The following is a 57,671-nucleotide window of genomic DNA, read 5'->3' as shown; positions in this document are numbered from 1 at the left end:
CACGTCGGCCGTCGTGTGTGCGGCGGGCGCCTGGTCACGGGCCGTCGGCGCGATGGCCGGCGTGGACCTCCCGGTGGAGCCGCTGCGCCGCCAGATCGCCGTCACCGAACCGGTCCCGGACCTCCCGCCCGACCTCCCCATGACCATCGACTTCACCAGCAGCCTGTACTTCCACACCGAGGGTCCGGGCCTCCTGGTCGGCATGTCCGACCCGGACGAGAGGCCCGGCTTCGCCACCGAGACCCACGACCGCTGGATCCCCCGCCTCTGCGAGGCCATGGAGCACCGCGCACCCGCCCTGCTCGACCTGCGCAGGACGGGCGGCTGGGCCGGCCTGTACGAGATCACCCCGGACCACAACGCGCTGATCGGCGAGGCGAGTTCGGTCTCCCGCTTCCTGTACGCGACCGGGTTCTCAGGGCACGGCTTCCTCCAGGGACCCGCCGTGGGCGAGGTCGTCCGCGATCTCTTCCTGGGGCATGATCCCTTCGTCGACATCACCCCGCTGCGTGCCGAACGGTTCGCCGCCGATGCCCTGAGACCGGAGGTCAACCGCGTATGACCGAGCTCCACCTGTGGCTGCGCCACGAGACCCGCACGACCGAGCGACGCACCCCGATCGTGCCGTCCGATGCCCGGCGGCTCGTCCGGGACGGCGTGACGCTCACCGTCGAGGACTCCCCGCAGCGCGTCTTTCCGACCGGGGCGTACGAGGAGGCGGGCTGCCGAGTCGTCGAGGCGGGCTCCTGGGTCGACGCCCCGGCGGACGCGGTGATCGTAGGCCTCAAGGAACTCCCGGACGGGCCGGAGCAGTTGAGGCACCGTCATGTCTTCTTCGGGCACGCGTACAAGGCACAGCCCGGGGCGGAGGCGTTGCTGCGCCGGTTCGTCGCCGGGGGAGGGGCGCTGTTCGACCTGGAGTACCTGGTGGACGACAACGGCCGCAGGCTCGCCGCCTTCGGCTACTGGGCGGGCTATGTGGGCGCGGCCCTCGCGGTACTGCACCACCGGGGCAGACTGAGCGCCCCACTGCGGCCGACGTCCAAGGAGGAACTGGACGCCGAACTCCAACCGGCCCCCGGCGAAGCCGAGTTCGCCTCGCTGGTGATCGGCGCGCTCGGCCGCTCCGGGCGCGGTGCGCGGGTCGCGCTCGCCGAGGCGGGGCTCGACCCCACCTGCTGGGACCTCACCGAGACCCGCGATCTGGACCGACAGGCCCTGCTGGACCACGAGTTGATGGTGAACACCGTCCTCACCACCGGGCCGAGCACCCCCTTCCTCACGGACAAGGACCTGGACGACCCTGGCCGCCGACTGCGCACGGTCTGCGACGTGACCTGCGACGTCGGCTCCCCCTACAACGTCCTGCCGGTCTACGACACGGTCACGGACTGGACCGACCCCGTGCGGCGCCTGCACGAGGAGCCCGCCCTCGACCTCATCGCCATCGACAACCTGCCGTCCCTGCTGCCCAAGGAGGCGAGCACGGACTTCTCGGCGGCACTGACGCCACAGCTCCTGGAGTTCGGGGTGGCCGGGGCGTGGGGCCGCGACCTGGACCGGTACCACGAAGCATGCCGTGAACTAGACCTGACACAAGGGGAGTTCCGCGATGCCTGAGACGACAGCCCAGCCTGCCGGCGTCCCCGTCCCCGCCTCCGGCACCGTCCACTGGATCGGCGCGGGCCTGTCCACCGGCAGCGGACTCGCCGCCCTGTGCGACGCGGCCGACCGCGTACGCCTGTGGCACCGCACCGACGAGCGGGCCGCCCGGAGCCTGGAGACCCGCGGCCTCACCGGCCGCGCCGAGCCACGCGCGTACACGCTCCCGGCCCTGACGGCGGAACTGGCGCCCGGCGACGTGGTGGTCTCGATGCTCCCGGCGCCCGAACACGCGGGCCTGCTCGCCGCCTGTGTGAGCCGCGGGGCCCACTTCGCCTGCTCCAGCTATGTCTCGGAGGCGGTCCTCGACCAGGTGCCCGCCGCCACGGCCGCCGGGGTCGTCGTCCTCACCGAGTCCGGCCTCGACCCGGGCATCGACCACCTCTTCGCGCACAGCCTCATCGCCCGGGCCCGCGAGGAGATCGGCGCCGACACGACCGCCGAGGTGAGCCTCACCTCGTACTGCGGAGGCATCCCGGCCGTCCCGAACGACTTCAGGTACCGCTTCAGCTGGGCCCCGGCGGGCGTCCTCAACGCCCTGCGCTCGCCCGCCCGTTACATCGAGGCCGGCGCCGAGACCACCGCGCCGCGTCCCTGGGAGGCCACGCGCCCCCACGTGGTGGACGGTGAGCCGTTCGAGGTCTACCCCAACCGCGACAGCCTTCCCTTCGTCGAGCAGTACGGACTGCCCCCGGCCTGGAAGCCGCAGACCTTCATCCGCGGCACCCTCCGCCTCGACGGTTGGCTCGACGGCCTGGCAGCCGGTCTTCGAGAAACTCCGCCAGGGCGACGACCAGCGGATCACCGCCCTCGCCCAGGAGTTGGCGGCCCGCTACCCGACCACGGACGCCGACCGCGACCGCGTGGTCCTCGCCGTGTCCCTGGACTTACGCGACGGCTCGGACCGCACCTGGTCGGGCCGCTACCTGCTGGACCTGGAGGGCGACGCGGAGGAGAGCGCGATGGCGCGGTGCGTGTCGCGGACGCTGGCGCTCGGGGTGCGGCGGATCCTCGGCGACGACTTGCCGCCCGGCCTCAACCGGGCGGCGGAGACGGCTGAGCGGTCCGAGGACTGGCTCGCCGAACTCGCCCGGGACGGCGTCGGCTTCACGCTGCGGACGGGCAAGCCCTCCTGACGTCCGGCGGGCGCACCTGACGCGACCTGCCGCTACGGTTGATCCTTCAGGGCGTCGGGAACGGGGAGTGCTGGATGCTGGAGCCCATGTCGGTGGCCGCGGTGGCGGGCGTGCTCGGGGCTGTCGGCTCCGGAATGGCCAACGAGGCCGGGAAGTGGGCCTGGGAGTCGGCCGGCGGGCTCGTACGGAGAATCGCCGGGCGTGAGGTGGCCGCGCCCGCGAACCCGGCCGAGGTCGAGGCCGTGGCACGGGTCGTGCACGAGGGAGTGCTCGGCGATCCACGACTCGCCCGCGCCTGGGCCGAGTTCGCGGGCTCGGTGCGACCGCCCGGCGCTACGGTCGGGCGGCCCTGTCTGCCCCCGTCCATCCGGTCCTTCACCGACCGGCGCGACGCGCTGAAGCGGCTCGACGAGGAGGCCCGGCGCAAGGCCGACGGGCGGCCCAGGCTCGCCCTGCTGTACGGGCAGGAGGGCATGGGCGTCACCACACTCGCCACACACTGGGGTGTACGGGCGGCCGAGCGGTTCCCGGACGGCCAGATCCATGTGGACCTGCGCGGCGGCGGCACGGGCACACCCCTCGACGCGGCACGGGTACTCGCCGAGGTTCTGCGGCAACTCGGCCTGGCGGACGAGGAGTTGCCGCCCGCCTTCGCCGAGCGGCAGGAGCTCTTCCGCCGGTACGCGGCCGACCGGCGACTGCTGGTCATCCTCGATCACGCGCGGTCCGCCGCCCAGGTGGAGCCGGTGATCGGCTCGGCGCCCGAGGTCTTCACGATCGTCGGCGCCCGCCATCGCCTGACGGGTCTCGACGCCCTGTCGATCCCGGTGGGGCCGCTCACCGAGCGGGACTCGGCGCGACTGCTGGCCGCCCTCGTGGACAAGTCCGCCCTCGTGGCCGCCCGCGCCACGGTGCCGTCCCTGCTGGCCCGGTGCGCCGGTTCGCCGTACGCCATCAAAGCCGCCGTACCCCGTCTCTCCGCACCCGCGCCGGAGGCCCCTGCCGTGTCCCCCGAGACCGATCCCGTACGCGCCGCCGCCGAGGACTCGTACCGGCTGCTGGCACCCGGCGCGGCGCGGCTCTACCGGCTGGCCGCGCTGTGTGATCTGCCCGCGCTCGACGCGACGGGAGCCGCACGGGCCGCCGGCCTCCAACAGGCCGAGGCGGACGGGTGGTTGGCGGAACTCGCCGAAGCCATGCTGCTGGACCGGATCGGCGACGGACGCTACCGCTACCGGGAGGGCGTACGTGCCCACGCCGAGGCCGCCGCGGCGCGCGAGGACGGGATCGTCGCCTGTTCGGCGGCGATGAACCGGACCATCGAGGGATACCTGCTGTCGGCCGTGAGTGCGGCGCGGGCGGTTCTGCCGGAGAGCTGGCGGATTCCGGAGCTGCCCGCCGGGGCGGATGCCGTGCCGTACGCTGACCGGGGTGCGGCACTCGACTCGCTCGCCGCCGAGGCGGGCAACCTGGTGCGCGTGATGGGCCTCGCCGACGAGTTCGGCGACGCGGACACCGTTGTACGGCTCGGCCGGGCGCTCTGGCCGCTCCAGCTCAAGGCGGGACACCACGACGTACTGCTGCCAGCGCTGCGCGTCGCCGTACGGGCGGCCGACGAGCGGTTCCCCGGCACGCGCGAGGCAGGGGCGCTGCATACCCAACTCGCCCACACCCTCACCGAGTTGCGTCTCTGGGACGAGGCGGAGCGCGAGGCTCTCGCCGCGGCGCGGGACGAACAGGCCGCCGGGCATCCGCGCGGACACGCCTCCGCCGTCGAGTTCCTGGGGCTGCTGCGGCTGCGGCAGTGGCGGTTCCAGGAGGCGTACGACTGCTTCGAGGAGTCGTACGGGATCTATGGAGAGATCGGTCCCGAGGACGAGGGCACCCGTGATCTGCCGCGTGCCCTGGCCCTGTTGGAGCGGCACCGGGGGCGGGCGCTGCGCGGGCTTCAGCGACGGGCCGAGGCGCGCGAGAGGCTGGAGCGGGCGCTGACGTTCTTCCGCGGGAGCGGCGAGGCCTACAACAGGGCGCGCACACTCACCGACCTTGCCGAAACCCGCCTGGACGGCGAGGAGTTCGCTCAGGCGCTGCCCCTTGTCGACGAGGCGATCGCCGCGCTCACCCCGGAGAAGGCCGAGTATCACCTCGCGTATCTGCGGGCGTTGCGGGAGCGGTGCGTTGCCGTCAGGCCGGAGTGACTCGTACAGAAGCGACCCGTACGGAGTGGACCACCGAGCCGGTACGGACGGTCAGGCCCTCGGGGATCAGCTCCTCCACCGCTTTGCCCGCCGCGAGCCAGGCGTGCAGTGCCGAGGCGTAGACGGCGGGGTCGGCCGTCGGCTCCGGCGACTCGGCCGTGAGGCGCAGGAGTTGACCGTCACGAGTGCGCACCGTGCAGGCGGTGGGGGAGGTCACGTACGCCGCCAGGGCGCTGTGCGGGTGACGGACGAGGGTCTCGGCCGTCCACCGGTCCGGGGAGCCGAAGCGGGGATCGGTGGCGGAGCCCTCGCGGAACACCACGTCGGCGATGGCTAGTTGGGCCGGGTCCCGGGTGTCCTCGTGTACGGCCAGGTGGGCCTCGCCGTCGCCGGGCGGATCGGGCCGGGGGTCGGCGTACCGCTCCACCGCGACCTCGCCCGAGCCCCGCAGCCATGTCAGCACCCTCAACGGGGCGGTACGGGACGGGGGTTCGTGCGGTGGCAGGGGGAGCGGTTCGAGGAGGGCGGGCCCGTCAGGCTCGGGCAGACCCAGCTGTCCGTAGAAGAGGCGGCGCAGCCGGGCCGCCGACTCGCCGGGGTGGGAGGTGGTGAACTCCGCCGGTCCTGGGAGGGGTTGGTGCCCGGACATCAGCGTGTCCAGTTGCGGGCGCAGGGGAGCCGTGGGGTCGAGTCGGGGCGCTTCCCGAACGAAGTCCGAGATCGGTGCGTCGAGGGCGAGCGCGTCCAGTGGTGCCGCCCCCAGGAGTACGGGGGTGCCGAGCGCGGCGGCGTAGTAGGTGACCGAGCCGTGGTCGCCGATCACCGCGTCGGCGGCGAGCAGGGCCTGCCGCCAGCCGTCGAGGGGGTCGACCAGGGTGAGGCCGGCCCGGCGGGCGCGGTCCAGCCAGGCACGGATCTGGCCGGGGCCGTGCCCGTACCAGATGTTGGGGTGGAGTACGGCCGCGACGCGGTACTCGTCGGCGGGGAGTTCGGAGGCCAGCCGCGGGAGGAGCGCCGGCAGGAGGTCGTCACCGCCGTCGCCGAACAACGACTCCGTGTGCCAGGTGGAGTTGAGGAGCACCAGTCGCTGGCCGGGGTGTGTGCCGAGGGCCCGCCGGTAGCGCTCGCGATGCCCGCGCGCCGCCAGGACGCGGTCGAAGCAGGGGTCTCCGGCGAGGACCGCCGTGTGCACCGCCTCGGGACAGGCCGCCCGCAGCCGCTCCAACTGCTCGGGATGGGACAGCACCAGCGCATCCACGACAGGCGCCTCGTCCTCGCCGAGCAGCCACTCCCGGGACAGCCCGAACACGGGCGCGTTCCCGGCTCCCGGCTCCCGGCTCCCGGCTCCCGGCTCCCGGCTCCCGGCTCCCGGCTCCCGGCTCCCGGCTCCCGGCTCCCGGCTCCCGGCTCCCGGCTCCCGGCTCCCGGCTCCCGGTGTCGACAGCCTCTTAGTGTAGCCAACTCCATGGGACAATATGGTCAATTTGCATGAAAGTGCGGCCAGTTGACCGCCGAAGCTCGCCGAGATCGCCAGCTTCGCGGGCAGGCGAACCGCCTGTTCCCAGGGCACCACCGGCACATCGACCTTCGCGAACAGCTCCGCGAGACCCGCGCGGAACGCAGAGGATCCAGGAGTCGTCGCGAGGAGCTGTACCCGGAGGTCGTCGTGGAACAGCGGCAGGACGTCCAGGAGCCGCGTCGCCGCGGTGACGTTGTGCACGACGAGCAGCACGGGGCGGCTGTCGGCCCGTGTCGCCCAGCGAGCCGCGTCGTCGCCGACCGGCACCCGTATCCAGCCGTCCTGCCCCGCGTCCATCTTGCACCCTCCCGAAGTCCCCGGCTCCTGGGCCGTGTGGTCGGGCAACGATAGTCAATGACCCGCCGGGCCCTCCTCAGCCGCCGAGTGCCTCGCGCACGAACCCCTTCAGCTCATGGAAGGACAGCATCCCCGCAGGCCGGACCTGTGTCATGAGCTGGACGGTCAGATCGTTGCGCGGGTCGACCCAGAAGGTCGTACCGCCCGCCCCGCTCCAGCCGTAGGACCCCTCGCTCTCCGGGGACTCCGTGCGGTCGGCGTCCACGACGACCGAGACGCCGAGGCCGAAGCCCAGGCCCGCGTTGCCCGGCTGGCCGTGGATGGGTTTGCTGCCGAAGGCGTGGAGGTCGGTGGGGAGGTGGTTGGCGGTCATGGTGTCCACGGTCTCGGGGGACAGCAGCCGCACGCCGTCCAGTTCGCCGCGCCGGCGGAGGAACTCCATGAAGCGGTGGTAGTCGCGGGCCGTTCCCACCAGCCCGCCGACGCAGGAGAGCAGCCGCGGGCGCTCGTGCACCGGCGGGCCCGGGATCGGCGTGATCCCGCCGTCCTCGTTCTCCTGGTAGAGGGTGGCCAGCCGGTCCGCGCGCTCGCCGGAGACCCAGAAGGCGGTGTCCGTCATCCCGAGGGGTGCGAAGACCCGTTCCGCGAGAAACTCGTCGAGCGGCCGGTCCGTCACCACCTCGATGAGCCGCCCGACCACATTGGTCGCGACCGAGTAGTTCCACTCGGTCCCCGGCTCGAACTGCAGCGGCAGACCCGCGTACACCTCGCAGGCCTCGGCGAGGTCCGCGTCCTTCGGTGCCGAGGTCTCGACTCCGGCCGCCAGGTAGAGGGAGTCCACGGGGTGGGTGCGGTACGCGCCGATGGTCAGGCCCGCGGTGTGGGTCAGGAGGTGCCGGACCAGGACGGGGCCCTCGGCCGGGCGGGTCCTGATGCCGTCGCCCGCACCGCTCTCGTAGACCTGGGGGTCCGCGAACGCCGGCAGGTGGCGGGAGACGGGGTCGTCGAGGTCGAGCAGGCCTTCCTCGTGGAGCATCAGCGCGGCGACGGACGCCACCGGCTTGGTCATCGAGTAGAGCCGCCACACGGTGTCCGCGGTGACCGGGACGCCGGCCTCCCGGTCGCGCAGACCGTACGACGTGAGATGTGCGACACGGCCGTGACGAGCCACGGAAATGAGGTACCCGGGCAGCAGGCCGTCGTCCACACGACGGGCGTAGAACCGGTCGAGACGGTCCAGCGCCACCGGATCGAGACCGACCTCGACCGGATCCACTTCTTGCTGCAACTGATCCATGGTCTGCCTCCGGTTGACAGTCGGAAAGGGCGGAAACGGGTTGGAAGGGGACGGCGGCAAGAGGTCGGCAATGGGGCGGGGAGATCGGAAAGCGCTACGAGAGTAGCCGTGAGGGGGGTGTCCTCCGAATGGATTTCATGGCCACGGCCGGACATGTTCGACGACCTGTGGTCCGGCGCGCCCAGGCGCCGCCGGCCCTGGGGCACCCCACGGGCGCGCGAGGCGTTCGAAGGGTGAAGGTGTGCGCCAGTGCGCTGAACTGCGGCTCGACCCCGGATCCGTAACCCCGGGGCGTGCGTCATAAGAGTCGAATGGCTGCCCCATGCACGCAGGATCGGCCCGGTCGGATCACGTCACGGACCGTACTGGTCCGATGACTACGCTGCGTGAAGCAACCATTCGCCTGTTCGATTCGTATATCTCCGTGGAAGCCCTGCAAACCCGTCAGGCGACGTGACGCCGGAGCGTCACGATCCGCTTCACCGGGTTCGCACCGAGCAAGGAGAACCGATGCGACCGTTCGCGCTCAACTACGCCCGTCCGGCCCAGCAGTTGGAGGTCAGCGTTCCGTATGCCTATGACTCCAGACTGCAGTTGAACGTGCTCCCGGACGGGCGGCTCGCCGCTCATGACTACGCCGTGTTGCGGGAGTTGGGGGCCACCACCTCCACGGCAGGCTCGAAGACCCACTTCGACGACTGAAGCCGGACCCGTAACGATGACGGTTCTGATCCTGACGTGCGAACAGGATGTGACCGCGGACATGGTGGTGGCCGAACTCGACGGGACCGGAGTGCCGGTCGTCCGCCTCGACCCCGCGGACCTGCCGGGCCCCGTGGCCCTGTCGGGGGAGTACGTGCACGGCGTCTTCCGCGGACATCTGTCCGTCGGTGGCCGGCTGGTGAGCATGAACGGGTTGCGGTCGGTCTGGATCCGCAGGCCCGGCGTGCCCGCGAGCCGGGTCGCCGAGCCCTCCGACTGGCTGACCGAGGAGTCCGCCCAGGCGCTCTACGGCATGCTGCGCTCCACCGACGCGCGCTGGATGAACCACCCCGACGCGGCCCGGCGGGCCCGGCACAAGCCCTGGCAGCTCCACCTTGCCCAGCTCAGCCGACTGCCCGTGCCCGCCACACTGATCACCACGTTCCCGCAGGCCGCGCGTGACTTCGCGGACCGCTTCCCGGATCTGGTGGTCAAGCCCGTCTCGGGCGCGCACCCGCAGGAACCGCCCCGGGCGGTCCCGACCAGCAGGGTCGCGCCCGACGCGGACTTCGCGGCCGTCGCCTATGGCCCGACCCTGCTCCAACGGCGGGTGGCCAAGCGGGCCGACATCAGGCTGACCTGTGTCGGCGACCGGATCCACGCCGCCCGCAAGGCGGTCGACCCGGACGCCGACCCCGACGAGGTGGACGTCCGGTTCGCCACCTCCGACGCTCCCTGGCGCCCCGCCGACGTGCCGTCACGCATCGCCTCCTCGGTGGTGACCTATCTCCGGGAGGCCCAACTGGCATACGGTGCCTTCGACTTCGCCGAGGACGCCGAGGGCATGTGGTGGTTCCTGGAGTGCAACCAGTCCGGCCAGTTCGGATTCATAGAGATCGACTCGGGCCAGCCCATCGCCCGCACGGTCGCCGACTGGCTCTCTGCCCCCACCCCACCCACACCCCCGGCCAACGGCACCAGAGCCTGGCTCCTGGAGGGCCACTGACCGACACCGATGCCCCGCGCCTGCTCAAGGGGCGCGGGGCTGTGACATTTGCGGCTCCGCCGCGTGGGCGCGACCAGCCCCCACCGGCCCGCAGGTTCGTCACTGCCGGCGGAGCGCTCTCGCAGAGCGCTCCGCCGGCAGCGATCAGGGGACCCGCACAGACAGCCCGCGCCCAGTGAACACCTGCTCGGCATGGACCCCGTCCACAGTCACGCTCCCGAACCGCCCCTGCAACACCCGGCTCTCGATCACCGGAAGAACGGCACCCCGCCGTGGCCGGTAGGAGCCGTCCAGCCGAATGGCGAGCCGACTGCCCCGGTCGAGCACCACACGCCGGCCCACCTTCAGAGCCGCCGAGCGATCCCCGTCGAGCGTCACGTCGAGAGTCGCGCCGGACTCCTGGGCGTACGCCCCCCGAACCCGAAGCGGCGAAGTCGCCCGCAGCGTCCCGCCCTTGACCCGCACGTCACCACAGCCGAGCGCGTCCGCCGACCCGGTCGCGAGGACACCCTCCTCCACCGTGCTGCCACCGGAGTACTCGTTGTCCCCGGTGAGCGTCAGCGTGCCGCTGCCGCGCTTGACGAGCGCGCCCCGGCCACCGATGTCGTTGCGCCAGGTGTCGGCGGCACCGAAACCACCGGCCGAACCGTCCAGCGTGACGCGCACGTCCGTGTCGAAGGCCCCGTACCCGTCGGCGGCGGCGAAGAGGTTGAGCCGCCCCCACTGCTCGAAGCCGTCCAGCAGGACGTAACCGGCGGGCAGCGCGGTCGTCCGCAGTACCTCGCGCCGCTGGGCCGCCGTGAGGTACGGCAGACGCGTCTCCAGCAGTGCCTCCGCGCCCTTCGGCACGGTCATGCGGTCGTGCGAGTGCCGCTTGGGCAGGACGTACGTCAACCGGGGCTCGACCACTGCCCAGTTGACGGACCGGTCCGCGTACGGGTCGGTGTCCCGGCCCGCCGAGTGCGCGTAGGCGTACAGCGTGTCCGCGGTCGTGCCCGTCTTCTCCTGGAAGTACGCGGAGGCCTGGGCGCGGGCCGCGGCCTTGAGGCCGGCGTTCTTCGGGTCGGCGAGCGCCGCCGCCGCGAGGGCCGTGGCGAGGACCCGGCCGCCGACCACGTCCACGGTGTTGTGCATGCCCGCCACGATGCGGGTGTGGGCGAGCTCGGAGGCGCGGGCCACCAGCTCCTGGAACCGCTCGGGGACCGCGTACCCCATCGCCAGCGCCGCCAAGTAGAAGGCGTTCGTGTGGCCGCTGGAGAAGCCTCCGTCGTCGGCCGGGTCGGTGCCGCGCTGCCTCAGCAGCTGCGGGACGACCACGACGTCGGACTCGTAGACGGGGTAGCCCAGTTCGTCGGTCCTCCCTGTGTCGACGACCTCGCTGTCCTCGTTCATGCGCCACGGTCGCGGGTACTGGTAGGCGAGCTTGGAGGGGTTGCTCGACGCGAACGGGCCGCGCACGGTGTCGACCAGCTCGGCGACCTTGCCCAGGTCCGAGGTGTGGGAACCGGCACCCAGCGCGGAGCCCGCGGGCGCGTCGGCCGGAAGCGTGTCGTTGATCTTGCCCGCCGGGATGCCGTCCGGCGCCGAGGTGATCCCGGTGACGGCCTTCGCCCCGCTCCGGTAGAGGTCGGCGAGCGGGCCCAGGCCGGCGATCACCGCGTAACTCTGGTGCTGGCGGTCCTGGATGAACGCCGTCCTGGCCTCGGCGTCCGTGCGGCGCCGGGTGACGCGCACGCTGTACCGCACGTTGGCGCGCAGGACCTCGGGCATGAGCGGGGTGCCGGTGTTCCAGGCCGCGCCCGTCTTCCAGATGCGCGCGAAGCCGTCGAGGATGTGCACGGCCGCGTTGGTCTCGGAGGTGAGGTTGCCGATGACGTTCGTGGTGTACGAGTCCACGAAGGCGGCGGACGCGTTCGTGGCGGCCGAGGCCGTGGCGGCGGGCCAGGCCACCACGGCGGGGCCCGCGACCAGTCCGGCCGAGACGCCCACGGAAGTCCGCAGGAACATGCGCCTGTTGATACCGGATCTGCCACGAGGGGGACGGGGGTGCGCACCGGGCATGGAGGTGCCTCTCCTTCTGGAGTCACAACGGGAGGAATGAACTCGACCGTCACGAAAGCGAGAGTGACGGCCTCAAGAGCGATGAACTCGAACTGATCACGTGAGCTGAACCCGGGCCCCTGAACGAGAGTTGAACGCGTGGATGCACCCTGCAGCGGTCAACTCAACGGTCCGGGAAACAGATCGGCCCGGGACGGCTCACTGAAGCGACCTGGCCAGTGCCACGGCGCCCTCCACCGGCGGTACGCGCAACGGCCGCGGCCGCGCCGACGGCAGCGCCTCGGCGAGTGCCTCGGCGAACGCCTCGTACAGCGCGGGCTGGACGAGCACCGTGCTGCCCGCCACCACCACGTCGTCCACGGGAACCCCGCGGCCGGCGAGCCGTACGACGAGCGACGCCAGCGCGCGGCCGCCCTCGGCGATCACCCGACGGGCCAGCGGCGAACCGTCCTCGGCCGCCGCGAACACACTGGGCGCGTGCCGCCCCCACTCGGCGGACGGACGGGTCGCGCTCTCCAACGCCGCGCCCAGGGCGGGGACTTCGGGTACGTCGAAGGCGGCGATCAGCCGGGCCGCGAGGGCATCCGGCGGATCGCCGCGGTCGTGTGCCGCCCAGAGGGCCCGCGCGGCCTCGCGTACGAGACCGGCCGAGCCGCCCTCGTCGCCGAGCACCGCGCCCCAGCCGCCGACCTGGAGGGTGTCGCCGCCGGGCAGTCGTCCCACCGCGACCGAACCGGTGCCGGCGACGAGGCCGACTCCCTTGTCCAGACCGGCGGCGGGCACGAGGAGTTCGGCGTCTCCCACGACGAGGCAGGGGACACCGAGAAGAGTGTGGAGTGCGGAGCGGATCTCCTCGCACTGGCGAGGCGTCTCGCAGGCGTGCCCGCCGACGGCCACCGCGGCCGGGCGCGCGCCCTGGGGCAACGCCTCGTCGATCAGCGCTGCCAGCCACGCGGCGGCGGACAGGGGATCGTGCGGCCGCCATCCCCTGCTCGTACGCACGTGATCGGCGACGCTCATACGCACGTGATCGGCGACCGCACTCTGCCCGGGACCGGGGTTTCCCCCGGCCTCCGCACGGAGATGCGTCTTCGTGCCGCCCACGTCGATGCCGACGGCGATGGGCGTGGAGTCCTGCACGGAGCCTCTTTCGTCGTTGCGCGATACCGCGCATGCGGAGCGAACGGCGGGCGAACCGTGTCGTGGCACGAGCGATCGTGTCTTCGGACGAGTTCTCGGGAAGCCCCGGGACGGGCTTCTGATGAGCGCGGCAGGCGTGTACCGCTTGAGTTCGTTAGGAAGTTAACTAACGAAGTAGGGTGCGTCAAGAGGTACGGAATCCCGGTGCCGTACAACCATTGCGACCACATCGCCGCGGCATGACCTGAGGGAGCCCATGAACCTGAGTGAGAGTGCCCGCGCGGTGTTCGCCGTGCTGGCCGAGGCGGGCACCGCCACCCGCCCCCAGCTTGCGGCCGGCGCGCGCCTGTCCAAGCCGACCGTCTCCTCGGCCGTGGCCGAGCTGGAGACCGCCGAACTCGCCACCCACTCCGGCACCGTCTCCGGCGGCACCGGCCGGTCCGCCGCGGTCTACGGGCTCGGGCCGGCCGCCGGCACCGTACTGGCCGTCGACCTCGGCCCCGCCCAGACCCGGGTGCGCGGCTGCGCCCTGGACGGCACGCTGCTGGCCGAGGGCACCGGCACCCGGCCGGAGGCCGCCGACACCGTACGCAAGGTCCTCGACACGCTGCCGGTCGGAGTCCCGCTGCGCGCCATCGTCGTCGCCGTCGGCGACGTCACCGCACAGGACAGGGAGGGCGCCGGAATGCGCCCCGCGACCGCGAAGGCGGGCCCGATCTTCGACGCCGTGACCGTCGCGCTGCCGCCGGGTGTTCCCGTGCACCTGGAGAACAACGTCAACTGCGCCGCGCTCGCCGAACTGCACGAGGGGGCCGCCCGCGGCCGCGACACCTTCGGCTATCTGCGGATCGGCGTCGGCATCGGTCTCGGCGTCGTCATCGGCGGCCAGGTGCTGCGCGGGGCGAACGGCGCCGCGGGTGAGGTGGCCCGGCTGCCGTACCCCTGGGACGACGGCCGTGAACCGCGCCACGAGGCCCTGGAGGAGCGCATAGGTTCGCCGTCCCTCCTGCGCCGGGCCGCGGAAGCCTGGCAGGGCGCCGACGGCCCCTGTCCCCGTACAGCCGAACGGCTCTTCGCCCTCGCCGAGGAGGGGCATGCGACGGCCCGCACCGTGGTCGGTCTGCACGCGGCCGAGGTGGGCCGGCTCGCCGCCGCCGTGGCCGCCGTGCTGGATCCGGGACTGATCGTGCTGGGCGGCGGCACCGGCGCGTTTCCGCAGCTCCTGCCCGGTGTACGCGCCGAACTGGGCCGGCTGAGCTGGCCCACGGAAGTGGTCAGCAGCACGGTCGGCGACAGCGGCACGGTGGTGGGCGCGAGCCGTCTCGCCGTGGCCCGTGGACGTCAAACCGTGACCGGTGGTACGGGGGCGAAGCATTGACGGCCTACGTGTAGGTCTGCCAATGTCCGGACAAGCGCTTTCCATGGCCGGTGGGACCCGGCTCTGGATGAGGCGTCCCGCTGTACGTGACGTACGGCAGCCGTGCGAGGGCGCGCTCGTACGACTGCGGCCCTCAGTGGCCGGGGATCCCCATCCGTCAGTGCGCAGCGGCCGGGCGAGGCCGAGCGCGGGAACGCGTACTCCAGGGAAAAGACCCGAGCCGCTCTGTTCGGCCAGGGGATCCGTAACGCACATCCAGGAGGACCCGGTGGGTCACCAGATCTCGCGCAGAACTCTGCTCCGGACCACGAGTGGTATCGCCGTCGCCGGCGCGCTCGGCAGCGCACTGAGCGCCTGCAGCGGAGGAACCGGAGCCGGCAGCACCACCAGCGACCTGACCATGATTTGGTGGGGCAGCGACGACCGGCACGCGGCCTACAAGAAGGCGCTGGCCGCATTCCAGAAGAAGAACTCGAAGATCAAGATCCGGGAGACCTACTCCGGCTACGACGGGTACTTCGACAAGTTCAACACCAACATCGCCGGCGGCAGCGCCCCGGACCTGTTGCAGATGGACACCGCCCTGGTCGCGCAGTACGCCCGCAAGGGAGTCCTCGCTCCGATCGACTCCTACGTCGGCAAGTCCCTGGACCTCACCGGCTTCTCCAAGACGCTCCTCGCCGCGGGCACCGTCGACGGCAAGCTGTACGGCGTCCCGTCCGGCATCGGCGTCAACCAGCTCACGGTCAACCGCACCGGCCTGGAGAAGCTCGGCCTGAAGCTGCCCGACCGCGAGTGGACCTGGGCCGATCTGAAGAAGATCTCCCAGGACGTCTACAAGAAGAGCGGCGGCAAGATCTACGGCGTCGACGACGGCGGAGGCTCCACCCTCCAGTGCTTCGAGGTCTTCGCCCGGGAGAAGGGCGAGACGTTCTTCTCCGACGACGGCAAGAAGCTCGGCTTCACCCCGGCCACGCTCCAGGAGTGGTGGGAGTTCTGGGCCGACATGCGCAAGGTCAACGCCTCCCCGCCGCCGGCCATCACCTCGGCCGCGCACAACGACCTCACCAAGAACGCGGTCGTCATCGGCAAGGCCCTCTTCAGCTTCGACTCCGGCATCTACGGCGCGGGCGGCTCCATCACCGACGCGCAGCTGGACTTCCTGCCCACCCCGCAGGGCGACTTCTCAGGCGCCCGCGAAGGCAACTTCGTCAACGGCGGTGTCCTGCTGAGCGCCACCAAGGCCAGCAAGAAGGTCGCCGACTCCGTCAAGATCATGTCGTTCTTCGCGCAGGACGCGACGGCGATCAAGGACATGCAGCTGCTGCGCGGCATCCCGCCGACGGAGAAGGCCCGCAACCTGATCGCCTCGGGTCTGACCCCGACGGACAAGCTGAACATGGAGAACGCCGACTACATCTCCCAGCGTGTCGGGAAGGCGACCAACGCGCTGCCCGCGCCGGTGCCGCCGCCGCAGGGGGCCGACCAGATCTGGGACCTGCTGTTCCAGTCGAACCTCGCGGTGGCCTTCGGCAAGAAGTCGATCAAGGGGCAGCTCGGTGAGTTCTTCGATCAGGCGTCGGGGATTCTGGGCGGGTAGCTCCGCTATGGCCGGCGTGTCGTCGTCTGCGGGCCGGCTGTGGCTGGTCGCGCCCACGCGGCGGAGCCGCATATCGACACAGACCCGCGCCCCTCAGGGGCGCGGGTACGCCGGCCGCCCAGTAGTGCCGCACCACTGCAAGACCGGGAGAGGGCCAGGGAGATGAGTATGACCACCGCGAAGACAGACGAGGTCGTGGAGGAGCAGGCTGCTCCATCGACCCCGTCCGACCAGCGGGAGCGCGACCGTATGCGCCGTCGCCTCGCCAGACGGCGGGGCGGGGGCTGGTGGCCGTACGCCTTCCTGGCCCCCTGGTTCATCGGCCTGTTCGGCCTGACGATCTACCCGATGCTGGACTCGCTGTATCTGTCCTTCACCAACTTCGACCTGCTGACTCCGGCGCAGTGGGTCGGGATGGACAACTACAACAAGATGTTCACCGAAGACCCGGTCTTCTGGGACTCGGTGCATGCCACGCTGCTGTACGTCGTCGTCTCGGTGCCGCTGAAGCTCGCGCTCGCGCTCGGCGTGGCGATGCTCCTCAACCGCGACCTGAAGGGCATCGGCCTGTACCGGGCCGCCTTCTATCTGCCGTCGCTGCTCGGCGGAGCGGTCGCCATCGCCATCGTGTGGCGGCAGGTCTTCGGCGGCGACGGACTGTTCAACGACTTCCTCGCCTGGTTCGGCATCAAGGGCCAGGACTGGATCTCCAGCCCCGACACCGCGCTCTACACGCTGATCCTGCTGGCCGTCTGGCAGTTCGGCACCCCGATGGTCATCTTCCTCGCCGGTCTGAAGCAACTGCCCAAGGACGTGTACGAGGCGGCCGCGATCGACGGCGCCTCGCCCGTCACCCGGTTCTTCAAGATCACCCTGCCGCTGCTGACCCCGATCGTCTTCTTCAACGTAGTCCTGCAGATCATCGACGCGTTCAAGACGTTCACCCCCGCCTTCGTCATCAGCAACGGCTCCGGCGGACCGCTCAACTCGACCATGCTGTACTCCCTCTACCTGTACAAGAAGGGCTTCACCGACCTCCAGATGGGATACGCCTCGGCTCTCGCCTGGGTGCTGTTCCTGGTCATCGCAGGCTTCACGGCGGTCAACTTCATCGCCAGCCGCTACTGGGTCCACTACGACGACTGACGTCTGAGCGAGGAGTCCTTCAGCCATGTCCGCCATCACCTCGGCCCACGCCCCGAAGTCGCCGTTGCAGAAACTGCGTTCGGCCACCGGATCGCGCCGCATCTTCATCCACACCGTGCTCATCGGCGTGGCGATCGTCATGCTCTATCCGCTGCTGTGGATGCTGAGCAGCTCGTTCAAGCCCGACACCCAGATCTTCACCCAGCCGGGACTCATCCCGAGCTCGGTGCGCCCGGAGAACTACTCCGAGGGCTGGAGCGGCTCAGGCAACTCCTTCTCCCTCTACATCACCAACTCGCTGATCGTCACGATCGGCGCGGTGATCGGAAACGTGATCTCCTGCTCGCTGGCCGCCTACGCCTTCGCGCGCTTCGAGTTCCGCGGCAAGAAGATCTGGTTCGGCCTGATGCTCGGCACGCTCATGCTGCCCACCCAGGCCGTGCTGATCCCGCAGTACACGATCTTCTACAACCTGACCTGGATCAACACCTATCTGCCGCTGATCGTGCCGAAGTTCCTCGCGGTGGACGCCTTCTTCATCTTCCTGATGGTCCAGTTCATCCGCTCCATCCCGCGCGAGCTCGACCACGCGGCCATGATGGACGGCGCCAACCCCTTCCAGATCTACTGGAAGATCATCCTGCCGCTGATGAAGCCGGCCCTGATCACCACCACGATCTTCACCTTCATCTGGACGTACGACGACTTCCTCCACCAGCTCGTCTACCTCCAGCAGAACGACAAGTTCACCGTCCCCCTCGGACTGACCCTGTTCATGGACCAGACGAGCGGCTCCTCCTACGGTGCGATGTTCGCCATGTCGACGCTTGCCCTCCTGCCCACGCTCATCTGCTTCCTCATCTTCCAGAAGAGGCTGGTGGAAGGCTTGGCGACCTCGGGCATGAAGGGCTGATCCCGTGCATCTTCCCCACCAGCGCGGCCAGTTGCACCACCTCCCCGACGACCCGGCCGCGTACGACGCCGTGCTGGCCGCCGTCACCGAGGCGGCCCTGGCCCGCCTCACCCCCGAGGGCAACCTCGAGAACCCGGCCGCCGTCGACGACATCGGCGACACCTCGCTCGGCATCACGTCCCTGCTCGCGCTCGCCTGGCACCGCACCAAGGACCCGCGGCTGCCCGAGGCGGTCCGCCGCAGCCTCGCCTTCCATCTGGGCTCGCGCGTCTACACCGAGGACAACCCCGGCTACCCGAACCTGACGGCACGCAACTCCGGTCTGCCGTACGCCCGTTACACGCTGGAGTCGGGCGCGCACCCCATCGGCGACTGGCCGAGCACGGTGTGGGCGCTGCTCCAGGCCGTCAACGTCCTCGACGCGGCGGACGGCCTCGTCGAGGAGGACCAGTACCGCGAACTCCTGGACGTCGCCGGCGGCTACTGGCGCTGGCTCACCGAGGCCACCTTCTTCAACCCGCAGGACGCGGCGAACCAGGCCATCGGCTGCGTGGTCGGCGGCCTGATGCTTGCCCGCCATCTCCCGCCCGAGGAGGGAGAGCCGGTCCGGCAGCGGGCCCTGCGGCTGTACACCGACGAGATCCGTGCCCGGCGTGTACGGGACCGGGGCGCGCCCCTGGCCCCTGAGCACGGCGGCGCCTACGACAACAACTACGGGCCGATCTCCCTGTCCTTCCTCGCCCAGGCCCACCGGGTCAGCGGTGAGGAGGTCTTCGCGGAGGACGGCGACACGCTCGCCCGGTACATCGACGCGCGGGTCTGCGGGAGCGGCTTCGACATCGGCGGGCCGCGCTACAGCGAGCAGCACTCCGCCTTCGAATCCGTCCTCGGGCTGCGGTACTTCGGCCATCGCGTCGGCGCCGACATCGGGCGCTACGCCGGTGACTCGCGCTGGGCCCGGCACGCGGTCGGGGCCGACGGCGGCGTGGACGGGCACTTCGCGTACATGCTCGTCTGGCAGATCCAGGACACCACGAGCTGGCACCGCACGCCGAGCACGGCGCCCGCCCGCCACCAACTGCGGTCCGGCACCGTCACCGTGTCGTTCGACGACCGGATGACGCCCTCCGTGATCGAGGTCGGCGGCACGGCGCTCGTGGCCGCCGCCGTCAACCGGCAGCACGGATTCGGGCCCGTCGCGGACGACTTCCTGCTGTGCCGTCCGATGGGGGCGGTGCGGGTGGCGGACGAGCGCGCCGGCGGGCTCGCGGCCAAGCTCGTGAGCAAGCCCGTCGTCGGACGTGACCATGTCCTGCGCCATCTTCGGTCGCTGTACGTCACGGACGGCGCGCGGCTTTGGACGATCGTGGTCGTCGAACGGCTGGACGGGGAGCGGTACCTGCTCGCCGGGATGCCGTATGTCGCCGCGGACGGTGACCGGTTCCGTAGGGTGGGCGACTTCCCGCTCGTCGCGGCCGCCGGTGAGCTGCGTCTGACGCACCCTCCGCAGGGCAGCCCGGACTCCTTCGACGCCCGCGCCGAAGTCACCCAGCAGCAGGCCGCGTTCGCGTTGGCGGCCGATCCGCGCGGGTACGGGGACCCTGACGCAGGGTGGCGGCACGTGCGGACCACGACCGCCCTGGAGGTCGGGCCCGCGCCGGATGCGCCGGAGGGGCTTGATGTCTTCGCGGTGCGGTACGGGGAATCGGCCGCGGAGCCGCTGACCGTGGTCTGTGAGCGGACGGAGAAGGGGCTGGTCCTGCGCACGGCCTCCTTCACGGTGGTGCTCGGCGAAGCCGACGAGCATGGCGAACCTCAGCTCCTGTTGACTCCCGCGGGGACCTGACAGGCCCGGGCATTCCGGAGGGATTTCGCCCCCACCGCCCCTACCCATTCCCGTCACTGACTCAGGGGCTCCGCCCCCGAACCCCCAAAAGACTGCGCAGTTCCCCGCGCCCCTAAAAGGGCGCGGGGAACTGAGCGACCAGCCACACCCAACCCGCACCCGACAACACACCCCACGGGGCCTGGGGCGGAGCCCCAGAAGGACGGGAATGGGTAGGGGCGGCGGGGGCGAGAGGGTGGGGTTAGGCCGACACCGGCTCCCTGCCCGGTGACTCCTGGAGGGCCCGCTCGCCGAGGTGTTCCGTCGGCACCTTGTGTGTCTCGCGGGCCGTGAGCGCCGCGATCACCGGCGGGACGCACAGCGCGGCGGTGAACAGGGCAACCGACGCCCAGTCGTCGCCGTCCGGGCCGGCGATCTGGGCGGCGAAGGTCACCGCGAAACCGGCGATCGCGAAGCCGATCTGCGTGCCGATGGCCATGCCCGAGAGGCGAACCCGGGTGGAGAACATCTCGCCGTAGAAGGACGGCCAGACGCCGTTCGCGGCGCTGTAGACGACACCGAAGGTGACGATGCCGAGGACCATGACCAGCGGGTACGAGCCCGTGGAGATCGCCCACAGATAGGCGACCATCAGCACGCCACTGCCCGCGGCGCCGATCAGGAAGACGGGGCGGCGGCCGATGCGGTCGGACAGGGTGGCCCAGAGGGGGATGGCGCCCAGGGCGACCAGGTTGGCGAGCGCGCCCACCCACAGCATCGACGTACGGTCCATGCCGACCGAGTCGCTGGTCGCGTACGAGAGCGCCCACACCGTGAAGATCGTGCTGACCGAGGCGACGAGCGCGGCCGCGACCACCCTGAGGACGTCCGCCCAGTGGTCCCGCAGCAGCACGGCGAGCGGCATCTTCGCGACGCCCTCGGTGGCGGCCTGCTGGGTGAAGGTCGGGGTCTCTTCGAGGGTGCGGCGGATGACGTAGCCGACGACGGCGACCGCGATGCTCATCCAGAACGGGACACGCCAGCCCCAGGAGAGCAGCTGGTCCTCGGGGAGCGCGGCGACCGGGATGAACACCAGCGTGGCGAGGAGCTGGCCGCCCTGCGTGCCGCTGAGCGTGAAGCTGGTGAAGAAGCCGCGTTTGTTCGCCGGCGCATGTTCCAGTGACATCGAGTTCGCGCTGGCCTGCTCGCCGGCGGCCGAGATGCCCTGCAGGACACGGCAGATCACCAGGAGCACCGGGGCCAGCGTGCCGACCTGGTCGCGCGTCGGCAGACAGCCGATGAGGAACGTCGAAAGCCCCATCAGGATCAGCGTGAAGACCATGATCTTCTTGCGGCCGACCTTGTCGCCGAAGTGCCCGAGGAACAGCGCACCGACCGGCCTGGCCGCGTACGCGACACCGAACGTGGCCAGCGACAGCAGGGTCGCGGTGGCCGGGTCCGACTCGTCGAAGAAGACCTCGGGGAAGATCAGCGCCGCCGCGCTGCCGTAGATGAAGAAGTCGTAGTACTCCAGCGCGCTGCCGATCCAGGCGGCCGTCGCAGCCTTCTTTGGCTGGCCGGGTGGCGCGTCGAGGGGCGCTGCGGGGACGGACACGGCGTGCTCCTTCGGGGGAACTCCAACGTAAGCGGAGTGAGCGGAGGGGGAGAAGTGCCGGATCCCTGGGGTGACGGGACGGCTGTGCCGGGAGCTGCCCGGGTAATTAACCCACTGGATAGTTAGTAGCGGTTGGCTACGGATGTTGCGCTCACGTTTCCCGGGTGTCAAGAGGTCATACCGAAGGATCTTGCGGTGCCCTGCACGCGTCCCGCCTGCACCGCGCCGCGTTCTCAGTCCGCCGAGCGGTCCGCCGTCAGATAGGCGATGACCATGTCGCCCAGCATGTTCCGGTAGTGCTCGCGCTGGGCGGGGGCGACCAGGTCGCGGCCGAACAGGGCGCCGAACGTGTGCCGGTTGGCGACCCGGAAGAAGCAGAACGAACTGATCATCGCGTGCAGGTCGACGGCGTCCACGTCGGCCGTGAAGAGACCCGATTCCTGCCCCGACTCCAGGATGCGGCGGATCACGTCCAGGGCGGGCGAGCCGATCTTGCCGAGCTTCTCGGAGGCGGCGACGTGTTCGGCCCCGTGAATGTTCTCGATGCTGACCAGGCGGATGAAGTCGGGGTGCGCCTCGTGGTGGTCGAAGGTCAGCTCGGCCAGCCGCCGGATCGCCGCGACGGGGTCCAGGTGCTCCACGTCGAGCCCCTGCTCGGCCTCGCGGATGACGCTGTACGCGCGCTCGAGTACGGCGGTGAAGAGCTGGTCCTTGCCGCCGAAGTAGTAGTAGATCATCCGCTTCGTGGTCCGGGTCCGGGCGGCGATCTCGTCGACCCGGGCCCCGTCGTAACCGGCCCTGGCGAACTCGTGCGTGGCGACGTCGAGGATCTCGGCCTGGGTGCGGGCGGCGTCACGGATGCGCCCGTTCGGTCGTGCCGGTTCTTCGACGCTGGTCATCGGGCTTCCTTCGGGCGAGGGGCGTGTGCCCGAGATTCTAGAAGCAGGCTCCCGTACGCGGTTCCGGGTTGTCGGCCGAGCCTTCCCGTGACCCGCGGATGCTGGTATAGCTAACGTACTAGTTCGTACATTAGTGAGCCGCTCTGGAGGTCCGTCGTGGTCGCCCTGGTCAAGGACTCGTATCTCGTCGGACTGATCGGCGCCGGGATCGGCCCGTCGCTCAGCCCGGCACTGCACGAGCGGGAGGCCGACCGGCAGGGCCTGCGCTATCTGTACCGGCTGATCGACATCGACGCGCTCGGCGTCGGGCCGGAGGCGGTGGGGGATCTGGTGAGCGCCGCCCGCGACCTGGGCTTCGACGGGCTGAACATCACACATCCCTGCAAGCAGCTCGTCATCGAGCATCTGGACGCGCTCGCTCCGCAGGCCGAGGCGCTCGGCGCGGTGAACACCGTCGTGTTCGACGCTGGCCGTGCGGTCGGGCACAACACCGATGTCACCGGGTTCGCCGCCTCGTTCGCCCGCGGGCTGCCGGATGCCCCGCTGGAGCGGGTCGTGCAGTTGGGCGCGGGGGGAGCGGGGGCGGCCGTCGCGCACGCCATGCTCACGCTCGGGGCCGGGCACGTCACCGTCGTGGACGCCCTGCCTGACCGGTCGGCCGACCTCGCCGCCTCGCTGAACGCCCACTTCGGTGCGGGGCGGGCCGCTGCCGCGGGCCCGGAGCGGTTGGCGGCGCTGCTCGGCGGTGCGGACGGCATCGTGCATGCCACGCCGACGGGGATGGCCGCGCATCCGGGGCTGCCGCTTCCCGGTGAGTTGCTGCATCCCGGGTTGTGGGTGGCCGAGGTCGTGTACCGGCCGTTGGAGACCGAGTTGTTGCGTGCCGCTCGGGGGGTGGGGTGTGCGGTGCTCGATGGTGGGGGGATGGCTGTTTTCCAGGCTGCGGATGCGTTTCGGCTCTTCACGGGGCGGGAGCCGGACGCTTCGCGGATGTTGGCGGACATCGCGGAGCTGGCCGGAGCGGCCGGGGCTGCCGGGGCTGCCGGGGCGCGGAGTTGAGGGCGCCTTGGGGGTGGGGCGGCTCGGCTCGTGGGGCGGGTGCGGCTCGTCGTGGGTTGGTCGCGCAGTTCCCCGCACCCCTTGAGGGGCGCCTGCCCCTGACTCGTTCATAGAGGTTCAGCACCGAAGGAGCCCGTCATGCGTACGTCCATTGCCACCGTCTCTCTCAGTGGGGCCCTTACCGAGAAGCTCACGGCCGCGGCGCGGGCGGGCTTCGACGGGGTCGAGATCTTCGAGAACGACCTGCTCGCCAGTCCCCTCACACCCGAGGAAGTGCGGGCCCGCTGTGCCGATCTCGGGCTGAGCATCGATCTCTACCAGCCGATGCGTGACATCGAGGCCGTGCCCTCGGAGGAGTTCGCGCGGAATCTGCGGCGGGCCGAGCACAAGCTCCGGCTGATGGAGCGGCTCGGGGCCGACACCGTGCTCGTGTGCTCCAGCGTGTCGCCGCTCGCCGAGGACGACGACGCGCTGGCCGCGTTCCAGTTGCGGCGGCTCGCCGAACTGGCCGAGGGGTTCGGCATCCGCGTCGCGTACGAGGCGTTGGCGTGGGGCCGGCACGTCAGTACGTACGACCATGCCTGGCGCATCGTCGAGGCGGCCGACCATCCCGCGCTCGGGACGTGCCTGGACAGTTTTCACATCCTGGCCCGCGGGTCCGACCCCAAGGGGATCGAGGACATCCCCGGGGAGAAGATCTTCTTCCTGCAGCTGGCCGACGCGCCGCTGATGGCGATGGACGTGCTGCAGTGGAGCCGGCACTACCGCTGTTTCCCCGGGCAGGGCGGCTTCGACGTCGCCGGGCTCGTCGGGCATGTGATGCGTGCCGGATACGAAGGGCCGCTCTCGCTGGAGGTGTTCAACGACGTGTTCCGGCAGGCGGAGGCCGGGCCGACCGCCGTCGACGCGTTGCGTTCGCTGCTCGTGCTCCAGGAGAGCGTCGGCCTCACCGAGCCGCCCGCTCCTGTCGTACCGACCGGTGTCGCCTTCGCGGAACTGGTCACCCCCGACGTCGAACCGCTGTCGGAGATCCTCGAAGCGCTCGGCTTCGCCCGCACGGCCCGGCACCGCAGCAAGCCGGTCGACCTGTGGCAGCAGGGCGAGGCCCGGCTGCTGCTCAACACGGGTCCGGCCGCACGACGGGACGGTACCCAGCTGGCCGCCGTCGGCCTGGAGTCCCCGGATCCGGCGGGCGCGGCCCGGCGGGCCGAGGCACTGCTCGCTCCTGTACTGCCGCGCCGGCGCGCTCCCGAGGACGCCCCGCTGGACGCGGTCGCCGCACCCGACGGCACGGAACTCTTCTTCTGCGCCACGGACCGACCCGGACTGCCCAGCTGGACCGGCGACTTCGAGCCCGTCGCGCACAGGTCGCCCGTCGCCGGGGGCGTACACCGCATAGACCATCTGGCCCTCACCCAACCCTGGCACCAGTTCGACGAGGCGACCCTCTTCCATCACAGCGTCCTCGGGCTCGGCGCGCACGAGAGCGTGGACGTCGCCGACCCGTACGGACTGCTGCGCAGCCGTGCCGTCACCAACACCGACGGCAGTGTGCGGATCGCCCTCGGTGTCGGTGCGGCCCCGAGCGCGGACGAGGGCGGCCGCGCCCAGCACATCGCCCTCGCGACCGACGACATCGTCACCGCGGCCCGCCGGTTCCGGGACGCGGGCGGCTGCCTGCTGTCGATCCCCGCGAACTACTACGACGACCTCGCGGCCAGGTACGAGCCGGCCGACGGCGAGCTGGAGGCGTACCGCGAACTCGGCATCCTCTACGACCGGGACGCGGACGGCGCCTTCCGCCACTGCTACACGGAGACGATCGGCCGTCTCTTCTTCGAACTGGTCCAGCGCGACGCGGGCTACCGCGGCTACGGCGCGCAGAACGCCCCCGTACGGCTGGCCGCCCAGCACGTACGACGGCCGGTGCGCTGACTCCACACCGGGGGACCCTTTCTCACCGGATTCTCAACCTCCGCCAGGCCGGGCCCGATTGCGGGGCCCGGCCTGCGGCATGCCATAACACCGAGGATCAAGGGTGTGCAAGGAGGTGGACATTACCCACGAGTTGACATTGAAACCTCAAGAGCCGCCGCTATCATCACTCCACTACGGAGCGACCGTCCGCCGACCACCACCACGGCTGCACGGAATCGGCCACATCTCCCACTTACACCTGGCGCGTGCGGGCATGCCCGCACGCACTTCGTGCAGGACGGAAAGCAGCGCATCCATGGGCAACAACAAGGGCAGAGGGCTCCAGGCCAATGTCCTCGGCACGTTCGACACGGTCGTGATGGCGATCGCCGGCAGTGCCCCGGCGTACTCGCTCGCCGCGACCACCGCGGTCCTCGTCGGCGCGGTGGGCCTGGCCAGCCCCGCCGCGCTGCTGTACTGCGCGATACCCATGCTCGGCATAGCCCTGGCCTTCAGCTATCTCAGTCGGATCGACACCAATGCGGGCGCCAGCTACTCCTGGGTCGGCCGCACGCTCCACCCCTTCCTCGGCTTCATCAGCGGCTGGGCGCTGGTCATCTCGGCCACCATCTTCATGGTCGCCGGTTCGCTGCCCGCCGGTTCGATGACGCTGTCCCTCTTCGACGAGGGGCTCGCGGACAACACGGCCCTGTCCACCCTGGTCGGCGCGGCCTGGTTCGTCGCCATGCTGCTCGTCGTGCTGGGCGGCGCCCGGCTCACCGTCCGCGCCCAGCTGATCATGTCCGGTGTCGAGCTCGCCATCCTGGTGCTCTTCGCCGTGGGCGCCGTGCTCCACAACGACAACGCCAGGCCCTTCGACTGGTCCTGGCTCGGCTTCAGCCACTTCGACGGGGTGAGCGGTTTCGCGTCCGGCGCCCTCATCGCCGCCTTCTACTACTGGGGCTGGGACGTCACCTCCAACCTCAGCGAGGAGACCAAGGACAGCCGCCGCACCACGGGCCTCGCGGGCCTGATCGGTGTGGGCATCGTCTTCCTCCTCTTCGAGGCCTTCACCATCGCGGTGAACGTCATCCTCTCCTCGCAGCAGATCCAGGAGAACGACGCCAACGTCCTCGCGGTGCTCGGTGAGGAGATCTGGCCGGGCTGGGGCGGCAAGCTGCTGATCGTCTCCGTGATGCTGTCCACCATCGCCACCCTGGAGACCACGCTCATCCAGGTCACGCGCTCGCTGTTCGCGATGGGCCGCGACCACACGATGCCCAGTGCCCTGGGCAAGGTGCACCGCACCTGGAACACCCCGTACGTCGCCATCATCGTGGTCGGCACGGTGGCGCTGCTGATGCTCGTGGCGTCCAACGCCCTCGGCAGCGTCGGCGACATCCTGGAGAACGCCATCGCCGCGATCGGCCTCCAGATCGCCGTGTACTACGGACTCGCGGGTCTGGCGGTCGTCGTCGCCTACCGCAAGATGCTGCTGAAGTCCCCGTCCAACTTCCTCTTCGGCGGGCTGTGGCCGTTCCTCGGCGCCCTGTTCATGTTCTGGATCTTCATCGAGTCACTGAGCGATCTGAGCAACGCCTCGATCGCCATCGGCATCGGCGGCCTGGCCGTCGGACTCGTCCCCATGCTCTGGTACTGGCGCCAGGGCAGCGACTACTACCGGCCGGCGAGCCTGGACGCCAGCGATGTCGTGGAGACGGAGTACATTCCCGACGGCTACACCGCCGCGGAGGCGGAACGTTCCCGCGTCCACGAGGGTCTCCCCACCGACTTCTGAGAGGGCCCCGATGGCGAGAGACCGCTTCAAGCCCGAATTCGACCCTGACTGCGGGGACGCGCCCCTCACCTCCGCCAAACAAGACATCGTCATCGGCCGCTGGCAGGGTCTGCGGGAGCTGCTGAGGACCACCGGCCCCGCGTGGCTTGCGAGGGGCCACCGGATGCGGCTGCTCGCGCAGGCCTGCGCGAGCACCTCGACGGCCGAGTCCTGGCTGGCCGCCGAGCCCCACAGCGGTGACGCGCTGGTGCTGCGGGCCGCGACCGAGACGGCACGGGCCTTCAACCTGGCCATCGCCGCGGGCCGGGGCGTTCCCATCGACCAGAACCGCGTCGACGCCGCGGTCATGGCCTGCCTCCAGGCCGCCGAGTCGTACGTCGACGACCCCACACCCTGGATCTCGCTCATCGCCGTCGCGCGGCTCTATCCCACCGGGGTACGCCGCCAGGAACTGGGGCGCTGGTGGGACGAGTTGCACGCGCGCGACCCGTACAGCGTCGAGGGCCATCTCCAGGTGCTGCACTACTACTCGGCGCGGTGGCACGGTACGCACGGTCTGATGTACGACTTCGCCCGGGACGCGGCCGGGGTGGCGCCGCCGGGGTGTGCGTTGCCGGTGCTCGTGCAGTACGCCCGGGTGGAGGAGTTCCGGTACATCCTGGAGGGGGCGAAGGGGCAGCAGGGGTCTCTGACCGGGGTCAGTCAGCACTGGAACAACGACGGGGCCGTCAGTGATGTGCGGCGTACCTGGCAGCGGTGGATCACGGGTCGTGCCGATGCTCCCGTCGAGCCGGGGGAAGTCCACCAGCTCAACCACCTCACGCATGCCGCGTGTCATGCCGGGGTGCCGGACATCACCGCCTCGCTGTTCCGCCTCCTCGGCCGACGCGCCACGCGTACGCCGTGGTCCTACACGGGCGACCCGGAGAAACAGCTCACCAAGTGGCACAACAACCCGAAGCACCGCGCGTGAGCCGTCACGGGTATTTCGCCCCCGAACCCCCAAAAGACCGCACAGTTCCCCGCGCCCCTAGGTTTTTAGGGGCGCGGGGAACTGCGCGACAAGCCACAACCGGACCCGCACCCGACAACAAACCCATCGTCCTTCTGGGGCGGAGCCCCAGAAGGACGATGGGGGGTCCCCCCGCTCGAGCGAAGCCGAGAGTGGGGGAGGGTAGGGGCGGCGGGGGCGAGGGAAACTACCCCGGCGGCAGGGTGTTCCACTCGCTGATGACCGGACGGTCGTGCTCCGTCGAGAGCCGACTCAGCGTGCCGGTGCCGAGCTGGAACAGCCGGCCGTCCGCAGCGGAAAGACCGAGGCGTCGAGCGGTCAGCACACGCAAGAAGTGGGCGTGCGCGACAAGCACCACGTCACCATCCCCGAGCGCCTTCTCCGCCCGCGCCAGGACACGATCGGCCCGCTCACCCACCTCGGCGGGGGACTCGCCCGGATGCCCGTCCGGCCCGGCCGGCACCCCGTCGTTCCACAAGTACCAGTCCGGACGAGTGCGGTGGATGTCGACGGTGGCAATACCTTCGTACGCCCCGTAGTCCCACTCGTGCATGTCCGCATCGGACACCGCCCCGGTCAGCCCCGCCAGCTCCGCGGTCCGTATCGCCCGCCCCAGCGGACTGGTGAGTACGAGCGCGAAGTTCCGCCCGGCGAACAGCGGGAGGAGGGACTTGGCCTGTTCCTCACCACGCGGGGTGAGGGGCAGATCGGTCCAGCTGGTGTGCCGGCCCGACCTGCTCCACTCGGTCTCGCCGTGCCGGACGAGAAGGAGGTCGCCCATGACCACCGACTCCTACTTCGCGGACTCGACGGCGTGGCCGCCGAACTGGTTGCGCAGCGCCGCGACCATCTTCATCTGCGGCGAATCGTCCTGCCGGGACGAGAACCGCGCGAAGAGGGAGGCCGTGATGGCGGGCAGCGGCACGGAGTTGTCGATGGCCGCCTCGACGGTCCACCGGCCCTCGCCGGAGTCCTCCGCGTAACCGCGGAGCTGCTGCAGGTGCTCGTCCTCGTCCAGCGCGTTGACCGCCAGGTCGAGCAGCCAGGAACGGATGACCGTGCCCTCCTGCCAGGAGCGGAACACCTCGCGCACATCCGTGACGGAGTGGACCGCTTCGAGGAGCTCCCAGCCCTCGGCATAGGCCTGCATCATGGCGTACTCGATGCCGTTGTGGACCATCTTCGAGAAGTGGCCGGCGCCCACCTTGCCCGCGTGGACGAAACCGGCCTCGCCCTCCGGCTTGAGCGCGTCGAAGATCGGCTGGACCTTGGCGATGTGCTCGGCGTCGCCGCCGACCATCAGGGCGTAGCCGTTCTGCAGGCCCCAGACGCCGCCCGAGACACCGGCGTCCACGAAGCCGATGCCCTTGGCCGCCAGCTCCTCGGCGTGCTTCTCGTCGTCCGTCCAGCGGGAGTTGCCGCCGTCGACGACGGTGTCGCCCGGCTCCAGCAGGTCACCGAGCTCGTCGATGACGCCCTGGGTGGCGGCGCCGGCCGGGACCATCACCCACACCACACGCGGGCCTTCGAGCTTGCCCACCAGTTCGGTCAGGCTGTTGACGTCGGCGAGGTCCGGGTTGCGGTCGTAGCCGATCACGGTGTGGCCCGCGCGGCGGATCCGCTCGCGCATGTTGCCGCCCATCTTGCCGAGGCCGATGAGCCCGAGCTGCATCGCAGTCATGTCAGTTCACTTCTTTCGCAGGGTGCGGTACGTGGCCACGAGGGCGGCGGTGGAGGGATCGAGACCGGGGACGTCGGCGCCCTCGGTGAGGGCGGGTTCGACGCGCCTGGCGAGGACCTTGCCGAGCTCGACGCCCCACTGGTCGAAGGAGTCGATGTTCCAGATCGCACCCTGGACGAACACCTTGTGCTCGTAGAGGGCGATCAGTTGACCGAGGACGGACGGGGTCAGCTCGGCGGCCAGGATCGTGGTCGTGGGGTGGTTGCCGCGGAACGTGCGGTGCGGGACCTGCTCCTCGGGCACCCCCTCGGCGCGTACCTCGTCGGCGGTCTTGCCGAACGCGAGCGCCTGGCCCTGGGCGAAGAGGTTCGCCATCAACAGGTCGTGCTGGGCGGCGAGTTCGGCGCCCAGGTCGTCGACCGGGTTGACGAAGCCGATGAGGTCGGCCGGGATCGTCTTCGTGCCCTGGTGGAGCAACTGGTAGTACGCGTGCTGGCCGTTGGTGCCGGGCGTGCCCCACACGACGGGCCCGGTCTGCCACTCGACCGGGTTTCCCTCGCGGTCCACCGACTTGCCGTTGGACTCCATGTCGAGCTGCTGGAGGTACGCGGTGAACTTGGACAGGTAGTGCGAGTACGGCAGCACCGCATGCGACTGGGCGCCGAAGAAGTCGCCGTACCAGACGCCCAACAGGCCCAGCAGCAAAGGCGCGTTGGCCTCGGCATGAGCCGTACGGAAGTGTTCGTCGACGATCCTGAACCCGTCGAGCATCTCCCGGAAGCGGTCCGGGCCGATCGCGATCATCAGCGACAGACCGATCGCCGAGTCGAACGAGTAGCGGCCGCCGACCCAGTCCCAGAACTCGAACATGTTGGCCGTGTCGATACCGAAGTCCGCGACCTTCTCGACGTTCGTGGACAGCGCCACGAAGTGCCTGGCCACGGCCTCGGACTCACCGCCGAGACCGGCAAGGAGCCAGGACCGTGCCGAGGTCGCGTTGGTGATCGTCTCGATGGTGGTGAAGGTCTTCGAGGCGACGACGAACAGCGTCTCAGCGGGATCCAGGCCCCGCACCGCCTCGTGCAGGTCGGCCCCGTCCACGTTCGACACGAAGCGGACCGTCAGATCGCGGTCGGTGAAGGCGCGCAGCGCCTCGTACGCCATCGCCGGACCGAGGTCAGAGCCGCCGATGCCGATGTTGACGACGTTGCGGATGCGCCTGCCGGTGTGGCCGGTCCACTTGCCGGAGCGGACCTGCTCGGCGAAGTCGGCCATCTTGTCGAGCACGGCGTGCACCTTCGGCACGACGTTCTCGCCGGAGACCTCGACGACCGCGTCGAGCGGGGCGCGCAGCGCGGTGTGCAGCACAGCCCGCCCCTCGGTGACGTTGATCCGCTCGCCGCGGAACATCGCGTCCCGCAGCCCGAACACGTCGGTGGCGGTGGCGAGTTCCTGGAGCAGCGCGAGCGTCTCGTCGGTGATCAGGTGCTTGGAGTAGTCGATGCGCAGGTCACCGACCCGCACGGTGTAGCGTTCGGCGCGCTCCGGGTCCGTGGCGAACAGCTCGCGCAGCTGCGGATGGAGGAGCGGGCCGGCGCGGTGGTCCTCCAGTGCCGTCCACTCGGGGCGGCGGGTGAGCCTGGGTGTGTCAGGCACGGCTCTCCTCCCCTCCGGTGTCGTCACCGCGCAGGGCGACGGCGTACATCTCGTCCGCGTCCAGGCGCCGCAGCTCCTCGGCGATCAGCTCGGAGGTGCTGCGGACCTTCAGCGCGAGGGTGCGCGAGGGCTGGCCCGGCAGCGACAGCGTCGCGAGGGGACCCTCGGGACGGTCGATGACGATCTCGCCGTTCTTGGTGCCGAGCCGGACGGCGGTGACGACCGGCCCCGCGGTCACGACACGCTCGACCTGGACCTGGAGGCGGGCCTCCAGCCAGCGGGCCAGCAGTTCGGCGCTCGGGTTCTCGGCCTCGCTCTCCACCGCGGCCGAGGTGACCTTCGTGCGGGCCTGGTCCAGGGCGGCCGCGAGCATGGAACGCCACGGAGTCAGCCGGGTCCAGGCCAGGTCGGTGTCGCCCGGCGCGTACGAGGCGGCACGGGCCTCCAGGGCCGCGAGTGGCGCCTCGACCGCGTACATGTCGGTGATCCGGCGCTGTGCGAGGGCGCCCAGCGGGTCCTTGGCCGGGACCTCGGGCGCGTCCACCGGCCACCACACGACGACCGGTGCGTCCGGCAGCAGCAGCGGCAGGACCACCGAGTCGGCGTGCTCGGACACCTCGCCGTACAGCCGCAGCACGACCGTCTCGCCGGTGCCCGCGTCGGCGCCCACCCGGACGTCGGCGTCGAGGTGCGAGTTCGTGCGGTCGCGCGGGGTGCGGACGTGCCGCTTGATGACGACCAGGGTGCGCGAGGGGTGCTCGTGCGAGGCCTCCTCGGCCGCCTTGATCGAGTCGTAGGCGTTCTCCTCGTCCGTGACGATGACCATCGTCAGGACCATGCCCACGGCAGGCGTGCCGATGGCGCGGCGGCCCTCCACTAGGGCCTTGTTGATCTTGCTTGCCGTGGTGTCGGTCAGGTCGATCTTCATGGCCTGCGCCAGCTCCGTCCGTCTCGTGCGAGCATCTCGTCGGCTTCCCCGGGACCCCAGCTGCCCGAGGCGTACTGCGCGGGCCTGCCGTGCTTGTCCCAGTACTCCTCGATCGGATCGAGGATCTTCCAGGACTCTTCCACCTCCTGGTGTCGGGGGAAGAGATTGGCGTCGCCGAGCAGGACATCCAGGATCAGCCGTTCGTACGCCTCCGGGCTGGACTCCGTGAACGACTCGCCGTAGGCGAAGTCCATGGACACGTCCCGGATCTCCATCGACGTACCCGGCACCTTCGATCCGAAGCGCACCGTCATGCCCTCGTCGGGCTGGACGCGGAAGACGATGGCGTTGGCGCCGAGTTCCTCCGTGGCCGTCGAGTCGAACGGGGAGTGCGGGGCGCGCTGGAAGACGACCGCGATCTCCGTGACCCGCCGGCCGAGCCGCTTGCCGGTCCGCAGGTAGAAGGGGACGCCCGCCCAGCGGCGGTTGTCGACCTCCAGCTTGACGGCCGCGTACGTGTCGGTCTTCGACGCGGGGTCGATGCCCTCTTCTTCGAGGTAGCCGGGCACCTTCGCGCCGCCCTGCCAGCCCTCCGCGTACTGTCCGCGAACGGTGTGCTCGCCCAGGTCCTCCGGCAGCCGCACCGACTTGAGGACCTTGAGCTTCTCGGTGAGCAGCGAGTCGGCGTCGAAGGCGATGGGTTCCTCCATCGCGGTCAGCGCCATCAGCTGGAGCAGGTGGTTCTGGATGACGTCACGGGCCGAGCCGATGCCGTCGTAGTAGCCCGCACGGCCGCCGATGCCGATGTCCTCGGCCATCGTGATCTGTACGTGGTCCACGTACGACCGGTTCCAGACGGGCTCGTACATCTGGTTGGCGAAGCGGAGCGCCAGGATGTTCTGGACGGTCTCCTTGCCGAGGTAGTGGTCGATCCGGAAGACCTGCTCCGGGTCGAACACGTCGTGCAGGACCTTGTTCAGCTCACGGGCGCTCTTGAGGTTGTGGCCGAACGGCTTCTCGATCACCGCGCGCCGCCAGGAACCCGCCGGGGCGTCGGCCAGCCCGTGCTTCTTGAGCTGCTTGACGACCTTCGGGAAGAACTTCGGCGGTACGGAGAGGTAGAAGGCGTAGTTGCCGCTGGTGCCCCGGGAGGCGTCCAACTCCTCGACGGCTTCGCGCAGTTGCTTGAAGGCCTGATCGTCGCCGAAGTCGCCCGGGATGAACCGCATGCCCTCGGCGAGCTGCTGCCAGACCTCCTCGCGGAACTCCGTACGGGCGTGTTCGCGCACCGAGTCGTGGACGATCTGGGCGAAGTCCTCGTCCTCCCAGTCGCGCCGGGCGAAGCCGACGAGGGAGAAGCCCGGCGGGAGCAGCCCGCGGTTGGCCAGGTCGTAGACGGCCGGCATCAGCTTCTTGCGGGCCAGGTCGCCCGTGACACCGAAGATGACCAGACCGGACGGGCCGGCGATCTTCGGGAGACGGCGGTCGCCGGGGTGGCGCAGGGGGTTGTCCCAGTCGGACGCGAGGTCCAGCGCCTGGGCGAGGGACTCGGGCCCGAGGTCGGCGGCGGTGGCGTCCGGCGCCTCCGGTTTCCCGGCGTCGGTCGCGGCCGGTGCCGCCCCGGATGCCTTCGCCGGGGCTCCCTCGGGAAGCTTGTCGCTCATTCTCCGTCAACTCCCTTGCGGCTCAGTGAGACGGCGACCGCGTCGAGCAGCTCGCCCCAGGCGGCCTCGAACTTGGCGACGCCCTCGTCCTCCAGCTGTCGTACGACCTCGTCGTACGAGATGCCCTGCTTCTCGACGGCCTCCAGGTCGGCGCGGGCCTGGGCGTAGCCGCCGGTCACCGTGTCGCCGCGGATCTCGCCGTGGTCGGCGGTGGCGTCGAGCGTGGCCTCCGGCATGGTGTTGACCGTGCCGGGCGCGACCAGCTCGTCGACGTACAGCGTGTCCTTGTAGGCCGGGTCCTTGACGCCGGTCGAGGCCCACAGCGGACGCTGCTTGTTGGTGCTTCCGCCGAGGGCGGTCCAGCGGTCCGAGGAGAAGACATCCTCGTACGCCTCGTACGCGAGCCGCGCGTTGGCGAGTGCCGCCCTGCCCTTGAGCGCGAGGGCCTCGTCCGTGCCGGTCTTCGCCAGCCGCTTGTCGATCTCGCTGTCGACGCGGGAGACGAAGAAGGAGGCCACGGAGTGAATGGCGGAGAGGTCGAGGCCCGCGGCCCGTGCCTTCTCCAGACCGGCCAGGTAGGCGTCCATCACCTCGCGGTAGCGCTCCAGCGAGAAGATCAGCGTGACGTTGACGCTGATCCCGCGGCCGATGACCTCGGTGATCGCGGGGAGGCCGGCCTTCGTCGCCGGGATCTTGATCATCACGTTCGGGCGGTCGACCAGCCAGGCGAGCTGCTTGGCCTCGGCGACCGTCGCCGTCGTGTCGTGGGCGAGGCGTGGGTCGACCTCGATGGAGACCCGGCCGTCCCGGCCGCCGGTCGCGTCGTACACCGGACGCAGGATGTCGGCGGCGGCACGGACGTCGGCGGTGGTCATCATCCGTACGGCCTCGTCGACCGTCACGCCGCGCGTGGCGAGGTCGGCGAGCTGCTCCTCGTACCCCTCACCGGAGCCGATGGCGGCCTGGAAGATGGACGGGTTGGTGGTGACGCCCACCACGTGCCTGTTCTCGATGAGCTCGGCGAGGTTGCCGGACGTGATCCGCTTGCGCGAGAGGTCGTCCAGCCAGATGGAGACGCCTTCGGCGGAGAGGTTCTTGAGGGTTTCCGCGGTTGCGGTTGCTTCGGTCACAGTGATCATCTTCCTTCGTGCGAACGGATCAACCGCGGACGGCTGCCTGGGATTCCCGGGCGGCGGAGGCCACGTTCTCGGGGGTGAAGCCGAACTCGGCGAACAGGGTCCTGGCGTCGGCGGAGGCGCCGAAGTGTTCGAGGGAGACGATGCGTCCGTGGTCACCGACGTACCGGTACCAGGTCAGGCCGATGCCCGCCTCGACCGCCACGCGAGCCTTCACGGACGGCGGAAGCACGCTCGCGCGGTACTCCGGCGTCTGCTCCTCGAACCACTCGACGGACGGCATCGACACCACGCGCGTTCCGACGCCCTCGGCCTCCAACTGCTCGCGCGCGGCGACGGCGAGCTGCACCTCGGAACCGGTCGCGATGAGGATCACGTCCGGGGTCCCGGTGGAGGAGTCGCGCAGGACGTAACCACCCTTCGCCGCCTCGGGGTTGGCCTCGTACGTCGGCACGCCCTGACGGGTGAGGGCGAGGCCGTGCGGCGCCGGGTTGGTGGCGTGCCGCTTGAGGATCTCGGCCCAGGCGATCGACGTCTCGTTGGCGTCGGCGGGACGCACGATGTTCAGGCCCGGGATGGCGCGGAGTGAGGCGAGGTGCTCGACCGGCTGGTGGGTCGGGCCGTCCTCGCCGAGGCCGATGGAGTCGTGCGTCCAGACGTACGTCACCGGCAGCTGCATGAGGGCCGACAGACGGACGGCGTTGCGCATGTAGTCGGAGAAGACGAGGAACGTGCCGCCGTAGATCCGGGTGTTGCCGTGCAGCGCGATGCCGTTCATCTCCGCGGCCATCGAGTGCTCACGGATTCCGAAGTGGACGGTTCGGCCGTACGGGTCGGCCTCCGGCAGCGGGTTGCCCTTCGGGAGGAAGGACGAGGTCTTGTCGATGGTCGTGTTGTTCGAGCCGGCGAGGTCGGCGGAGCCGCCCCACAGCTCGGGGAGCACATCGCCGAGCGCCTGGAGAACCTTGCCGGACGCGGCACGGGTCGCGACGGATGTGCCCGCCTCGAACGCCGGGAGCGCGGACTCCCAGCCCTCGGGGAGCTGACCTGCCACGATCCGGTCGAAGAGCTTGGCGCGCGCGGGCTGCGCGGTGCGCCACTCGGCCAGCTGCTTGTTCCAGGCGGCGTGCGCCTCGGCGCCCCGGTCGAGGGCCTTCCGGGCGTGGTCCAGGACCTCGTCGGCGACCTCGAAGGTCCGCTCCGGGTCGAAGCCGAGGAGGCGCTTGGTGGCCGCGATCTCCTCGGGCCCGAGCGCCGAGCCGTGCGAGGCCTCGGTGTTCTGGGCGTTCGGGGCGGGCCAGGCGATGATCGTGCGCATCGCGATGATCGAGGGGCGCCCGGTCTCGGCCTTCGCCGCGGTGAGGGCCTCGTGGAGCGCCTGCGGGTCGATGTCGCCGCCGAGCGCGGGCTCGATCCGCTGCACGTGCCAGCCGTACGCCTCGTACCGCTTCAGTACGTCCTCGGAGAAGGCGGTGGCGGTGTCGCCCTCGATGGAGATGTGGTTGTCGTCGTAGACGAAGACGAGGTTGCCGAGCTTCTGGTGGCCGGCGAGCGAGGACGCCTCGGCGGAGATGCCCTCCTCCAGGTCGCCGTCGGAGACGATCGCCCAGACGGTGTGGTCGAAGGGGGACTCGCCCTCGGGGGCCTCGGGGTCGAACAGGCCGCGCTCGAAGCGGGCGGCCATCGCCATGCCCACCGCGTTGGCGACGCCCTGGCCGAGGGGGCCCGTGGTCGTCTCGACCCCGGCCGTGTGCCCGTACTCCGGGTGCCCGGGCGTCTTCGAGCCGTGCGTGCGGAACGCCTTGAGGTCGTCCAGCTCCAGCTCGTACCCGGAGAGGAAGAGCTGGGTGTAGAGGGTCAGCGAGGTGTGGCCGGGGGAGAGGACGAAGCGGTCGCGACCGGTCCACTCGGGATCCGCGGGATCGTGTCGCATCACCTTCTGAAAGAGGGTGTATGCCGCCGGGGCGAGGCTCATCGCGGTTCCGGGATGACCGTTCCCGACCTTCTGCACGGCATCCGCCGCAAGCAGACGGGCCGTGTCGACGGCTCGCCGGTCCAGATCGGTCCACTCAAAGCTGTCAGGTGTCTGCGTGCTCATCTTCAAGAAATCCTCGGTAGAAGCCCAGTAACTGCTCGGTTGCGTTCAAACTTAAAAGTCAGACTTTTGCCGGGGAAGGTGGCCCTGTGTCAGCCTTTGGTGAAAGTGGGACAACGACTGCGGGACCGAGCCGACGCGAGAGGGACATGGCGGACAGAAGCACCCAAGGCGGTGGCGGCCGTGAAGGTGGCGGCCGTGACGTCGATGGCCGAGACGGTGACGGCGGCGACGGGATCAGAACCTTTCCCTTTCCCGTCGACCTGAGCGTCTGCGGAGTCGGCATGCAGGTCGGTCCGATGGAGCCAGGCCGGACCTGGCACGCGAACGAGGCGATCGAGCGCGTCCACCGCATCGACTTCCACGTGGTCATGCTCTTCGGGGACGGCCCGGTCCGGCACATGGTCGACTTCACCGAGTACGAGGTCCTGGCCGGTGAGCTCCTGTGGATACGCCCCGGCCAGGTCCACCGCTTCTCCAGCACGGAGGCCTACCGCGGAACGGTCCTGATCATGCAGCCGGGCTTCCTGCCCCGTGCCACGGTCGAGTCGACCGGCCTCTACCGCTACGACCTGCCGCCCCTGCTGAGGCCCGATCCGGCCCAGCTCGCAGGACTGAGGGCCGGCCTCGCCCAACTGGAACGCGAGTACGTCGACACGACCACGCTGCCGCTCACCCTGCACACCTCTGTGCTGCGGCACTCCCTGACCGCGTTCCTGCTCCGCCTGGCCCACCTCGCGGCCAGCTCCGCCGACGCGGCACGCGACCAGGCGGACACCACCTTCACCCGCTTCCGCGAGGCGGTCGAGAAGGGCTTCGCCACCAACCACAGCGTCAGCGCGTACGCCGACACCCTCGGCTACTCCCGCCGCACCCTCGTCCGGGCCGTCCGCGCCGCGACGGGCGAGACCCCGAAGGGCTTCATCGACAAGCGGGTCGTCCTGGAGGCCAAGCGGCTCCTCGCCCACACGGACATGCCGATCGGCCGCATCGGGGTCTCGGTGGGCTTCCCCGACGCGGCCAACTTCACCAAGTTCTTCCACCAGCACACCGGGGTGGCGCCGGCGGCGTTCCGGGCGGAACTGCACTGAGGCAACAGAGGAGTTGAAGGAATCGAAGGAGGGGGCGGGCCTGTCGGGCCCGCCCCCTCCTCGCCGACTCGGCTCTCAGCGGGCGAAGTTGAACCAGTTCACGTTCACGAAGTCCGCCGACTGGCCGCTCGTGAAGGTCAGATAGACGTCGTGCGTTCCGGTGACGCTGCTGATGTTCGTCGGGACCGTCCGCCAGCTCTGCCACCCGCCGGTGTTGGCGAGCGCGAAGGTGCCGATCGGTGCGTTCGTTCGGCTGTCGAGGCGGACCTCGACCAGGCCACTGGCCCCGCCCCCCACACCGCTCGCGACCCGGGCGCTGAACTGCCTGGCCGCCGTGGAGCCGAAGTTGACGCCTCGGAAGAGGGCCCAGTCGCCGTTGGCGAGTGCGCCGATGTTCTGGCCGCCGCCGGAGTCGGTCGTGGTCTCGGTGATCGTGCCGCTCTGACCGTCGAACGACTCGGCCTGGATCGCGCTGTACGCGTCACGGTTGCCGGTCGGCGGAGGCGTGGTGCCGCCCGCGGACTGCAGCACCTGGACGTAGTCGACGACGAGTGGGTTGCCGGGCACGGTGGCGCCGTCCGGACCGCCGCCGAAGGCGTCCACGAAACCGCCGCCCATCGCCACGTTCAGGATGATGAAGAAACCGTGGTTCGTGGCGTTCGACCAGGTCGTCGCGTCGACCTGGTTCGCCCGTACGGTGTGGTAGTTGATGCCGTCGACGTAGAAGCGGATCTCCTCCGGGCTCGTCGACCGGTCCCACTCCATGCCGTACGTGTGGAAGCCGGCCTGGCAGGTCGCGCCCGGGCAGGCGGTGGAGCCGCCGAGGCCGGTCGTCTCGTTGCAGGGGCCGCCCGGGTTGGTGCCGCAGTGCATCGTGGCCCACACGGTGTTGAGACCCTGGACGTTCTCCAGGATGTCCAGCTCGCCGACGCTCGGCCAGTTCTGGTAGTTGCCGCGGTAGGGCGCGCCCAGCATCCAGAACGCCGGCCAGTAGCCGCGGGCGGCGGCGCCCGTCACGTTCGGCATCTGGATACGGGACTGGACGCGCAGCTTGCCACCGGCGGGCGGCTGGAAGTCGGTGCGGTTGGTCTCGATGCGTCCCGAGGTCCAGTTGCCCGCGGCGTCGCGGCGCGGGGTGATCCGGAGGTTCCCGGCGCCGTCCAGTGCCACGTTGTTGGTGCTGGACGTCATGTTCTCGATCTCGCCCGTGCCCCAGTTGGCGGGCCCGCCCGGGTAGCCGTGGCCGGTCGCGTACTGCCAGTTCGAGGTGTTGACGCCGGTGCCCGCCGTGCCGTTGAAGTCGTCGACGAAGACCTGGGTCCAGCCGGTGGGCGGCGCGGGCGCGTCCGCCTCTGCTGCCGATGCCCCGGCCGCCGCCAGGCTCAACACGCTGACCAGTGCGATGAGCGTGCGCCGGAGTGGACCGCGTCTGACGGGTGTGCCTGAAGTTTCCCTCATGGGTGCCTCTTCGGGTACGGAGTGGGGGTGCGCGGGTGGTTCGGGGGTGATTCCGAGATGGTTCGGGGGTGCGTGGGAGCATGTGAGAGCGCTCTCAACGCGGCCGCGCGGCCAATGTGCTCTTCGGCACTCCGGTCGTCAAGAGATAAAGCAGAGAAAGCCCTCAGAGGGCAGGGGAGTTCACACCGTGAAGGAGGGGACGGATCGGACGCGGTGTCAGAGAGCGCTCCCCGCCCGCCAGTCCGTCCACGACAGGTTCCAGCCGTTGAGGCCGTTGGCCGGATCGACCGTGTCCTCGCCCGTCTCCCCGCCCGTGTTCCCGCCCGGGTTCTCGACCACGACCACGTCGCCGAGCATGGAACTCTTGTAGAACGCGTAGCCCGGCGTCGACGTGTCGTCCGCGCCTTTCGTGTCACGCAGTCCGATGCACCCGTGGCTGGTGTTGCTGCTGCCGAAGATCGACGCCGACGCCCAGTGGTTGCCGTGGATGAACGTGCCCGACGTGGTGAGGCGCTGCGCGTGCGGCACGTCGTCGATGTCGTACTCGTCGCCGAGCCCGACCGTGGACGACTCCATCCGCGTCTCCTTGAACCGCTCGCTGATCACCATGATCCCGGACCAGGTGGTGTGCTCGGCGTCCCCGCCGGACACGGGATACGTGGCGAGGGTCCGCCCGTCCCGCCGTACCGTCATCGTCTTCTTCGCCAGGTCGACCGTACTGATCTGCTCGCGGCCGATGTGGAAGGTGACGTCCTTGGACTGGGTGCCGTGGACGCCGTCCGCGCCCTCGACGTCCTTCAGGCGCAGGCCGAGCGTGATCTCCGTGCCCGCTGCCCAGTACTCCTCGGGCCGGAAGTCCAGCCGGGTGTCGCTGAACCAGTGCCCCACCACCTCCACCTGCGGATCCGCGGTCACGGTGATCGCCTTCTCGACGGCGGCACGGTCCGTCACGGCGTGCGTGAAGTTGACCGACACGGGCATGCCGACGCCGGAGGTCAGGCCCGCCTCGGGGGTGAAGTAGCCGATGAAGGTGTCAGCGGGGGCTCGGGTGCTGAAGGTCATGGTCTCCGCGGCGCTGCCCTGTGCCACTGCCGTGACCGTGTACTCGGTGCCGGAGTACGGGTTGCGGGTGGACGTCCATCGCGTACGGGCGCCGTTGAAGGTCCCGGGCAGAGCGGAGCCGTCGTCGCGGGTCACCTTGACGCGGGAGAGCGTGCCGGTCTGGGCGGTGACCTCGACGGGGCTGGTGAAGGCGGCGTTCCTGGTGCCGTCGGTGGGTGTGACGGTGAGGGTGGGGGCGGTGGCCCCGGCCGCCTTGGGAGTGCTCCCGCTGGAGGCGTTCGCCGAGGCGGTGCATCCCGTCAGGACGGCGGCCGGTACGAACCCGAGGACGGCGAGCACGCCCCGCCGGGACCACGTCTCCGGCTGCTCCGGCCCGTTGGATATGTGCGGGACGCCCACGGGGGTGCCTTCCTGCTGTGACCACTGGTGCGCTTGCATCGTGCGCCTCTTGTATGGGGCGGGCCTTTGAATCGGGCGGGGCCTGGCTGAGATTGCTGTGAGGAGACGGTGGGAGCGGCTGAGACGGCTGACGGTGCTTGCGCTTCCGGGGGAGGGCCACGGTCCGGGTCCTGTTCGGTCACGTGTCGGAGAAGGGGTGTGCTCCGGGGCGCCGGCCCGGGGAGTGTGCGGGCATGGCGAGACGCGGGGGATGTCTGATCAACGGGTGCCTGGGTGCGCTGGTGCTCGCGCTCGTGCTGGTCGTGGGCGCGATGGTGTCGTTCTGGAACACCGGCAGGGAGGCCGGGGCCGAGGCTCGGGATCACGTCACGGCGTCCGCCGAGGGGGCAAGGGACCGTCTGGCGGAGGCGGCCGCCGACGGCGAGTTGCTGGACACGGAGATCCAGCGTGCGGTGCTGAACATCGGGAAGACGGGGGAGGCGATCGAGCGGCGTGACGGGCGGGTGACGGTCACGGCTCGGTTCACCGGGATGGTGAACGTCGGGTTCGGGGGCACGCAAGCCCAAGGCTGCTATCGCTTCGAAATCAACGCGGCTGCGACCCCGCCGCCCGTCTCCGTACGTGAACTGGCCGACAAGGCATGCTGGTTCCGGTCGGGGAGACCCTACCGAGAGCCTGCTGCCGTCGCTCAGGACGTCACTGCCGAGCTGCGCACGGCGGTGGCGGAGGGTGGTCCGGAGGGTGCCCGATCCGCCGAAGTCTGGAAGACCCAGGGCATCGAAGTTGAGGACACCGAGATCAGGGACGGTCAACTCGTCGCCCTCGTCTGGCTGTCCGGTGGAACGGGACCGCAGGGTGAGGACTGCTACGAGTTCCGGGCGAAAGCGGAGCCAGGCGCAGTCGACGCCAAGAAGCTGAAGCCGGACGGCTGTTACCGCCTCCAGCGGGGGCGCGACGCGCTGGCGGAGAAGGCCCGCCGCGTCGAACTCGACGCGAGCGCCCAGAAGATCGAGCGACGGCTGGAGAACGCGATGGCCGACGGCCGGTTGACCGACACGGAACTGCCTCGGGCTCTCTCACTCCCGACAACGGATGACACCAGCGGCGAGTCGGTCACCGGCCCGGTCGTCGCGCCCGAGAGCGTGGAGCGTTCGTCCACCGAGGTGCTCGTCGTCGCGCGGGTGGTCACGGCGAGCGCCATGTGGTGCTACGAGTTCCGTGCCCGTCTCCCGACGGCGTCCGTCACCCGCCGCTACCTCAGTAACGGCTGCCCGTTCTGACCACGGTGGCGACGAAACCCCGGTCCGAGGAGACCGGGGCCAACGTCCACTACCTGGACGGGAGTTCAGTGTTGCTTGGTGAGTTCGGGCGCGGCAGGCGGCGCCTCCTCGTGCAGCCCGAACCGGTCGTGGGCCCGCCGCAGCCATCCCGGCGCCCACCAGGCGCGCCGCCCGAGCAGTGCCATCGTCGCCGGGACGAGGAGCATCCGTACGAGGGTCGCGTCGATCAGCACCGCGAGGGTCAGCCCGAGGCCGATCTGCAGGATGGGTGCGAAGCCGCCCGTCATGAAGGCGCCGAAGACGACGGCGAGCAGCAGGGCGGCGCAGGTGACCACGCGTCCGGAGCGGCGCAGCCCGGTCACCACGGCCTCGCGGTCGTCGCCGCTCTGCAGCCGTGCCTCCCGCATCCGGGCGAGGATGAACAGCTCGTAGTCCATGGCGAGCCCGAACGCGATCGCGATGATCAGCGGAGGTGCGGTCAGGCTCAGCGCGCCGAGTTCCTGGGAGCCCAGCACGCCGGCCAGGTGCCCGTCCTGGAACACCCGGACCACCACACCGAGCGCGGCACCCAGGCTGAGCAGCGTGGTGACGATGGTGCGCAGCGGGATCAGGACCGAGCCGGTGAAGGCGAAGAGCAGGAGGAAGATTCCGCCCAGGACGGTGACGGCGGCCCAGGGCGCGCGGTCGGCGAGCATCTCGCGGAAGTCGACGAGGCGGGCCCCGACACCGGTGACCTCGACGGGTTCGTCGCCGCGTATGTCCCGTACGCGCTGGACCAGGTCGGTCGCCGCCCTGCCGTCGGCGCTGCCGCCCGGCCGCAGGCTCAGGACCGTCGTGCCGCCCGGCAGGTCACGGGACTCGGCGCCCGGCGAGAGCGCCCGGATCCGGTCGGCCGTCGCCGGATCGGTGCCCGGCTTCAGGACCACGGTCACCGGGGAGACTCCGGTGCCCGGCGGGAAGTGGGCCTCCACCGTGTCGTCCAACTGGCGTGCCTCCGTGCTCGACGGCAACTGCTGGGCGTCTCCGATGTTGATCTTCATGCCGGTGACGGGCAGCGCGAGGACGAGCAGGGCGACGGCGGAGGTCACCGTCACGACGACCGGACGGCCCGCGGCGAACCGGGCGAGGCGGGCGAAGACACGGCCCTCCTCACCGGCGGGCTTGGTGCGTGCCGGGGCGATCTTTCCGCCGAAGCGGGCCAGCAGCGCCGGCAGCAGGGTGAGCGCGGCCAGCATGTCGACGACCACCACGGCGGCCACGGCCAGACCCATGCTGCGCAGGAACGTGCTGGGGAACACCAGCAGACCGGTGAGGCTGACGGCCACGGTCAGCCCGGAGAAGAGGACCGTGCGTCCGGCGCGGGCCACCGTGCGGTGCACGGCCTCCACCACGTCGTCGGTGGTGCGGCGTTCCTCGCGGAAGCGGACCACCATCAACAGCGCGTAGTCCACGGCGAGTCCGAGGCCCAGCATCGTCGTCACCTGGATCGCGTACACGGAGATGTCGGTGAACTGGCTGAAGCCGAACAGCGCCAGGAACGCGCCCGCGATCCCGCTGACCGCGACCAGCAGGGGGAGGCCTGCGGCGCGCAGTCCGCCGAAGATGACGAGCAGCAGGACGAGAACGACCGGCAGCGAGATGATCTCGGCGCGCGCCACGTCCTCCTGGGCCCGCTCGCCGAGCTGCTGCCCGAGCAACGGGCCGCCGCTGACGTGGACTTCGGGCGCCTTGATCTCATGGATGCGGTCACTGGCCGTGTCCAGGACCTTCTCCTCCGCCTCGTCGTCGAGGCCGCCCTTCAGCGTCACCGGGATGACGAGGGCCTGCCCGTCCTCCGCGAGGAGACCGGGCGCGTCGTACGGGTCGGGCACGGCCGCGATGCCGGCGGCGTCGCGCAGGTCGGCTACGGCGCCCTCGACCTGGGCGCGCAGCCCGGGATCGGACACCGCTGTGCCGCCCACCACGCCGGTGATCGACTCGCCGACGGGGTCGATGCCGTCGAGGTGTACGGCCGCCCGGTCCGACTCGGTGCCCGGCACGTCCGGCACGGAGTCGCTGAGCCGCCCGAAGACGCCCGTCCCGAGCCCGAAGCCGAGCAGCAGGAAGAGCAGCCAGAGGCCGATCACGGTCAGGGGGCGGCGAGTTGACGCCCTGGCGATGGTGTCGAGCACGGGGTGCCTCCCGGCGGGGTCGGCGGTTGTAGGAGTTGCCCCAGACTCGCGTGGCCCGCCCCGCCGCCGGATCGCCGAGGCGAGCGGTTTCGGGGGATCCCTCGCGCGGGTGAGTGGGTGGGTCGGCTCCGCCGTACGGGGGATGCGCGGCTGCGGGCCGGTGGGGGCTTGTCGCGCAGTTCCCCGCGCCCCTGAGGCAACTGGGGCGCAGCCCCTGCTTTTGAGGGGCGCGGGGAACTGCGCGAGCAACCCCCACCGGCCCGCGGCCGACAACGAACCGCCCCGAAAGGTCAGTTCGACCCCGGGGTCACCAACCCCGTCTCGTACGCCCGGATGACCGCCTGGACCCGGTCCCGCAGACCCAGCTTGCTGAGCACATTGCTGACGTGAGTCTTCACGGTGTGCTCGCTGACGAACAGCGTCGTCGCGATCTCCGCGTTGGAGAGGCCGCGGGCCAGCAGCCGCAGGGTCTCCTCCTCGCGAGCCGTCAGGACGTCGAGATGTACCGACGAGGGCGGCGGCGCCGAGGCCTCGGCCCGTCGGCGCTGGATGATGTCCGCGACCAGCCGCCGTGTCACCGAGGGCGCGAGCAGGGAGTCGCCGGCCGCGACCACGCGTACCCCGTGCACGAGGTCGTCCCGGCGTACGTCCTTCAGCAGGAAGCCGCTGGCGCCCGCGTACAGCGCCTCGTAGACGTACTCGTCGAGGTCGAACGTCGTCAGCATGACCACTCGGCAGGCGGACTGCGCGCAGACCAGCCGGGCCGCCTCCAGGCCGTCCATCCGGGGCATGCGGATGTCGAGGAGCAGCACGTCCGGCGTGTGCCGCTGCACCGCGGCCACCGCCTCGACGCCGTCGCCGGCCTCCGCGACCACCTCGATGTCGGGCTGTGCCTCAAGGATCATGGTGAACCCGCTGCGGACCAGCTCCTGGTCGTCGGCGACCACCACACGGATGCTCACCCCAGGGCCGCCTGCCGGCCGACGGCCACGGGAAGGCGTACGACGACCCGGAAGCCGCCGTCGGGACCGGGTCCCGTACGGGCCGTGCCCCCGCAGGCGGCGGCCCGCTCGCGGATCCCGATCAGGCCGTGGCCCGTCGCGCCCCCGCTGCCGCCGCGGTCCGCGGGGCCTCGCCCGTCGTCCGTCACCGTGAGTGTCAACTCGTCCTCCGTCCAGTCGAGTTCGACCCGCGCCAGGGAAGCGTACGCGTGCTTCACGGTGTTGGTCAGGGCCTCCTGGACCACGCGGTAGGCGGCGACCTCGGTGTCCGGGTGCAACGGACGCGGCTCGCCGCCGGCGTGGAGCTCGACGCGCAGGCCCGCGGTCTCCGAGACCTGCCGGACCAGGTCGGTCAGGGCCGCCACACCGGGCTGCGGCAGCCGGACCGACGTCCCGTTCACCGGCTCGTCCTTGAGCACGCCGAGGATCCGCCGCAGCTGTGTCATCGCGTCCCGCCCGGCGCCGGCGATGGCGTCGAACGCCGCCTCCGCGCGCTCGGGATCGCTGCGCATTACCACGGGCCCCGCCTCCGCCTGCACCACCATGAGGCTCACCGCGTGGGCCAGGATGTCGTGCATGTCCCGGGCGATCCCGGCCCGTTCCTGCGCGACGGCCCGCGCGGTGTCGGCGGCCCGCTCCCGCTCCAGCCGGCGGGCCCGGTCCTCCAGCGCCGCGGTGTACGCCCGCTGGAGACGGGCCAGCACCCCGAAACCGTACGCGCTGACGCAGCTCAGCAACTGGAAGGCGTACTCGAAGGGTTGGGCGCCCTCCTTGTGCATCATGGTCAGCGACACCCCGGCCAGCCAGCCCACCAGCATGAAGCGCCGCTGCCAGGGCAGGGCGATCGCGGCCATCGTGTAGAGCACGACCAGACCGCCGTACATCACGTCGGGCGGCGGCGCGTGGTAGACCGCCATGGCGGGCGTGAACACCGAGACACCGCAGGCCGCCAGGAACGGCGCGCGCCGCCGCCACACCAGCGGCACCGCCGTACCGGCGCCCAGCAGGAAACCCTGCCAGGTGAGGCGGTCGTCGCCGTCGTCGGGGAACATCCACTGCAGTGACGCGGCGAACAGCACCAGCGCGGCGAGCGCGGCGTCGACGACGTACGGGTTGGCCGCGCGCAGGCGTGCGACGGCAGGTGTGATCCAGGACTGGGCGGAAACGGACATACGCGGCTCCTCGGGGCAAGGGCCGTCTCAGTATCGGGTGACCGCCGGGCCACGTCCTCACCGGTGAGAGGGATTTCCGAGGCCCGCGTTCCCGGCAGGGACCTGTCCTCTCCGAAAGGTCTCGCCTTCCCGGACGGGGCCCGCCCCTCCCGGGACGACGAGGCACGCGCACCGTGTCACTACCGTTGCGGCTGCCATCCCAGCGCCCGCGAGATGCCGAGCGCAGCGAGCCGTACCGCCGGGATCAACGCCGGTGTCTGCGCGTCGCGTTCGGGCACCACGACCGAGACGGCCGCGGCCACCGAGCCGTCCGCCCCGCGGACCGGTGCGGCCACCGACAGGGCGTCGTCGGTGATCTGACGGATGCTCACCGCAACGCCCGCGCGGCGGACTTCGGCGAGGACGCGGCGCAGGGTGGCCGCGTCCGTGATGGTGTGCGGGGTGAATCCGGCGAGCGGTCCGCCGCAGTACGTCTCCTGGAAGGCGGCCTCGCAGTGCGCGAGCAGCGCGAGGCCCACGCCGGTCGCGTGGAGTGGCCAGCGGGCGCCGACCTGGATCTTCACGCCCACGGCCGAACGGCCGGAGATCCACTCTATGTAGACGACCTCGGAGCCGTCCCGGACCGCCAACTGCACGTTCTCGTGCGTGGCTTCGTACAGGTCCTCCAGGTACGGCAGCGCGATCTGGCGCAGTGCGAGACCGCGTGGGGAGAGCGCCGCGATCTCCCACAGGCGCAGGCCCACGTGATAGATCCCGGATGCGTCGCGCTCCAGGGCTCCCCAGTCGCTGAGCGCGCCCACCAGCCGGTGGGCGGTGGTGAGGGAGAGCCCGGCCCGGCGGCTGATGTCCGTGAGGGAGAGCGCCGGGTGGTCGTGGTCGAAGGCGGCGAGCACGGCCAGGAGGCGGTCGGGGGCGGACGCCGCGGTCATGGGCCGAGTCCGGTCATGAGTCGAGTTCGGCTTCGGCGATCCGCTGCAGAAGCGTGTGCAGGGTGTCCCGCTCGGCCGGGTCGAGGGGCTGGAGCAGGTCGTTCGTCACCCGCAGACCCGCCTCGTCGGTGTCGCGCAGGAAGACGCGGCCGTCCTCGGTGAGCACCACGATGCGGCTGCGGCGGTCGTCGGGGGAGGGGCGGCGCTCGGCGAACCCGAGCTTCTCCAGGTCGTCGACCAGACCGACGATCGCGCTCGGGTCGTAGCCGAGCCGCGAGCTCAGCTCCCGCTGGAGGGCGCCCTCGGAGGTGGCCAGGAACCGCAGCAGCGCGTAGTGGCGCAGCCGCAGACCCGACTCCTGGAGGAACGTGTTGAACAGCTGCCCCGACCGCAGTCCCAGCCGGTACAGGAGATAGCCGGTGTCCGAGTGCAGCCCGCGCATCCACGGCTCCTGCGAGTCGATGGAGTCGGGGGGCGTGGCGTGCTGCTGGCCGGCGATGGCGGGCTCCCTGGGCCGGGCCCCCGCGGGGGCGGTGCGTACGTGTTCCCCACAGCATGCCGCACAGACGAGTCGGCAACAACTATTGACGACAACAATGATTGTCTTTAGCTTCGATCTCGTAATGCTCCGATCTCGTAGCCGTCCTGCCTTCCGCAGGTGATCCGCTTCTCGAAGGGACCCGTCGTGCCCAGCATCGATCTCACCGGCAAGGTCGCCGTCGTCACCGGCTCCGGCCGAGGCCTCGGCCTGGCCTATGCGCACGCCCTCGCCGCCGCCGGCGCCTCCGTGGTCGTCAACGACGTTGACGAGGACGTCGCCGAGCAGGCCGTCAAGGCGATCACCGAGGCGGGCGGTACCGCCGTGGCCGAGGTGGTCCCGGTCGGCACCACAGAGGCAGCGGACCGGCTGGTGGGCCGCGCGGTGGAGGAGTTCGGCCGCCTCGACATCCTGGTCACGAACGCGGGCATCCTCCGGGACAAGGTCCTGTGGAAGATGACCGACGAGGACTTCGACGCGGTGATCACCACCCACCTCAAGGGCACCTTCACCTGCGCCCGCGCCGCCGCCGTACGCATGCGCGAGCAGGGCGAGGGCGGCACGCTGATCCTGGTCGGCTCCCCGGCCGGACAGCGCGGCAACTTCGGCCAGACGAACTACGCCGCCGCCAAGGCCGGCATCGCCGCCATGGCCCGTACGTGGTCGATGGAGCTGGGCCGCGCGGGCATCACCGTCAACGCGATCGTGCCGGTGGCCGCGACCGCCATGACCGAGACCATCCCGGCCTTCGCGCCCTACATCGAGGCCATGCGCGGCGGCGAGCCGCTGCCCGAGTTCCTCCGTAAGGGCGAGGGCTTCGGCACCCCCGAGGACTGCGCCGTCCTCGTCCCGTTCCTGGCCTCCGAGGCAGCCCGCGGGGTGACCGGCCAGGCCATCGGCATCGGCGGCGACAAGGTCACCCTGTGGTCCCACCCCCAGGAGATCAAGGCGGCGTACGCTGACGGTGGCTGGACCCCCGACTCCCTCGCCGACGTCTGGCCGGCCTCGCTGGGCGCCGAGCCGCAGTCGGTCGGCATCCCCGCCCCGAAGTTCCCGGAGGCGTGACCCATGACGAACATCGATGTCGAGGAACTCGTCGCGATCGACGTCCACACCCACGCCGAGGTCTCCTCCAAGGGCACCTCCTCCCTGGACGACGACCTGCACGAGGCCTCCAGCGCCTACTTCAAGGTCGAGGGCAAGCGGAAGCCGACCCTGGAGGAGACGGCCGCCTACTACCGTGAGCGGAAGATGGCCGCCGTGATCTTCACGGTCGACGCCGAGTCCGCCACCGGCACCGAGCCCGTCCCGAACGAGGAGGTCGCCGAGGCGGCCGCCGCCAACGCGGACGTACTGATCCCCTTCGCCTCCATCGACCCCTTCCGCGGCAGGGCGGGCGTCAAGCGGGCCCGCCGCCTGGTCGAGGAGTACGGGGTGAAGGGCTTCAAGTTCCACCCCAGCATCCAGGGCTTCTTCCCCAACGACAGGTCGGTCGCGTACGAGCTGTACGAGGTGATCGAGGAGACCGGCACGATCGCCCTGTTCCACACCGGACAGACGGGCATCGGCGCGGGCGTCCCGGGCGGCGGCGGGATCAGGCTCAAGTACTCCAACCCGCTGCACGTGGACGACGTCGCCGCGGACTTCCCGCACCTCAAGATCATCCTGGCGCACCCGTCGTTCCCCTGGCAGGACGAGGCCCTCGCCGTCGCCACCCACAAGCCGGGCGTCCACATCGACCTGTCCGGCTGGTCGCCGAAGTACTTCCCGCCGCAGCTCGTGCAGTACGCGAACACGCTGCTCAAGGACAAGGTGCTGTTCGGTTCCGACTACCCGGTCCTCACCCCGGACCGCTGGCTGGCCGACTTCGCGAAGCTCTCCATCAAGGACGAGGTAAGGCCGAAGATCCTCAAGGAGAACGCGGCCCGGCTGCTCGGCCTGACGAAGCCATAACCGGCAGCCATGTGCAACGAAGGACAGGGGCACCCCATGTGCAACGAAGGACAGGGGCACGGACATGCGCAATGAGGGACTGGGGTCGTGGCCCGCACGCCGGGCCCGCAAGACCCCGCACCGCACCGCCCTGATCCACGGCGACACGACGGTCACGTACGCCGGGCTGTACGAGCGCACCACCCGCCTCGCGCACGCCCTGCGAGCCTCCGGAGTGCGCCGCGGCGACAGGATCGCCTACCTCGGCCCGAACCACCCCTCCTACCTGGAGACACTGTTCGCCGCGGGCACCCTCGGGGCGGTCTTCGTGCCGCTCAACACCCGCCTCGCCGGACCCGAGATCGCCTACCAGCTCACGGACTCCGGCGCGAAGGCCCTCGTGTACGGACCGGCGTTCGCCGGCCTCGTCGCGGGACTGCCCGGCAACAGCGACGTGCGTACGTACGTCGAAGTGGGCGCCGAATACGACCAGTTGCTCGGCGCGGCCTCCGACGAGGCGATCGACGAACCCGTCACCCCCGACGACACCTGCATCATCATGTACACCTCGGGCACGACCGGCCGGCCCAAGGGCGCGATGCTCACCCACGGCAACCTGACGTGGAACGCGGTCAACGTCCTGGTCGACCAGGACCTGATCGCCGACGAACGCGCCCTGGTCTCCGCCCCGTTGTTCCACACGGCCGGGCTGAACATGCTGACCCTGCCGGTCCTCCTCAAGGGCGGTACCTGCGTCCTGGTCGAGGCCTTCGACCCGGCGGCCACCTTCGACCTGATCGAGCGGCACCGGATCACCTTCATGTTCGGTGTGCCCACCATGTTCGAGCACGTGGTCCGCCATCCGCGCTGGGCCGACGCCGACCTGTCCTCCCTGCGGATGCTCAGCTGCGGCGGCTCACCCGTGCCTACCCCGCTCATCGCCGCCTACCAGGAGCGGGGCCTCACCTTCCTCCAGGGCTACGGCATGACCGAGGCCTCGCCCGGCGTGCTCTTCCTGGACGCCGAGCACGCGGTCACCAAGGCGGGTTCGGCGGGCGTGCCGCACTTCTTCAGCGACGTCCGTGTCGTACGGCCCGATCTCGCCCCCGCCGACATCGGCGAGACCGGGGAAGTGGTCGTACGCGGGCCGCACGTCATGCCCGGCTACTGGGGGCTGCCCGACGAGACCGCGGCCGTGTTCCACGACGGCTGGTTCCGCAGCGGGGACGCCGCCCGGATCGACGAGGACGGCTATGTCACCATCGTCGACCGCATCAAGGACATGATCATCTCCGGCGGCGAGAACATCTACCCCGCCGAGATCGAGGACCAGCTCCTCGCCCACCCCGACATCGTCGAGTGCGCGGTCATCGGCGTGCCCGACGAGAAGTGGGGCGAGGTGCCGCGTGCGGTCGTCGTGCCGCGCGAGGACGTCGAGCTCGACCCCGACGAGGTCCTCGCGTCCCTCGCCGGACACCTCGCCAAGTACAAGATCCCGAAGTCGGTGGTGCTCGCGGACGAACTGCCGCGCACCGCCTCCGGCAAGCTCCTCAAGTCCCGGGTGCGCAAGCGGTACGGGACGCGATGACCCTCCGAACTCCCCTCAAGGAACAGGCACTTATGAGCATCACCGTGAACGGCATCGACGAACTCAAGAAGCTCGCCGGCAGCGACCTCGGCACCAGCGAGTGGATCGAGGTCACCCAGGAGCGCATCAACACGTTCGCCGACGCCACGGGCGACCACCAGTGGATCCACGTCGACGAGGAGAAGGCCAAGGAGGGGCCGTTCGGCGCGCCCATCGCGCACGGATATCTCACGCTCTCCCTCTTCATCCCGCTCTTCACCGGGCTGCTGGACGTCCAGGGCGTCACCACGAAGGTCAACTACGGCCTCAACAAGGTGCGGTTTCCCTCGCCGGTGAAGGTCGGCTCACGTATCCGCCTCGTCGGGAGGCTGGCGGATGTCGAGGACGTGCCGGGGGGTGTGCAGATCACTGTTGACGGCACGATCGAGATCGACGGTGCGCCCAAGCCCGCGGCGGTGCTGCAGAGTCTGTCGCGTTTCTACGTCTGAGCTACGGCTGGGAGCGCCGTTTTCGTCCGCGGGTTCGTCGTGGCCTGTCGCGCAGTTCCCCGCGCCCCTGAAGGGGCCCCTAGGGCCCCGGCCGTACCGGCACCAGGTCGAGAAGTCGTTCCGCCGACTCCCTCGCGAGGGGGGTCAGTTGGGCGTACACCGTGTGGAACGTCTTCTCGGCCTGTTCGGCGGGCCAGTTGTCCGGGAGGTGTTTGACCGGCAGTCGTGGATCGCGGCGGACGACCTGGAGCCACTCCGTCGACAGGCGCAGGCGGAGTGCGAGCGCCTCGTCGGCGGCGGGCTCCGACGTCTCCCAGTGCTGCCAGCGGTGCGTGAACGCCTCATAGCGTGTGGCCAGTTCGTCCAGTTCCCAGGTCTCCTCGATCATGGCGCCGATGTCCATGCCCGCGTCCGCGTGGGCACGGAAGATCTTCACATGGGCGGACAGGCCCAGCTCGGTGACGAGCGCGGAGACGTCGACCTCGCCGGGCGCGATCCACAGCCCGCCGAACAGCGGGCCGAAGCCGCTCCACGTCAACTGCGCGCGCAGATCGTGGCGTTGGCGCTGCCAGGACTCCGGCAGTGAGAAGCCGAGCAGCGTCCAGGAGCCGTCCCAGTGCCGGTTGACGGCCCCCTCCTCCCAGATCCGCTGCTCGCCGTCCCGCAGCACGGACTCCGAGCGCTCGGTCAGCCCGAAGTACATACGGCGTCCCTCGCGCTGCCGCCTGAGCAGATCGCGGCCCACCATGCGCGTCAGCGTCGAGCGGGTCGCGTGCTCGCCGACGCCCGCGCGCCCGAAGACGTCGATGACGCTCCCCGAGTACACGCAGACGTCACGGCCGAGCACCTGGTCGCCCAGGAACGACAGCATGAGGGACTGGGGCCGCAGCGCCTCGTCAGTGGTCACCGGCCCACGGTACGCCTGTCGATCAGCTCGTGACCAGGTAGTACGGGCGTACCGGCCGCCCCGGTACACGCGGCCCCGGACCGGCCTCACCGGTGGCCGGCGACCTCCACGAAGACGGGGTTGGAGTAGAACCACGTGTCGAGCCACGGATCACCGTCGCCCGGCGCGTGCGGGATCGGCCCGTGCGGGTCGACCGACGCGCCAAGGTACCCGGCGCCGTGCCGGTTGCCGTCGCTGCCGCGCAGCCGCACGTAGAAGGACTCGTCCCCGGCGGTCAGCGGGATGCGCAGGGTGTACGTGCCCTCGCGGCCGGACACGTCCGCCGTGTGCACGACCTTGGTGGCCGGCGCCCGCCAGTTGTCCCGGTCGGCCGACGGACCGCGCACCGCGCCGCGGATGACGTCCACGTGGGCCAGCTCGGGCAGGATGTCGTGCGGGTTGGGCCGCGAGGCGGTCGTCACGGTCACGTTCAGGGTGAGCTTCTCGCCCTTGCGCACCCGCAGCCGACTGCCCAGGGTGACGCCCCGGCCGTGGTCGCAGTCCCGCTTCAGCCGTACGTCGAGACCGTCGAGCAGATGCCCGTGGTCGAGCCAGACCCGGCCCGCGCGCAGGCCCGCCATCACCGCGCGGTAGCCGTAGCGGGACACGCCGACGTGCGTGCGGCTGAACTGGCCGGGCCAGAAGTCGCCGCCCGGCTGCGGCTCGGTCGTGTTGACCGGGTCGGGCAGCCGGCCCGTGTTGTCGAAGTTCTGCCCCGGCAGCCAGTCGCCGTTCTTCCAGGTGTCGAACACCACCCGGTGCACATCGGAGTTGGTGGTGATCGTGAACAGCCTGCCCTCGGAGAGCATGGCGTCCCACATGCCGCCGACGGTCGCCGTCATCCAGTCGAAGCCGCCGTACGTGAGATACGAGTCCGTCGGATAGGCGGGCCAGGAGTCCGCCGACGGCTTGTTCTCGTACTCGCCCCGTATCGACGTCGGACCGCGCCAGCCGGGGATGGCACCGCCCTGCGCACCCGGTGCGCCTTCCATGCCGATCATGATCTCGGGGGCAGCGTCCCGCCAGTTCCGCATCTCGTGCGGGGAGTCGATGCCCAGCCGCATCGGGTGGTTGGCGAAGACCAGCACGTCGTCCACGTAGCCCGAACGGCGTTGTGCGGCCAGCCACTTGATGGCCTTGACGGCGTGCGCCTCGTTGCGGGGAGTGTCGGGGTGGGTGGGGCCGCCCGCCGTGTAGCCGAGCAGCTTGCCGTCGTAGGCCAGCTCGAACTGCGTGAGCAGGTCCACCTCGTGGCGTCCGGGCGCCGCGAAGATCGTGCAGTGCTCGGCGCCCGGGATGTACCACTCCAGGCCCTGGAAGATCAGCTGACGCGGGTTCGCCGCACGGGCCTTGAGGATCTCCTCGTGCTCCAGCTTCGCCCCGTACTGGGCGTGCCCGAAGTTGGAGTGCTCGTTGAACACCATCCAGTCGAGGCCGTACCTGGCGCTCGCCTGCGCCAGTTGGGAGAACGTGTACTTCGCGTCGTGGCTGTAGACGGAGTGCACATGGTGGTCGCCGACGAGGTAGGCGAGGTGCGGGTCGTTGCCGCCGAAGCCCTCCGCGCTCGCCACGGCGGGCGTCGCCAGCGACCCGGCGGCGAAGGCGGCGCCGAACAGGCCCGCGCGGCGCATGAGCTGACGTCGGGACACGCCCTGCTCGTCGAGGGCGGCGGGGGAGACGGACGGATCTGCCCAGGGGGGCAGTTGCTGCTCGGTCATGGTCTGGTGAGTCCCTCGGAGTTCGATGGATCAGTGGTTCATGAACGACGTGACGGGCAGGGCGCGTTCGACGATCCGCACGTCACCGAGCCGTCCGTGCAGGATCTGGTCGATCTTCCCGGCGTACTCGTAGCCGCCGAGGAGCCAGGGCAGGCCGACCGAGGTGATGCCGACGGACGACGCCTTCGGGTTCCGGACCACCGGACAGCCCTGGACGTACAGGGTGGTGTGCCGTCCGTCGTTGACGACCGCGAGGTGCCACCACGTCTCCAGCGGTGTCTCCTGTCCCCAGTTGGTCGCGATTCCCTGCTGGTTGAGAGGGCGCATGGCCCACTGGGGCTCGCGGTCGTTCGACAGCGACAGCGTGGCGATGGGCTCGTCCGGGTCGTCGGCGGTCTTCCCCGCGGCGCCGCCCGTACCGGTGCGGCCGAGCAGCCCGGCCCACGCGTCACGCCCGGGATCCCAGTCGGCGGGCAGCCGGTAGAAGGCCTCGATGGTGTAACCCGCCTTGAAGGTGGCCGAGTTGAGCGGCGCGCCGTCGACCGTCCGCAGGTACGCACCCTTCAGCGGAGGCTTGCCGCCGTGGAAGTCCAGGCTGCCGTGGCCCGGCTGGTCCGGGTGGTGGTCCGACGACCAGGTCAGCGTGCCGCCCGCGACCGTGACCACGGAGAGGTCGTTGCCGCGCCCGGACACATCGCGGACCGTGCCGGTCACGGCGGCCCCGTCGGACTTTCCGTCGAAGCGCCAGTACGCGACCGTGCCCGGTATCAGCAACTTCGACGCGGGACGCGCCGGGCGCGCGGGCACCGGGGCGAAGCCGGCGAAGCGCTCCTCGAAGTCGATCCCGACCGAGAACCGGTCGGCGTCCCCGCTGAGTTCGCTCTCCTGGCGCTCCAGCTCGTTGAGCCCCTTCGCGGCCCGGCCGAGGATCCATGGCGACACCGTCTCCACGTCCACGGTGTTCCGGTCGAGGTCGAAGCGGTAGAGGCGGATCATCGCCGCGCCGCCGAAGTAACGGTTCTGATAGTTCGTCAGGTGCAGGTGTACGTCATGTCCCGCCGCGTTCTTGCGCGTTGCCCTGGCCGCCGGCCAGTAGTGGCCGTTGAGGGTGAGGAAGATCTGGTCGTGGTCCTCGATCAGCTGGTCCCACAGCTGCTGTCCGTACGAGGAGAGCGAGTCGTCCTCGTCGACCAGCTCGTGCGTCGTCAGGATCACCGGAGTCTTCGGGTGCTTGGCGATGACGTCCTTGGCCCAGGCGAAGCCCTTCGCGGACAGCCGCCAGTCCAGCGCGAGCACCATCCACTCCCGCCCGGCCGCGCGGAAGAGGTGGAAGGTGTTGTACCCGTCGGAGGACGCGCCCCCGTACGTGGACCTGCCCTTGAAGCGGTCCGGTCCGAAGACGTCCAGGTACGGGGTCGAGCCGCGCTGGTCGTCCGTCGACGACTTCACGTCATGGTTGCCCGCTAGGACGCTGTAGCCGACGCCTCGCCGGTCGAGCAGCCGGAAGGCGTCGCCGATCGCCGCGCACTCGGCCTTCGCGCCGTTCTGCGTGAGGTCGCCCAGGTGGGACAGGAACACGATGTTCTCGTCGCGCCCGTGCTCCAGCAGATAGCGCAACGACGCCTCGACGGGTGCCTTGTCGATGCTGGGCCCGTCGAACAGATACTGCGTGTCGGGCATCACCGCGAGCGTGAAGCGGCGGCTGTCGGGGTCGGGTCTCCAGCGGGTTCCCGAGGAGGGCGCCGCCTGCGCGGTGGCCGTCGGCAGCGCGACCGCCGCCGTGGCGGCGCCGATCAGCGCGGTCGCCCGCAGGAAGTTCCGTCGTCCGGCGCCGGCTTGCGGGCAGGCCTCGGCCGGGTCGTGCTCATGCGAAGTACACACGTCTGCTCCGTGAGAAGGGGGACTGCTCGGGAGAGGGGGGTGGCGACTCGGGAGGGGGTGATCAAGAGCGGGGTGGTGACCGGGATCAGAGCACGCGCAGCGTCCAGGACCACCGGTGGGTGCCCGGCGCGACGAGGTACTCGGCCGAGGTGTCGGGCCCGCACGACGCCGTGCCGAGCCCCCGGTGCGCGGCGTCGAGGTGCACGACACAGCCGGGCCGCGGCACCAGCTCGTCGTGGTGCGCGGCGGCCGCCAGATCCTCGGCCCGGTAGCGGTTGACGGAGACCTGCCCCGGCGCCCCGAGCTCCACGGTCAGCCCGGTGGCGTCCGGCGCCGACAGCGTGAACCGGCGCACACCGTACCGGCCGCCGCTCTCCTGGGGCCGCAGATAAGGGGTGAAAAGCTCGTCCACCGGGAGCGAGTGGTGCCCCACGGGCGCGCCCGTGCTCCGGTCCGGGTAGGACTCCCAGGGACCCTGCCCGTACCAGTCCAGGACATCGAGCCCGGCGACCGTCTCGAAGACCGTGCCGACGCGGGCCACGTCGTCGAGGCCCTCCGGCAGTTCGGCCGACTCCTCGACCCGGAGGCCGCCGGCGACCGGGGTGAACACCTGCTCGTGGCGGACGGGCCCGGCCCCGGTCGCGTACTCGGCGACCACGACGACCCGGGAGCCCTCT

Annotated in this window: 44 protein-coding genes and 1 pseudogene (2 of these 45 only partly in view); 21 read left to right on the top strand and 24 right to left on the bottom strand. The window is 70.6% G+C overall.

The window, feature by feature from the left end; all coding sequences use genetic code 11:
• The 4 genes and pseudogenes from QF035_RS10470 to QF035_RS10455 all read left to right on the top strand — a co-directional run.
• On the top strand, positions 1 to 562 hold the final stretch of the coding sequence (locus QF035_RS10470) for an NAD(P)/FAD-dependent oxidoreductase (protein ID WP_307519802.1). Its footprint begins 593 nt before the window's first position; 562 of the gene's 1,155 nt are visible here — the last part of the coding sequence; its start codon lies beyond the left edge, outside the window; its stop codon occupies positions 560 to 562.
• Positions 559 to 1,620, top strand: a complete 1,062-nt coding sequence (locus QF035_RS10465) for a saccharopine dehydrogenase (RefSeq protein WP_307519801.1) — start codon at positions 559 to 561, stop codon at positions 1,618 to 1,620. The genes QF035_RS10470 and QF035_RS10465 overlap by 4 nt, the downstream gene beginning before the upstream one ends.
• Positions 1,613 to 2,798, top strand: a pseudogene (locus tag QF035_RS10460) (saccharopine dehydrogenase family protein). Before QF035_RS10465 ends, QF035_RS10460 begins: the two are co-directional and overlap by 8 nt.
• Positions 2,799 to 2,872: 74 nt before the next feature.
• A complete protein-coding gene (locus tag QF035_RS10455; protein WP_307519799.1) occupies positions 2,873 to 4,996 on the top strand; it encodes a tetratricopeptide repeat protein in 2,124 nt (707 codons plus the stop codon).
• Here the strand turns inward: QF035_RS10455 and QF035_RS10450 are convergent.
• Positions 4,983 to 6,812: a hypothetical protein gene (locus tag QF035_RS10450; protein WP_307519797.1), complete on the bottom strand. Its 1,830-nt coding sequence runs from the start codon at positions 6,810 to 6,812 to the stop codon at positions 4,983 to 4,985. The genes QF035_RS10455 and QF035_RS10450 overlap by 14 nt on opposite strands.
• Positions 6,813 to 6,888: 76 nt before the next feature.
• Positions 6,889 to 8,109 carry a serine hydrolase domain-containing protein gene (locus QF035_RS10445; RefSeq protein WP_307519796.1) on the bottom strand — a complete coding sequence of 407 codons (1,221 nt, stop codon included), beginning with the start codon at positions 8,107 to 8,109 and terminating at the stop codon, positions 6,889 to 6,891.
• A gap of 510 nt (positions 8,110 to 8,619) precedes the next feature.
• Between QF035_RS10445 and tgmA the strand changes: the two genes are divergently transcribed.
• Both tgmA and tgmB read left to right on the top strand, forming a co-directional pair.
• Positions 8,620 to 8,811, top strand: a complete 192-nt coding sequence (tgmA, locus tag QF035_RS10440) for a putative ATP-grasp-modified RiPP (protein ID WP_033325990.1) — start codon at positions 8,620 to 8,622, stop codon at positions 8,809 to 8,811.
• 16 nt (positions 8,812 to 8,827) lie between these two features.
• A complete protein-coding gene (gene tgmB, locus QF035_RS10435; protein WP_307519794.1) occupies positions 8,828 to 9,817 on the top strand; it encodes an ATP-grasp ribosomal peptide maturase in 990 nt (329 codons plus the stop codon).
• A gap of 144 nt (positions 9,818 to 9,961) precedes the next feature.
• Here tgmB and QF035_RS10430 read toward each other — a convergent pair whose 3' ends face one another.
• Both QF035_RS10430 and QF035_RS10425 read right to left on the bottom strand, forming a co-directional pair.
• Positions 9,962 to 11,824 (bottom strand): phosphatase PAP2 family protein, encoded by a 1,863-nt coding sequence (locus QF035_RS10430; protein ID WP_307519793.1) that lies wholly within the window; start codon positions 11,822 to 11,824, stop codon positions 9,962 to 9,964.
• 252 nt (positions 11,825 to 12,076) lie between these two features.
• Positions 12,077 to 13,018: a BadF/BadG/BcrA/BcrD ATPase family protein gene (locus QF035_RS10425; protein ID WP_307519792.1), complete on the bottom strand. Its 942-nt coding sequence runs from the start codon at positions 13,016 to 13,018 to the stop codon at positions 12,077 to 12,079.
• A gap of 256 nt (positions 13,019 to 13,274) precedes the next feature.
• Here QF035_RS10425 and QF035_RS10420 point away from each other — a divergent pair, with 256 nt between their 5' ends.
• The 5 genes from QF035_RS10420 to QF035_RS10400 all read left to right on the top strand — a co-directional run bounded on the left by QF035_RS10420 (position 13,275) and on the right by QF035_RS10400 (position 19,901).
• A complete protein-coding gene (locus tag QF035_RS10420) occupies positions 13,275 to 14,396 on the top strand; it encodes an ROK family protein (RefSeq protein WP_307519790.1) in 1,122 nt (373 codons plus the stop codon).
• Positions 14,397 to 14,664: 268 nt separating this feature from the next.
• Complete coding sequence (locus QF035_RS10415) at positions 14,665 to 15,996, top strand: ABC transporter substrate-binding protein (RefSeq protein ID WP_055613695.1); 1,332 nt, start codon at positions 14,665 to 14,667, stop codon at positions 15,994 to 15,996.
• A 168-nt stretch (positions 15,997 to 16,164) separates the two neighbouring features.
• Positions 16,165 to 17,142: a carbohydrate ABC transporter permease gene (locus QF035_RS10410; protein WP_307519788.1), complete on the top strand. Its 978-nt coding sequence runs from the start codon at positions 16,165 to 16,167 to the stop codon at positions 17,140 to 17,142.
• 25 nt (positions 17,143 to 17,167) lie between these two features.
• Positions 17,168 to 18,055, top strand: a complete 888-nt coding sequence (locus tag QF035_RS10405) for a carbohydrate ABC transporter permease (protein ID WP_055613697.1) — start codon at positions 17,168 to 17,170, stop codon at positions 18,053 to 18,055.
• Positions 18,056 to 18,059: 4 nt separating this feature from the next.
• Positions 18,060 to 19,901 (top strand): hypothetical protein, encoded by a 1,842-nt coding sequence (locus QF035_RS10400; protein WP_307519787.1) that lies wholly within the window; start codon positions 18,060 to 18,062, stop codon positions 19,899 to 19,901.
• 241 nt (positions 19,902 to 20,142) lie between these two features.
• Here QF035_RS10400 and QF035_RS10395 read toward each other — a convergent pair whose 3' ends face one another.
• Together QF035_RS10395 and QF035_RS10390 are read right to left on the bottom strand one after the other, a co-directional pair.
• Complete coding sequence (locus QF035_RS10395; protein WP_307519785.1) at positions 20,143 to 21,495, bottom strand: MFS transporter; 1,353 nt, start codon at positions 21,493 to 21,495, stop codon at positions 20,143 to 20,145.
• Between the two features lie 233 nt (positions 21,496 to 21,728).
• Positions 21,729 to 22,394 (bottom strand): TetR/AcrR family transcriptional regulator, encoded by a 666-nt coding sequence (locus QF035_RS10390; RefSeq protein ID WP_307519784.1) that lies wholly within the window; start codon positions 22,392 to 22,394, stop codon positions 21,729 to 21,731.
• A 165-nt stretch (positions 22,395 to 22,559) separates the two neighbouring features.
• On the opposite strand from QF035_RS10390, the gene QF035_RS10385 reads away from it, so the two are divergent.
• The 4 genes from QF035_RS10385 (at position 22,560) to QF035_RS10370 (ending at position 28,141) form a co-directional block, all read left to right on the top strand.
• Positions 22,560 to 23,453 carry a shikimate dehydrogenase gene (locus QF035_RS10385; RefSeq protein WP_307531031.1) on the top strand — a complete coding sequence of 298 codons (894 nt, stop codon included), beginning with the start codon at positions 22,560 to 22,562 and terminating at the stop codon, positions 23,451 to 23,453.
• 138 nt (positions 23,454 to 23,591) lie between these two features.
• The gene (locus tag QF035_RS10380; protein ID WP_307519783.1) at positions 23,592 to 25,388 is read left to right on the top strand and encodes a bifunctional sugar phosphate isomerase/epimerase/4-hydroxyphenylpyruvate dioxygenase family protein; all 1,797 of its coding nucleotides are present in this window, start codon (positions 23,592 to 23,594) and stop codon (positions 25,386 to 25,388) included.
• 298 nt (positions 25,389 to 25,686) lie between these two features.
• On the top strand, positions 25,687 to 27,168 hold the full coding sequence (locus tag QF035_RS10375; protein ID WP_307519782.1) for an APC family permease: 1,482 nt from the start codon (positions 25,687 to 25,689) through the stop codon (positions 27,166 to 27,168).
• A gap of 10 nt (positions 27,169 to 27,178) precedes the next feature.
• Positions 27,179 to 28,141, top strand: coding sequence for a hypothetical protein (locus tag QF035_RS10370; RefSeq protein WP_307519781.1), 963 nt, complete (start codon positions 27,179 to 27,181; stop codon positions 28,139 to 28,141).
• A 226-nt stretch (positions 28,142 to 28,367) separates the two neighbouring features.
• Here the strand turns inward: QF035_RS10370 and QF035_RS10365 are convergent, their stop codons facing one another.
• The 7 genes from QF035_RS10365 to tkt are packed head-to-tail and all read right to left on the bottom strand — an operon-like array spanning position 28,368 to position 37,343.
• Positions 28,368 to 28,961 (bottom strand): histidine phosphatase family protein, encoded by a 594-nt coding sequence (locus tag QF035_RS10365; RefSeq protein ID WP_307519780.1) that lies wholly within the window; start codon positions 28,959 to 28,961, stop codon positions 28,368 to 28,370.
• Positions 28,962 to 28,973: 12 nt separating this feature from the next.
• Positions 28,974 to 29,852 carry a phosphogluconate dehydrogenase (NAD(+)-dependent, decarboxylating) gene (gene gnd, locus QF035_RS10360; RefSeq protein WP_307531030.1) on the bottom strand — a complete coding sequence of 293 codons (879 nt, stop codon included), beginning with the start codon at positions 29,850 to 29,852 and terminating at the stop codon, positions 28,974 to 28,976.
• A 15-nt stretch (positions 29,853 to 29,867) separates the two neighbouring features.
• Positions 29,868 to 31,517: a glucose-6-phosphate isomerase gene (gene pgi, locus QF035_RS10355; RefSeq protein ID WP_307519778.1), complete on the bottom strand. Its 1,650-nt coding sequence runs from the start codon at positions 31,515 to 31,517 to the stop codon at positions 29,868 to 29,870.
• Positions 31,510 to 32,445 (bottom strand): glucose-6-phosphate dehydrogenase assembly protein OpcA, encoded by a 936-nt coding sequence (gene opcA, locus QF035_RS10350; protein ID WP_307519776.1) that lies wholly within the window; start codon positions 32,443 to 32,445, stop codon positions 31,510 to 31,512. The genes pgi and opcA overlap by 8 nt, the downstream gene beginning before the upstream one ends.
• On the bottom strand, positions 32,442 to 34,109 hold the full coding sequence (gene zwf / locus QF035_RS10345) for a glucose-6-phosphate dehydrogenase (protein ID WP_307519774.1): 1,668 nt from the start codon (positions 34,107 to 34,109) through the stop codon (positions 32,442 to 32,444). Before zwf ends, opcA begins: the two co-directional genes overlap by 4 nt.
• A complete protein-coding gene (gene tal, locus QF035_RS10340; protein ID WP_307519773.1) occupies positions 34,106 to 35,248 on the bottom strand; it encodes a transaldolase in 1,143 nt (380 codons plus the stop codon). Before tal ends, zwf begins: the two co-directional genes overlap by 4 nt.
• 19 nt (positions 35,249 to 35,267) lie before the next feature.
• The gene (gene tkt, locus QF035_RS10335; RefSeq protein WP_307519772.1) at positions 35,268 to 37,343 is read right to left on the bottom strand and encodes a transketolase; all 2,076 of its coding nucleotides are present in this window, start codon (positions 37,341 to 37,343) and stop codon (positions 35,268 to 35,270) included.
• Between the two features lie 146 nt (positions 37,344 to 37,489).
• Between tkt and QF035_RS10330 the strand changes: the two genes are divergently transcribed.
• Positions 37,490 to 38,431: a helix-turn-helix transcriptional regulator gene (locus tag QF035_RS10330; RefSeq protein WP_307519770.1), complete on the top strand. Its 942-nt coding sequence runs from the start codon at positions 37,490 to 37,492 to the stop codon at positions 38,429 to 38,431.
• A gap of 75 nt (positions 38,432 to 38,506) precedes the next feature.
• Here the strand turns inward: QF035_RS10330 and QF035_RS10325 are convergent, their stop codons facing one another.
• The gene (locus tag QF035_RS10325; RefSeq protein ID WP_307519769.1) at positions 38,507 to 39,889 is read right to left on the bottom strand and encodes a glycoside hydrolase family 16 protein; all 1,383 of its coding nucleotides are present in this window, start codon (positions 39,887 to 39,889) and stop codon (positions 38,507 to 38,509) included.
• Between the two features lie 216 nt (positions 39,890 to 40,105).
• On the bottom strand, positions 40,106 to 41,350 hold the full coding sequence (locus QF035_RS10320) for a L,D-transpeptidase (RefSeq protein ID WP_307531027.1): 1,245 nt from the start codon (positions 41,348 to 41,350) through the stop codon (positions 40,106 to 40,108).
• A 233-nt stretch (positions 41,351 to 41,583) separates the two neighbouring features.
• Here QF035_RS10320 and QF035_RS10315 point away from each other — a divergent pair, with 233 nt between their 5' ends.
• On the top strand, positions 41,584 to 42,630 hold the full coding sequence (locus tag QF035_RS10315) for a hypothetical protein (protein WP_307519768.1): 1,047 nt from the start codon (positions 41,584 to 41,586) through the stop codon (positions 42,628 to 42,630).
• Between the two features lie 65 nt (positions 42,631 to 42,695).
• Here the strand turns inward: QF035_RS10315 and QF035_RS10310 are convergent, their stop codons facing one another.
• The 5 genes from QF035_RS10310 to QF035_RS10290 all read right to left on the bottom strand — a co-directional run bounded on the left by QF035_RS10310 (position 42,696) and on the right by QF035_RS10290 (position 48,345).
• Complete coding sequence (locus QF035_RS10310; RefSeq protein ID WP_307519766.1) at positions 42,696 to 44,801, bottom strand: MMPL family transporter; 2,106 nt, start codon at positions 44,799 to 44,801, stop codon at positions 42,696 to 42,698.
• A 290-nt stretch (positions 44,802 to 45,091) separates the two neighbouring features.
• On the bottom strand, positions 45,092 to 45,763 hold the full coding sequence (locus QF035_RS10305; RefSeq protein WP_307519764.1) for a response regulator: 672 nt from the start codon (positions 45,761 to 45,763) through the stop codon (positions 45,092 to 45,094).
• The gene (locus tag QF035_RS10300) at positions 45,760 to 46,974 is read right to left on the bottom strand and encodes a sensor histidine kinase (protein WP_307519763.1); all 1,215 of its coding nucleotides are present in this window, start codon (positions 46,972 to 46,974) and stop codon (positions 45,760 to 45,762) included. The genes QF035_RS10305 and QF035_RS10300 overlap by 4 nt, the downstream gene beginning before the upstream one ends.
• Positions 46,975 to 47,153: 179 nt before the next feature.
• Positions 47,154 to 47,903, bottom strand: a complete 750-nt coding sequence (locus tag QF035_RS10295) for an IclR family transcriptional regulator (RefSeq protein WP_307519762.1) — start codon at positions 47,901 to 47,903, stop codon at positions 47,154 to 47,156.
• A 13-nt stretch (positions 47,904 to 47,916) separates the two neighbouring features.
• Positions 47,917 to 48,345, bottom strand: a complete 429-nt coding sequence (locus tag QF035_RS10290) for a MarR family winged helix-turn-helix transcriptional regulator (RefSeq protein ID WP_143644115.1) — start codon at positions 48,343 to 48,345, stop codon at positions 47,917 to 47,919.
• A gap of 243 nt (positions 48,346 to 48,588) precedes the next feature.
• Here QF035_RS10290 and QF035_RS10285 point away from each other — a divergent pair, with 243 nt between their 5' ends.
• The 4 genes from QF035_RS10285 (at position 48,589) to QF035_RS10270 (ending at position 52,449) form a co-directional block, all read left to right on the top strand.
• A complete protein-coding gene (locus tag QF035_RS10285; RefSeq protein WP_307519760.1) occupies positions 48,589 to 49,506 on the top strand; it encodes an SDR family oxidoreductase in 918 nt (305 codons plus the stop codon).
• A 3-nt stretch (positions 49,507 to 49,509) separates the two neighbouring features.
• On the top strand, positions 49,510 to 50,394 hold the full coding sequence (locus QF035_RS10280; RefSeq protein ID WP_307519758.1) for an amidohydrolase family protein: 885 nt from the start codon (positions 49,510 to 49,512) through the stop codon (positions 50,392 to 50,394).
• A 64-nt stretch (positions 50,395 to 50,458) separates the two neighbouring features.
• Complete coding sequence (menE, locus tag QF035_RS10275) at positions 50,459 to 51,961, top strand: o-succinylbenzoate--CoA ligase (RefSeq protein ID WP_307519757.1); 1,503 nt, start codon at positions 50,459 to 50,461, stop codon at positions 51,959 to 51,961.
• A 32-nt stretch (positions 51,962 to 51,993) separates the two neighbouring features.
• Entirely contained in the window at positions 51,994 to 52,449 is a 456-nt protein-coding gene (locus tag QF035_RS10270) for a MaoC family dehydratase (RefSeq protein ID WP_307519755.1), read from the top strand.
• 79 nt (positions 52,450 to 52,528) lie between these two features.
• Here the strand turns inward: QF035_RS10270 and QF035_RS10265 are convergent, their stop codons facing one another.
• The 4 genes from QF035_RS10265 to QF035_RS10250 form a co-directional block, all read right to left on the bottom strand.
• Positions 52,529 to 53,356 carry a PaaX family transcriptional regulator gene (locus QF035_RS10265; protein ID WP_307519754.1) on the bottom strand — a complete coding sequence of 276 codons (828 nt, stop codon included), beginning with the start codon at positions 53,354 to 53,356 and terminating at the stop codon, positions 52,529 to 52,531.
• A gap of 86 nt (positions 53,357 to 53,442) precedes the next feature.
• Complete coding sequence (locus QF035_RS10260) at positions 53,443 to 55,113, bottom strand: histidinol-phosphatase (RefSeq protein WP_307519753.1); 1,671 nt, start codon at positions 55,111 to 55,113, stop codon at positions 53,443 to 53,445.
• Positions 55,114 to 55,143: 30 nt separating this feature from the next.
• Positions 55,144 to 56,994, bottom strand: coding sequence for a LamG-like jellyroll fold domain-containing protein (locus tag QF035_RS10255; RefSeq protein ID WP_307519752.1), 1,851 nt, complete (start codon positions 56,992 to 56,994; stop codon positions 55,144 to 55,146).
• Between the two features lie 85 nt (positions 56,995 to 57,079).
• On the bottom strand, positions 57,080 to 57,671 hold the 3' end of the coding sequence (locus QF035_RS10250; RefSeq protein WP_307519751.1) for a glycoside hydrolase family 2 TIM barrel-domain containing protein. 2,324 nt of this gene lie beyond the right edge of the window; only the last 592 of its 2,916 coding nucleotides appear in the window; its start codon lies off the right edge, out of view; its stop codon occupies positions 57,080 to 57,082.

It is taken from the genome of Streptomyces umbrinus (assembly GCF_030817415.1).
GTDB lineage: Bacteria > Actinomycetota > Actinomycetes > Streptomycetales > Streptomycetaceae > Streptomyces > Streptomyces umbrinus_A.
Note: the sequence above shows the minus strand (reverse complement) of the source record. Positions and strands in the feature narration are given on the sequence as shown.

Coding starts and splice junctions, on each gene's coding strand:
- QF035_RS10465 (WP_307519801.1), top strand. CDS start 559: ATGACCGAGCTCCACCTGTGGCTGCGCCACGAGACCCGCACGACCGAG.
- QF035_RS10455 (WP_307519799.1), top strand. CDS start 2,873: ATGCTGGAGCCCATGTCGGTGGCCGCGGTGGCGGGCGTGCTCGGGGCT.
- QF035_RS10450 (WP_307519797.1), bottom strand. CDS start 6,812: ATGGACGCGGGGCAGGACGGCTGGATACGGGTGCCGGTCGGCGACGAC.
- QF035_RS10445 (WP_307519796.1), bottom strand. CDS start 8,109: ATGGATCAGTTGCAGCAAGAAGTGGATCCGGTCGAGGTCGGTCTCGAT.
- tgmA (WP_033325990.1), top strand. CDS start 8,620: ATGCGACCGTTCGCGCTCAACTACGCCCGTCCGGCCCAGCAGTTGGAG.
- tgmB (WP_307519794.1), top strand. CDS start 8,828: ATGACGGTTCTGATCCTGACGTGCGAACAGGATGTGACCGCGGACATG.
- QF035_RS10430 (WP_307519793.1), bottom strand. CDS start 11,824: ATGTTCCTGCGGACTTCCGTGGGCGTCTCGGCCGGACTGGTCGCGGGC.
- QF035_RS10420 (WP_307519790.1), top strand. CDS start 13,275: ATGAACCTGAGTGAGAGTGCCCGCGCGGTGTTCGCCGTGCTGGCCGAG.
- QF035_RS10410 (WP_307519788.1), top strand. CDS start 16,165: ATGACCACCGCGAAGACAGACGAGGTCGTGGAGGAGCAGGCTGCTCCA.
- QF035_RS10405 (WP_055613697.1), top strand. CDS start 17,168: ATGTCCGCCATCACCTCGGCCCACGCCCCGAAGTCGCCGTTGCAGAAA.
- QF035_RS10390 (WP_307519784.1), bottom strand. CDS start 22,394: ATGACCAGCGTCGAAGAACCGGCACGACCGAACGGGCGCATCCGTGAC.
- QF035_RS10380 (WP_307519783.1), top strand. CDS start 23,592: ATGCGTACGTCCATTGCCACCGTCTCTCTCAGTGGGGCCCTTACCGAG.
- QF035_RS10375 (WP_307519782.1), top strand. CDS start 25,687: ATGGGCAACAACAAGGGCAGAGGGCTCCAGGCCAATGTCCTCGGCACG.
- QF035_RS10370 (WP_307519781.1), top strand. CDS start 27,179: ATGGCGAGAGACCGCTTCAAGCCCGAATTCGACCCTGACTGCGGGGAC.
- QF035_RS10365 (WP_307519780.1), bottom strand. CDS start 28,961: ATGGGCGACCTCCTTCTCGTCCGGCACGGCGAGACCGAGTGGAGCAGG.
- gnd (WP_307531030.1), bottom strand. CDS start 29,852: ATGCAGCTCGGGCTCATCGGCCTCGGCAAGATGGGCGGCAACATGCGC.
- opcA (WP_307519776.1), bottom strand. CDS start 32,445: ATGAAGATCGACCTGACCGACACCACGGCAAGCAAGATCAACAAGGCC.
- zwf (WP_307519774.1), bottom strand. CDS start 34,109: ATGAGCGACAAGCTTCCCGAGGGAGCCCCGGCGAAGGCATCCGGGGCG.
- tal (WP_307519773.1), bottom strand. CDS start 35,248: ATGATCACTGTGACCGAAGCAACCGCAACCGCGGAAACCCTCAAGAAC.
- tkt (WP_307519772.1), bottom strand. CDS start 37,343: ATGAGCACGCAGACACCTGACAGCTTTGAGTGGACCGATCTGGACCGG.
- QF035_RS10330 (WP_307519770.1), top strand. CDS start 37,490: ATGGCGGACAGAAGCACCCAAGGCGGTGGCGGCCGTGAAGGTGGCGGC.
- QF035_RS10325 (WP_307519769.1), bottom strand. CDS start 39,889: ATGAGGGAAACTTCAGGCACACCCGTCAGACGCGGTCCACTCCGGCGC.
- QF035_RS10315 (WP_307519768.1), top strand. CDS start 41,584: ATGGCGAGACGCGGGGGATGTCTGATCAACGGGTGCCTGGGTGCGCTG.
- QF035_RS10300 (WP_307519763.1), bottom strand. CDS start 46,974: ATGTCCGTTTCCGCCCAGTCCTGGATCACACCTGCCGTCGCACGCCTG.
- QF035_RS10295 (WP_307519762.1), bottom strand. CDS start 47,903: ATGACCGCGGCGTCCGCCCCCGACCGCCTCCTGGCCGTGCTCGCCGCC.
- QF035_RS10290 (WP_143644115.1), bottom strand. CDS start 48,345: ATGCGCGGGCTGCACTCGGACACCGGCTATCTCCTGTACCGGCTGGGA.
- QF035_RS10280 (WP_307519758.1), top strand. CDS start 49,510: ATGACGAACATCGATGTCGAGGAACTCGTCGCGATCGACGTCCACACC.
- menE (WP_307519757.1), top strand. CDS start 50,459: ATGCGCAATGAGGGACTGGGGTCGTGGCCCGCACGCCGGGCCCGCAAG.
- QF035_RS10270 (WP_307519755.1), top strand. CDS start 51,994: ATGAGCATCACCGTGAACGGCATCGACGAACTCAAGAAGCTCGCCGGC.
- QF035_RS10260 (WP_307519753.1), bottom strand. CDS start 55,113: ATGACCGAGCAGCAACTGCCCCCCTGGGCAGATCCGTCCGTCTCCCCC.